This is a genomic window from Paracoccus sp. R12_2 (genome assembly GCF_017744015.1).
Lineage (GTDB): Bacteria > Pseudomonadota > Alphaproteobacteria > Rhodobacterales > Rhodobacteraceae > Paracoccus.
On sequence record NZ_JAGHRA010000009.1, the window covers coordinates 54,026 to 110,432 of the forward strand.

The window sequence follows — 56,407 nt, forward strand, 5'->3', positions numbered from 1 at the left end:
CCAGGCGATGCGGCGCGGTCTGCCAATCCATACGCTGCCCCAGCAGGGTCAGCGACTTGCGGATGGACTCGATCGTGGACTGCGTCTCGGCGCGCATGGGTCTTTTCCTCGCGAAATTCAGGGCTGACTGATAACTTGCACGGGTCGCACGAACAAGAGAGGTCGGCACGACACCGCCGCGGCCGCCCGTGACGCGCCCGGATGCGGCAGGGGCGCGAAACCCGCGCCTGCATGGCGGCGTTGGGTTCGTGACCCTGAATCCGGACCGGCCACATGCCCAGCATAGAACCCATTTTCTCGGACATCTTCGCGCCGCTGCAATCCATGACCATGCTGTCGGCAATGGCCCGTCTGGGACTGGCTCTGCTTCTAGGCGCGCTGATCGGCTGGGAACGCGAGGTGAAATCGCGGGCCGCAGGACTGCGCACCCACATGCTTATCACGCTGGCGGCGGCGATGTTCACGATCGTCGCGATGGAGCTGACGCATTTCCCGGCCGAACGTGCAGACACGCTGCGCATAGATCCGTTGCGCCTGATCGAGGCGGTCACGGCAGGCGTGGCGTTTCTGGCGGCAGGCTCGATCATCACCAGTGGCGGCAATGTGCGGGGCGTGACGACCGGCGCATCGATGTGGCTGTGCGGCGCCATCGGACTGGCCTGCGGCACCGGCAGCGGATTGCTGGCAACAATGGGAACAGGCCTGGCACTGGTGATCCTGTGGGTGATCCGACAGACCCTGAAGCCGATGGCGCATCACGACCGGGACTAAGACTTTGGGCATTTCTCAGCCGGTTCTTCGACATGCACGCGCAACGAAACGCGATTCGCGCTAGGCTGGGGATGTCCAACCAGACACAGGAGGCCATCATGAAACTTGCCATCCCGACCCTTACCGCCGCCTGCCTTGCCGTGGCGGCCTGCGCGCCCCTCGACCAACCGACGATGCCGGGTGGCGGTGCGGCGAGTGGCTGGCCGACCGCACCGACGCTTGGCCCCGATCAATATGCCGTGCGCGATCTGTCGGCGCTGGACCTGACGGGCGCCGAGATGCTGCCCGAGGCCGCAGCAGCAATCCAGCAGCAACTGGGCAGCAGCGAGCCAGTCGAGGGAAATTATGCCGAGACCCTGAACGCCTATGATCGCGGCGACGGGCACGGCGCCGTCGTGCTGACCATGTCGGGGTTGCCCGACGATTCAGTGAAGGCCGAACAGCATGTGATCGAGTTCACGCTGCGGCCCGATCCGCAGGTCGAGGGCCGGGTGCTGGCCGTGGCCGACGGCTATGGCACGCGCCAGCAATGCTATCGCGCCGCCGACCCCGAGGCATGGACCAACCAGCCCTGCCCCTGATCGGCACGGATCACCTCATGGACATGCCCCGCACCGGCGGGGCATGTCGCTGAAGGCATGTTCGCCGCAAGCGAGACGCGCAAGCGACCTGATCGCGCGCTTCCGCTGGCGGTCAGTACAGCCCACCCGACGACATCGTGCCGAAATCCGTCCGCTTCGGAATGACCTTGCGCTGCCCGGTCGATGTGGTGATCGAAGTTGCCGCGCCGGACGCCGCCCCCGCCTCCCACGGCAGCACGACCTCGGCATCGCCGAAGCCCGACACGACATAGGGCGACAGCCAGTCCGGGTCGGTGCCGTCGCGGAAATATTCGGCGATCACGTTCGCACCGGTCGCGTCGTCGTCAAGCCGCTGACCGGTGATCCGGTCGATCTTGACCCAGTGCCCGCCGGGCGGAACCTTGAATTCGGTCCCGCCATATTCGGCCACGGCCTTGCGCATGAATTCGTTGAAGACAGGCACGCACAGCGTGCCGCCATAGGCATTCGATCCCAGCGTGCGCGGCTGGTCATAGCCCAGATAGCACCCGGCCACGATGTTCGACGAAAACCCGATGAACCAGACATCCTTGGCGTCGTTGGTCGTGCCGGTCTTGCCCGCGATCGGCACCGGCAGGTTCACCCCCTTGCCCGAGCCGCGCTTGACCACGCCCTCCATCATCGAGGTCAGCTGATAGGCGGTCACCGCATCCATGACGCGTTCGCGGTTGCTGTCGATCACCGGCGCCTGACCTGCGGGCAGTGCCTGCATCCCGCATGTCTCGCACACCCGCTTGTCGTGGCGGTAGATGGTCCGCCCGCGCCGGTCCTGCACCCTGTCGACCAGCGTCGGTTCGACCCGCTCGCCACCATTGGCGAACATCGCGTAGGCGGCTACCATCTTGAACAAGGTCGTCTCCTGCGCCCCCAGCGCGTTGGCCAGAAACGGCTTCAGCGCGTCGTAGGCGCCGAATTTCTCGGCATACTGGGCGACGGTCTCCATGCCGATGTCCTGCGCGATGCGGATCGTCATCAGGTTCCGCGACTGTTCGATCCCGGTGCGCAGCGGCGTGGGGCCATAGTGGCGCCCGCCGGCATTCTTGGGTTCCCACAATCCATAGGGCGTGTTCAGCCGGATCGGTTCGTCCACGACGATGGTCGCGGGGGTATAATTGTTGTCCAGCGCCGCGGCATAGACAAATGGCTTGAAGCTGGAACCGGGTTGCCGCAGCGCCTGCGTGGCCCGGTTGAAGACCGAGGACTGATAGGAAAACCCGCCCTGCATCGCCATCACGCGGCCCGTGTTGACGTCCATCGCCATGAAACCGCCCTGCACCTGCGGAACCTGCCGCAGCGTCCAGCGGATGAAGCTGCCATCGGCGTCGCTGGTCATGGCGCGGACCAGCACGACATCGCCTACCGATACCAGATCGCCCGCGACCCGCGCCCGCGCGGCCAGCCGACCGGTCTCGCGATCCAGCTTGCGCGCCCACTGCACGTCGCTGGCCGGGATCCAGTGGCCGTCGCCGTCCTCTTCGATACCTTCGATGCCGATCCGCGCATCCTGATCGCCGACCTCAAGCACCACCGCCGGATACCAGCCCGGAATGTCGCGCGGCACGCGGGTTTCATACAACGCGCCGCGCCAGCCTGCCTCGCTGCCCAGGCTTTCGGCCGGGATCGTCTCGCCGGTGCCGCGCCAGACACCGGTGCCGCGATCGTAATTTTCCAACGCTTCGCGCAGGGCATTGGCGGCCGCATCCTGCAGGTCAGGCTCGACAGTGGCGCGGATCGTCAGGCCGCCACCGAAGAATTCGTCGCGGCCGAACTCTCGGCTCAGCTGGCGGCGGATCTCGTCGGTGAAATAGTCGCGCGGCGGCATCTGGCTGGACGGCGACGGATAGTCGCCGTTCTGAACCGATTTCAACGGCAGTTTCGCCTCGGCCTCGTAGGTCGCCTGATCGATATATCCGTTCTGCCACATTTCCCGCAGCACATAGTTGCGCCGTTCGGTCACGCGATCCTTGGCCCGCACCGGGTGATAGCGCCCCGGCGCCTGCGGCATGGCGGCCAGCATCGCGGCCTCGTGGGGGGCAAGCTCGGCCAGGGACTTGTTGAAATAGGTCTGCGCCGCAGCGGCGACGCCGAAGCTGTTCTGACCCAGGAAAATCTCGTTCAGATACAATTCCAGGATCTGGTCCTTGGTCAGCGACCGTTCCAGTCGCGAGGCCAGGATCAGTTCCTTGACCTTCCGCTCGACACTGCGGTCCGAGGACAGCAGAAAGTTCTTCATCACCTGCTGCGTGATGGTCGAGGCGCCGCGCACCGTGCTGCCGCCCGAGGCCGCCGCCTCGTAGGCCGCGCCCAGGATACCGCGCAGGTCGTAGCCGGGATGGATATAGAAATTCTTGTCCTCGGCGCTGATGAAGGCCTGCTTGACCAGATCGGGCACCTCTTCGATCGGCACGAACAGCCGGCGTTCCTCGGCGAATTCGTCGATCAGGCGGCCCTCGCCCGAATAGATCCGGCTGATCGTCTTGGGCGTGTACTGCGCCAGTGCCTCGTGGCTGGGCAGGTCGCGCGAATAGACCCAGAAGATGCCGCCGACGGTCAGCGCGGCAAAGAAGGCGGCGGTCACCGCCCATGAAAAGATCGCACCGAAGAATGACAGGATGCCGCGCAGCACGTGAGAACGCCTTTCGATCAACTCTCCCGTCTATAGCCTTGGGCCATGAACGGGTCAAAACAACACTGGGCGATCACGCGACCGTGCGCCCGTCTTTCAGTGCCTCAGCATCGAGGCGCGCGCCGCATCGTCGCGCGCCCATCCCGTGATCGCATCCGCGACCACCTCGACCATGCGCGCCCGCCACAACGGATTGGTCAGATTGGCCCGGTCCGCATCGTCCGAGATGAACCCCAGTTCCAGCAGCGCCGAGGGCATGTCAGGCGATTTCAGCACCGCGAAGGCCGCGCCCTGCACCGGCCTGCCATGCATGCCGATCCCCATCAGCGCCATGCGCGAGGTCAGCCAGCGGGCAAAATTCTCGGATCGCGGCTGCGTGTCAGTGCGGGCGAAGTCCATCAGCGCACCGGCCAGCGCATCGTCCTGACCGGCCAGATCGACCCCGGCCAGCAGATCGTCGCGCCCATGCCGCATCGCAAGCTGCCGCGCCGCGCGATTGTCCGAGGCCGGGTTCCACAGATAGACCGTCGCACCCGCCGCCTGCCCCTTTGGCAGCGCGTCCGCATGCAACGACAGGAACAGGCGGGCGCCCGCCTCTCGGGCCAGCGTCATCCGGTCCTCCAGCGCCACGAAGCTGTCATCCTCGCGTGTCATCGCGACGTTCACCCCGCGCGCTTCAAGCGCCTTGTGCAGATCAAGCGCGAATTCCAGCACCAGGTCCGCCTCGGTCTCGCCACCCGCCTGCGCCCCGGGATCGAAACCGCCATGTCCCGGATCCAGCGCCACGACCAGCCCTTCGGTGATCGGGGCCTCGGGCAGATCGGCAGGCGCGGGCAGATCCCGCAACGCGGTGGCGGCGCTGGGGCGCGGTGCGAACTCGGCCTCGCTGACCGGTTCAAGCGCCACGGTGATCTGGGGCTGGGGCGCGCCGGTGCGCAGTCCGGCACTGGTGACGCGATAGGGGCCGGGCAGTTCCACCACCATCCGCGACCAGCCGCGCCGATAATGCCCCCAACGGATCGCCGGCACCAGATCGGCACCGAACAGATCCTGGGCCTTGGCATTCGCGAAATCCACGTCTTTCAGATCGACGATCAGCCGGATCGGATCGCCGACCAGAAAGACCCGATAGGGCACGGCCCGCGTCAGGGTCAGGCGCAACTGCATGTCCGGCGGGCCGCGCAACCAGCCGCCACCCGAAGATGTCAGCGCGGACGCCCCCGGCACCAGCCGCGCCGGTTCCTGCGCGACGGCAGGCGGCGGCGCCAGCATCAGCGCCAGCAATGCAATGATCAGTGCCAGCCCCCTCATCTTCGCGACATGAACTCCTGCAGGCGCGCCAGCCCCTCGACGATGTCCTCGGTCGCGCGGGCATAGCTGAAGCGCAGGGTTCGGGCGCCCCGATCAGGGTCGAAATCCAGCCCCGGCGTGACCGCGACGCCAGCCCTTGCAAGGATTTCCTCACAGAACTCCAAAGAATTGTCTGTCAGATCAGAGACATCGGCATAGATGTAGAAGGCCCCTTCGGGCGGTGCGATCCTGGCAAACCCGGCCTTCGGCAGCCCTTCCAGCATCAGTTCGCGGTTCCGGGCATAGACGGACAGATTGGCCTCGGCCTCGTCGATGCACTCCAGCGCGGCCAGCGCCGCGACCTGGCTGGCATGGGGCGGGCAGATGAACATGTTCTGCGCCAGCCGTTCGACGGTGCGGATCTGCGTCTCGGGGACAACCATCCAGCCGACGCGCCACCCGGTCATGGAAAAGTATTTGCTGAAAGAGTTTATGACGAAAACCTCATCCGTCACCTCAAGCGCGGAATGGCAGTGCTGACCGTAGGACAGGCCGTGATAGATCTCGTCCGAGATCACCGCCACGCCCTTGTCCGCGGCCGCCCGTGTCAGCGCAGCCAGTTCCTGCTTGCGCAGCAGCGTCCCCGAGGGATTTCCCGGCGACGCGAGGATCAGACCCTGCGCGTCGGGCAGATCCTGGGGCCGCGGCTGGTATCGATCCTCGGCCCGCGTCGGGATGCCGACCGGCTGCAACGACATGGCGCGCAGGATCTGGCGATAGCTGGGATAACCCGGATAGCCCATCGCGACGCGGTCGCCGGCATCGAACAGCGCCGAGAACGCCAGGATAAATGCACCGCTGCTGCCCGGCGTCACGACGATCCGCGCAGGGTCCAGATCGATCCCGTACCAGCGACGATAAAGCCCCGCGATGCCCTGCCGCAGCCTGGGCAGCCCCAGCGCGACGGTGTAACCCAAGGGCTGCGCCAGCGCGCGGGCCAGCGCATCCCGCGCACCCTGCGGTGCGGGCGTGCCCGGCTGGCCGACCTCCATGTGGATGATGTGACGCCCCTCGGCCTCGGCGCGCGCCGCCGCATCCATGACATCCATGACGATGAACGGATCGACCTGTCCGCGAACGGATTCCCGCATTGCCCTTGCCCCGATCTTGTTTTGCCCCGTCTTATCCTGCACGCGGCACGGACTCTAGCCTTTTGCGGCTTTCACGCAGCCGTGTTGCCGGGTTTCTTGCCAAGCCGGCGACGTCAGGCCAAGCTGCGCGCAACCTGTTCAAGAGGATTTAGATGAAACGCCTGATCGCCGCGCTGCTTCTGACCGCCACGCCGACCTTCGCCTTCGACATTTCGGCCATGTCGGATCAGGAAAAATCCGCCTTCGGGGACGCGGTGCGCGAATATCTGATGGCCAATCCCGAGGTGCTGATCGAATCGATCAACGAGTTGGAAACAAGGCGCGCGGCGGATGCCGCGGAAAACGACAAGGAACTGGTCGCCGCCAATCAGCAGGATCTGTTCGAGGACGGCCACAGCTGGATCGGTGGCAATCCGGATGGCGACCTGACCATCGTCGAGTTCATTGATTATCGCTGCGGCGTCTGCCGCCGCTTCAATCAGGAAGTCCACGACATCGTCGAGGATGATGGAAATATCCGCCTGATCCTGAAGGAATTTCCGATTCTTGGACAGGACAGCGAGGCGTCGTCCCGCTTTGCGGTCGCGGTCAAGCAGATCGCCGGGGACGAGGCTTACCGCAAGGCCCATGACGCACTGATCGAACTGCGCAGCCCGGCCACGATCGAGGCGCTGAAGAAGGTCGCCGAGGACATCGGCGTCGATCCCGACGAGGTCGTCAACACCATGAACACCGAGCCGGTCACCGCCGTCCTGCGCGAAAACCACCAGCTGGCCGAGCGCATGGCGATCCAGGGCACACCGACCTTCGTCATCGGATCGGAACTGCTGCGCGGCGTGCCCGCCGCGGGGCTGACCGAGACCGTTTCCCAGATTCGCGACGCGGGCGGGTCCAGCGAAGGCTGACCCCGCCGCATGGATCGGATCTAGCTGGCAGTTTCAGTCAGGTCCGGATCGGCCCGCATCATCTGACGCCCCAGGATATGATCGGCGGCCTTTTCGCCGGTCATGATCGAGGGGCCGTTCAGATTGCCGTTTGTGATGCGCGGAAAGATCGAACTGTCGGCCACGCGCAGCCCCTGCACGCCGATCACCCGCAACTGCGGATCGACCACCGCCATGTCATCCCCTGCGGCACCGACACGGGCGGTGCCGCACGGGTGATAGGCGGATTCGGCATGTTCGCGGATGAACGCGTCGATCTGGTCATCGCTTTGCACCGTCGCGCCGGGCTGGATTTCCTCGCCGCGATATTCGGAAAAGGCGGGCTGATCGAAGATCTGTCGGGTCATCCTGACGCAGGCGCGAAATTCTTTCCAATCATCATCATGCGACATGTAATTGAAGTGAATTCTGGGCGCGCCCGCAGGATCCGCGCTGTCCAGCCTGACGCTGCCGCGCGACTTTGACCGCATCGGCCCCACATGCGCCTGAAACCCATGCCCCTTGGCCGCCGCCTTGCCATCATAGCGGACGGCCAGCGGCAGGAAATGATACTGGATGTCGGGATAGTCGATGTTGTCGCCCGACCGGATGAAGCCGCAGCTTTCGAACTGGTTCGACGCCCCCAGCCCGGTCTTTTGCAGGATCCATTCGACACCGACCCGGCTTTTTCCCAGAAGATTGTAATAGGTGTACAGGCTGACCGGCTTCAGCGACTTGTACTGCATGTAGATTTCCAGGTGATCCTGAAGATTGGCGCCGACGCCCGGACGGTCGGCGCGGACCCGGATACCGTGTTCGCGCAGATGGTCGGCGGGGCCGATACCGGACAGCATCAGCAGTTTCGGCGTGTTGATCGAACTGGCCGACAGGATCACCTCTTGCCCGGCCATGACCTGTTCGATCCGGCCCTTCCGGTCGATTTCCACACCCACCGCGCGGTTGTCCTGAAACAGGACGCGGCGGGCCAGACCGCGAATCACGGTCAGCTTGCCGGTTTTCCTGGCAGGCCGCAGATAGGCGTTGGCGGCGGACCAGCGCCGTCCCTTCCAGATCGTCGCCTCCATCGGGCCAAATCCTTCCTGGTGCTGGCCGTTATAGTCGTCGTTTCTGGGCCAGCCCGCCTGATGACCGGCCTCGATGAAGGCGTTGAACAGGGGGTTCTTGCGCTTGCCGCGTGTGATATGCAGCGGACCGTCGGTGCCGCGCCATGCCGACTGACCGCCATGCCAGCTTTCCATCCGCTTGAAATAGGGCAGCACGTCGGCATAGCCCCAGCCCGTGGCACCCGATTCTTCCCAGAAGTCGAAATCCTTGCGGTTGCCGCGCACGAAGACCATGCCGTTGATCGAGGACGACCCGCCCAGCACCTTGCCACGCGGGGTCGCCAGTTTCCGCCCCCCCAGATGTTCTTCCGGCACGGTCGAGAACCCCCAGTCATAGCGCGGCATGTTCATCGGATAGGACAGCGCGCCGGGCATCTGGATGAAGATGCCGATATCGCTGCCGCCAAACTCGATCAGGGTCACGGTCTTTCCCGCCTCGGTCAGGCGATAGGCCAGCGCGCAGCCGGCGGAACCTGCGCCGACGATAACGTAATCCGATGGGGCCATGATGCCGCAATCTCCGGTATTGAGTGGTTTCTCAGTAGGGCGCCTCGACGCCGCCCATGCCGACATAGACAGATTTCACCTGCGAATAATGTTCGATCGCGGCGGCCGAATTCTCGCGCCCGATCCCCGACATCTTGACGCCGCCAAAGGGCATCTCGACCGGCGTCAGGTTATAGGCATTGATCCAGCAGGTGCCGGCCTCAAGCCCCGCGGCGACGCGGTGCGCGCGCGTCAGATCCTGTGTGAACACGCCCGCTGCAAGACCGAAGCCGGTCGCATTTGCACGGCGCACGACCTCTTCCTCGTCATAGAAGGCCAGCGTGGTCATCACCGGGCCGAATATTTCGTCGCGGGTGATGGTCATGTCGTCGGTGGCGTCGACGAAGACCGTGGGCGGGATGAACGCGCCCTCGCCCGGTCCACCGCACAGGATCTGTGCCCCTGCCGCCTGACCGTCCGCGATCATTCCGCGGATCTTGCCGGCCTGCGCGGCACTGACGATCGGGCCGTGCTGGGTGTCGGGGTCCAGCGGGTCGCCGATCTTCACATGCCGCAGCCGTTCGGCCAGCCGATCCAGGAATGGCTCTCGGATACCTTCCTGCAGGAACACGCGGGTGCCGTTGGAACAGATCTGCCCCGAGGAATAGAAATTCGCCAGAACCGCCGCGCTGACCGCATGTTCAAGATTGGCGTCGTCGAAGACGATCAGCGGCGACTTGCCGCCCAGTTCCATCGTGACATGCCGCATGCCTTCGGCGGCGGCGGCATAGACACGGCGGCCGGTCGGCACCGATCCGGTCAGCGACACCTTGGCGATGTTGGGATCCGTGGTCAGGGCGGCGCCGACCTGACCACGCCCCTGGATCACGTTGAAGACGCCCGCGGGCAAACCGGCCTCAAGCAGGATCTCGGCCAGCTTCAATGCGCCAAGCGGGGTTTCCTCGGACGGCTTGAAGACCATCGCATTTCCCATCACCAGCGCGGGCGCCGCCTTCCAGCAGGCGATCTGGCTGGGATAGTTCCATGCCCCGATCCCCGCGCAAACACCCAGTGGCTCGCGCCGCGTATAGGCCCAGTCCTGTCCCAGCGGGATCATCTGGCCGGTCAGCGTGGCGGCCAGCCCGCCGAAATATTCCAGCGCCTGCGCGCCCGATTCCCAGTCGGCGACCAGCGTTTCCTGAATCGGCTTGCCGGTATCCAGCGTTTCAAGCCGCGACAGTTCCGCATTGCGTTCGCGAATGATGGCAGCGGCGCGCAGCAGGACGCGACCGCGTTCCACCGGGGCCAGCGCACCCCATGCCGGCTGCGCTTCGGCCGCGATCCGGCAGGCGGTCGACACCTGATCGGCGCTGGCCTCGCGCAGCGACGCGATCTCCTCGCCCGAATAGGGATACAGAACCGGCAGTGCCGCCCCCTCACCCTCGATGAAGCGACCGCCGACGAACAGGCTGGCGGCAGGTTGTGCGTTCAGGCTCATGCTAGGGCCTCCTCGATATAATCCATCATGGTTTTCATGGCCGCTTCGGCGTCGGTCGGTCCGGGCCGCAGAACGGCGCGCAGATAGACGCCGTCGATCAACGCCCCGATCGTGCGCGCGGTGCGCCGGGGGTGATCCGTCAACGGACGCAGCGCCACGATCAGATTCGATTCGAGGCGTCGGTGATAGACGCGCAGCAGCCGGGCCGCCTCGGGTTCGGTCAGCGCCAGGACATAGAAATTCAACCATGCGCTGACGGTTTCGCGGCGAAAATTCTGCGGCGCGAAGCTGGCTTCGACAATCGCCTCGAGCCGCCGGTTGCGGCCCCGGCTTTGCAGCGCCGTCAGCACCGAATTGCCATAAACACGCAGGATATAGCGCATCGCCTGAAGGAACATCTGATCCTTGGATCCGAAATAGTGATGGGCCAGGGCGGGCGACATGCCGGCGCGACGCGCGATCTGCGCCACGGTCACGTCCAGCGACCCGGCCTGCCCCACCTCGTGGATGACCGCGTTGATCAGCGCGGCTTTTCGGATAGGCTCGGCCCCAAGTTTCGGCATCATGCACCTGCAGTCGGAGTTTTCGGTTGCTTTTTGACTGTAACCGATCTTTAATTGACTGGTCAATCAACAATAGGGAGCCAATCATGACCTTTCCCCGCATCGCCGCCGCGCTGGTCCTGGGCACCGCGCTGACCGGCCCTGCCCTGGCCGCCGAACCCGAGCAATGCCAGGACGTCACCTTCTCGGATGTCGGCTGGTCCGACATCACCGCCACCACCGCGCTGGCCTCGACCGTTCTGCAGGCGCTGGGATACGAGACCGAGACCAAGATCCTGTCGGTGCCGGTCACCTATACCGCCCTGTCGACCGACGATGTGGACGTGTTCCTTGGCAACTGGATGCCGACCATGCAGGCCGATATCGCACCCTACACCGAGGCGGGCACGGTTGATACGGTTCGCACCAACCTGACCGGTGCGAAATACACATTGGCCACCAACAAGGCCGGGGCCGATCTGGGCATCGACGATTTCGGCAAGATCGCCGAGCACAAGGATGCGCTGGACGGCCAGATCTACGGCATCGAGCCGGGCAATGACGGCAATCGCCTGTTGCTGGAAATGGTGGCCGAGGACAAGTTCGGGCTGGGCACCTTCGAGATCGTCGAATCCAGCGAACAGGGGATGCTGGCCCAGGTCAGCCGCGCATCGAATTCGGACAGCCCGATCGTCTTCCTGGGCTGGGAACCGCACCCGATGAACGCGCAGTTCGAAATGACCTATCTGACCGGCGGCGATGACATCTTCGGGCCGGATCTGGGCGGCGCCGAAGTGCGCACCAACACTCGCGCCGGCTATGTCGGGGAATGCCCGAACGTGGGCAAGTTCCTGCAGAACCTGGAGTTCTCCCTGGCGATGGAAAACGAGGTGATGGGCAAGATCCTGAATGACGGGCAGGATCCGATGGCCGCCGCGAAGGAATGGCTGGCCGCCAATCCTGACGCCGCGACCGGCTGGCTTGACGGCGTGACGACCTTCGACGGCAACGACGCGCAAGCCGCGCTGTCCGAGGCGCTGAACGGCTGACCTCGCGCCCCGCCGATCCGGCGGGGCGATTTTCTCCGCAACTGCCACGTCGCGCCGCCGCGCAGCGGAACCGGACGCGACTTCGCGACAAGGGAATGCGCATGGAGCAGCTGACTTCGCTGGTAACCGACAACAAGATTCCGGTGGGCAGAACCGCCAAGGCCATCTTCGACTGGCTGAACGCGAATGCCGCGTGGCTTTTCAATGCCATCTCGACCGCGATGGACTGGCTGATCGGCCGGATCCTGGCCGGGCTGGAATTTCCCCACCCCTTCCTGTTCATCGCAATCGCTGTGGCCCTGACATGGGCCTTGCAGCGCAACTGGCGGCCCTGTCTGCTGGTGGCGCTGGGTTTGCTGTTCATTCTCAACCAGGGCTACTGGGATGAAACCCTACAATCGCTGACCCTGGTGCTGGCAGCCTGTATCGTCTGCATGGCGATCGGCGTTCCCATCGGGATCGCGGCGGCGCACCGGCCACGGCTTTACGCGTGGATGCGGCCGGTTCTGGACCTGATGCAGACCCTGCCGACTTTCGTCTATCTGATCCCGGCCATCGTCTTCTTCGGCATCGGAATGGTACCCGGACTTCTGGCGACGGTGATCTTCGTGCTGCCCGCGCCGATCCGTCTGACCCAGCTTGGCATCAGTTCGACACCGGATTCGCTGGTCGAGGCCGCACGCGCCTTCGGCGCCACCAATCGCCAGCTTCTGTGGAAGGTCGAACTGCCAAGCGCCCTGCCCCAGATCATGGCAGGGCTGAACCAGACGATCATGCTGTCGCTGTCGATGGTCGTCATCGCCGCGCTGGTCGGCGCATCGGGGCTGGGCGTGCCGGTGGTGCGCGCGCTGAACAGCGTCAACACCTCGCTGGGGTTCGAATCGGGCTTCGTGATCGTCATCGTCGCGATCATGCTGGACAGGATGCTGCGCATGGAGGGCCGGAAATGAGCGACATCTCACCCAACGCCGTGGAATTCGACAAGGTCTGCATCGTCTTCGGCGACGAGCCCGACAAGGCGCTGCCCCTGATGGACCAGGGGCTGGAACGCGGACCGATCAAGCAGGAAACCGGCCAGGTGCTTGGCGTCCACGATTGCAGCGTGAATGTCCGGCAGGGCGAGATTCTGGTCCTGATGGGATTGTCGGGTTCGGGCAAGTCCACCCTTCTGCGGGCGGTGAACGCGCTGAACGACGTCTGCCGCGGCGAAGTACGCGTCTGGGATGGCCAGAAGATGATCTCTGTCACCGGCGCGGGCCGCAAGGCGCTGCGCGACCTGCGGCTGAGCAAGGTTGCGATGGTGTTCCAGCAGTTCGGCCTTCTGCCGTGGCGGACCGTGCGCGAGAATGTCGGGCTGGGGCTGGAACTGGCCGGAATGTCGGTCAAGGACCGGCACGACAAGGTGGATCGTCAGCTTGCGACCGTGGGCCTTTCCGAATGGGCCGAACGGAAGGTGGGCGAACTGTCGGGGGGTATGCAGCAGCGTGTCGGGCTTGCCCGCGCCTTCGCGACCGAGGCGCCGATCCTGCTGATGGACGAACCCTTCAGCGCGCTGGACCCGCTGATCCGGGCACGGCTGCAGGACGAGTTGCTGGAGCTGCAGGAAAAGACCCAGCGGACGATCATCTTCGTCAGCCACGATCTGGACGAGGCATTCAAGCTGGGTAACCGGATCGCGCTGATGGAGGGCGGCCGGATCGTGCAGATCGGCACAGCGCGCGAAATCATCGCCAACCCGGTCAACGACTATGTCGCCGATTTCGTCGCCCACATGAATCCGCTTGGGGTGCTGACCGCCGAAGACGTGGCCGAGCCCGGCGACGCCGAAGGCGCACCGGTGCCGCGCGACATGGCCGTGCGCGATGTGATGGGGCTTCTGGCGCAATCCGCAGCGCTTCCGGTCGAAGGCGGGGGACGGATCACCCGCGACGGAGTCCTTGCACGGCTGATCGATCCGCGGGGCGAACAGGAAGCAGGCTGAGGCGCTCGCGCCTCAACTGTTCAGCAGGTCACGGTGATAGCGCTGAAGCAGCGCCAGCGCGACGACGAACAGGCCCAACCCCACCGCAAAGACATAGATCGCGGACACATAATCGCCGACATATGATGGAAAGAAGGATCTTCGCATCTGTCCGACGACATGGATCAGCGGGTTGAACCACAGATAGCTGCGATAAGGTTCGGGCACGTCATCGAACACGAAGAAGATGCACGAGGCAAGAAACAGCGGACGTGACAGAATCGACCATACCGCCTGCCAGCTTGGGAAGGCGGTGAACAGAAAGCAGTTCATCGTGCCCACACCGATCGCCAGGACCAGCATCATGACAAAGCTCAGCGCGATGCCCAGGATCTGCGGATCGGTCCGTGTCTCCTGGGTCAGCACGATTCCCGTGAAAACCAGATAGGCCACAAGGATCTGGGTGACACCGTTGACGGCGACCCGCCCGATCAGCGCATCGACGAAGGTCACCGCCGGATAGGCAAGCAGCTGTTTCGAATAGCGGATCGAGGCGGCGAGCTTGTTCGAGATGGAGTTATAGGCCAGGAACGGAACGACACCGGTGGCATAGAAGATCGCGAAGTTCGTTCCGATCGGGGGCGACCGGAAGCCAAGCGAGAAGATCGCCGTCAACAGGATGATCCCGCCCACCGGCTCGGCCACGGCCCAGAAATACCCGGCGGCCGAACGGCCATAGGTCGTTGACATCTCGCGCAGGATCAATGCGCCGATGGAACGCAGACTGGCAAAGCTGCGCTGCTTGTGAATTTCGCGCAGGCGCGGGGTGTCGGGACGATCGTCCCTGCGCCGCGTCGAGGTCGGAAAAGATATCTGCGACATTCGCGCCCGCTTCTGGTCCCTTGTCCGTCACGAACCCGTCAGGGATCGGTGCTGGAACTGTGCCGGGCGTTTATGTATGACACGCGACGACAGATCAACACACAGGCGGGAGATCCGCGCATGTCCGCCCAGACGCCTACTCGCAAGTCCGAAGACCAACATGACGCGGACCGCTCCGATCCCCAGGCCGACCAGCGGCCCGGCTTTCTGGACCGGAAGAATGTTGTCTCCCCGCTTGGCAAAGCCTCCCCCGAACCCGAAAAGTCAAAGACGGTCGGCAACGCCCCTGCCGCCAGTCCAAGGGCCCGCAAGATGCGCGGCGGCAAACGGGCGGCCAAACAAGGTTCGGAGGCGGCGCCGCCTGATGACGGCACGGCGGCGGCCTTGCCGCGCGCGCCGGTCAAGCTGAAGAAGGCGGCTGCGGCGTCAAAGCCGCCAAAGCGCAAGGCCGCGCGCGAGGAACCGGTGCGGCCTCCGGCCCGCAAGGCCCGCCTTGCGCGTCGCCATATCGGCATCGTGCTGACCTTCCTGCTGATGGTGATCGCGCCTGTGGCGGTCAGCGGCTGGTATCTGTACACCCGCGCCGCCGACCAATACGCGTCGTTTCTGGGCTTTTCTGTGCGCAGCGAATCCGGCCCGACCTCGTCCGACCTTCTTGGCGGGCTGACCTCGCTGGTCGGCATGACCAGCAGTTCCAGCAGCGACACCGACATCCTGTACAAGTTCATCCAGAGCCGTGATCTGGTCGAACGGGTGAACGCGCGGCTGGATCTGTCTCGGATCTGGTCCAAGGCGCCGAATGATCCGATCTTCGCGTTCTCGGGCAAGTCGTCGCTGGAAGACCTGCTTGGCGAATGGGAACGGAAAGTCAGCGTCTATTACGATGACGGCATGATCGATCTGCGGGTCAAGGCATTCGCGCCCGAAGATGCCCGTGACATCGCGCAGGCGATCTTCGACGAAAGCACCTTGCTGATCAACCAGCTGAACGACATCGCCCGCGAGGACGCGCTGCGCTATTCGCGCACCGAACTGGCTGAATCGCTGGAGCGCCTGAAAGAGGCGCGGCAAGCCGTAACCGAGTTCCGAAACCGCCACCAGCTTGTCGATCCGACCGCCGATGTTCAGGGTCAGGTCGGCGTCGTCACCTCGCTGCAACAACAGCTTGCCGAACAGCTTGTTTCGCTGGGGATGCTTCAGGCGAATGCCCAGCCAAACGATCCGCGCATCGAACAGACCCAGCTGCGCATCAACGTGATCCGCGACCAGATCCTTGCCGAGCGCCAGAAATTCGGGTCCGAGACCGCAACCGGCGAGGTGCTGTCCGAAGTGGTCGGCCGCTACGAATCCCTGTCGGTCGATCGCGAATTCGCGGAACGGACCTATACCGCTGCGCTGGCCGCCTATGACACGGCACGGGGCGAGGCCGCGCGTCAGTCACGCTATCTGGCGGCCTATATCAAGCCGACCCTCGCCCAGGAGGCGGAATACCCCGAACGCGCCAAGCTGATGCTGATCATCGGTGGCTTCCTGATGGTGACCTGGGTGATCGGCGTGCTGATCTTCTACAGCCTCCGCGACCGGCGATGATCCATCTTGAAAACCTGACCAAGATCTACAAGCTGAATGGCCGCCGGAAGCCGGTGGCCAACAATATCACCGCGACGTTTCCCACCGGCGTTTCGGTCGCCCTGCTGGGTCGTAACGGGGCGGGAAAATCGTCGCTGCTGAGGATGATCTCGGGGTCGATGCTGCCCACGTCGGGACGGATCCTGTCCACCGGCACGATCAGCTGGCCGGTCGGCTTCTCGGGGTCGTTCAATGGCGAACTGACGGGTGAGCAGAACACCCGTTTCGTCGCCCGTGCCTATGGCGTCGACACCGAGGAAATGCGCGACTTCGTCGAGGATTTCGCGGAACTGGGCGATCATTTCTATCTGCCGTTCCGGACCTATTCGTCGGGGATGCGCGCAAGGCTGGCCTTCGGCGTGTCGATGGCGGTGCCGTTCGACACCTATCTGGTCGACGAGGTTTCGGCGGTCGGCGACGCGGCGTTCAAGGCCAAGTCGAACCGCCTGTTCAACGCACGCATGGCCAATGCCGGCGCCCTTGTGGTGTCGCACTCGATGCGGATGCTGCGGCAGACCTGCGATGCAGGCGCCGTGCTGGAAGACGGCAAACTCAGCTATTTCCACGACATCGAGGACGCGATCGAGGTGCACTTGGCGAACATGGCGCGCACGGCGACCGGCTGATCGGCAAGGATTGCGACAGCTTCGTGTCAGTGATGTTGCACGGCTGGCGTCCGAAACGCGGGCGTTCTAAGAAGCGGGCGAAACGACAGGCTACGAAGGCATCCTCATGAAGATCATCGTTCTGGGCGGAGACGGTTTCTGCGGTTGGCCCACCGCCCTGCATCTGTCCGCCAGAGGCCACGATGTGATCGTCGTGGACAATCTGTCCCGACGCAAGATCGACGTCGAACTGGAGGTCAGCAGCCTGACCCCGATCCGCCCCCTGGGCGAGCGTGTGCGCGCGTGGAACGACCTGACCAATCACGCCATCCGGGTCGAGAATTTTACCGTGGGCGAACATTACCATCGCCTGCTGACCCTGCTGCGCGAGGAACGGCCCGACGCAGTGATCCATTTCGCCGAACAGCGCGCCGCGCCCTATTCGATGAAGTCCAGTTGGCACAAGCGCTATACCGTCAGCAACAACCTCAACGCCACCAACGACGTGCTGGCGGCGATCGTCGAAAGTGGCCAGGACATTCACCTGGTCCACCTTGGCACGATGGGCGTCTATGGCTACGGCACCGCGGGCATGAAGATCCCCGAAGGCTATCTGGATGTCCTGGTCGAGACCGAGAACGGCCCCCATCGGCAAGAGATCCTGTATCCCGCCAATCCGGGCAGCATCTACCACATGACCAAGACCCAGGATCAGCTGTTCTTCTTCTACTACAACAAGAATGACGGGGTGCGGATCACCGACCTGCATCAGGGCATCGTCTGGGGCACGCAGACCGAGGAAACCCGGATGGACCCGCGGCTGATCAATCGCTTCGACTACGACGGCGATTACGGAACGGTCCTGAACCGTTTCCTGATGCAGGCGGCGATCGGCTATCCGCTGACCGTGCACGGCACCGGCGGGCAGACCCGCGCCTTCATCCACATCCAGGATACCTGTCGCTGCATCGAGCTTGCGCTGACCAACCCGCCCGCGCGGGGCGACCGGGTGAATATCCTGAACCAGATGACCGAGACGCACCGGGTCCGCGATCTTGCGAAAATGATCGCCGACCAGACCGGGGTCGAGGTCGCGTTCCTGAAGAATCCGCGCAACGAGGCTGACGAGAACGATCTGCACGTCGCCAACGACCGCTTCCTGGGGCTGGGGCTTGACCCCATCAAGCTGCAGGACGGCCTGCTTGCCGAGGTGCAGGAGATCGCGCGCAAATACGCCGACCGCTGCGACCGCGACAAGATCCCCTGCATCTCGCAATGGCGGGCCGGCTGACGCGCGGTCCAAACAGGAAACGGCGGAATTCGGACCGTCCGATGGAACAGGCTCGGTACTCGGAATGCTGTCAGGCGATGGGTGCCTGATCACAGCCGGACATCCATGGCCTGAAGCAGGGGAATGGCGAGACAGCCCCGGCCGGGGCACGCATCATCACGCGTGACCGAACGGCTTGCTTGACCTTCAATCCGAAAGCGGCTGCGGGTCCAGCACCATCACCGTGGGTTGTCGGGGCAGGCTGGACAGCGACATCGTCAATTCGCTGCCGCCCACCCGCTGGATCAGGAACTGATCCGACATTCCGGTCAGAAACGCCTCGAGCCGCGAGGGGCCGAACCAGTGCATCGGGATGACGACCGAACTGCGCAGCCGTGCGACGACGCGCATCATCGCGTTCAGATCCATCGTATAGCTGCCATCGACCGGCACCATCAGCACATCGACCCGCCCCAGCGCCGCATATTGCGCGTCGCTGAGTTCCTGATGCAGATGGCCCAGATGCGCGATGCACAGATTCGCCGTCTCGAACACGAAGATCGAGTTCGCGTTTTCCTCGACCGTGCCCCAACTGCGGATATCAGAGGTCACATTGCGGATCAGCACCTCGCCCAGTTCCAGATGATGATCGGCGGCGACGCCGAAGCTGTCCTCGGACCAGCCGCGCAACACATGCGGGATATCCTCGACCAGGTCGGTCCAGTGCGAGGAATGGGCACGGTTCATCGTCACCACATCCGGGCGAAACCCGGTCATCCCCAGATTGCCGTTATAGTCGGTGACAATCGACACGCCGTCCTCGGTGCGGATCAGGAACATCGAATGCCCGACATAATGGATGCGGACCGCGCCTTCCGGCGCGGGATCGGTCCATGCCGCCCGGTGCAGATATTCGATCCCCGGCGCGGCATCGGCGATCGCGATGCAGTGGCTGAACCGGCGCGACTGCTGCGCGTCGGCCGGCCCTGCGGCAACCAGCGCCAGTCCCATCAGAACCACGGCGGAAAAGACGGTCCTGAATGTCATCGCGAAATGCTGGCCCATAGAGAACAGCATAGCTTCGACAGCAGTTTTCACCCAAAGCCTGCCGCGTCACTTTCGCGTGACGGGCAGGATGCCTGCCTAATTGTCGCGCAGTGCAGCGCGTGCCGCCGCCTCGCTGTCATAGATGGTCGAATGTCGGCACGCCTGCAACGTCTCGCCCAGGCGACGGCGCAGGAACGCGCTTGAGGAATAGCGCGTCACCCGGCCATACAGGCGTGTTTCCAGATCGCCGACCATCTCGGACCAGTCATGGGACACGCGGTCGTCGATGCGGGTCAGGTCATAGTTGACGACGGCATCGACGCGGCGGCCCAGCCCGCCGATCTCGGCCTCGACGGCGCGGCGCACGGATGCCACGTCGTCGGCGTCCCTGATCGTCATGCGCGACAGGTTGATGAACAGCATGTCCCGGCCGGCGTCGAAATGGACCCGCCGGCCAAGCGGGATATCCAGCATCTGATCGCGCAACCCCATCGGCTGATCGCGGAAGATGCGCGGGTCCATCTGGGCGGGCCGGTCCATCAGCGGTGCAAAACCCATCAGCGGCAGGACATCGCGATCCGGGTCGATCCCGGGCGCGATCTCGGTCAGGCAAAGCCCGTCGGGATGCAACTCGAACACGCAGCGTTCGGTGACGAACATCACCGGCCGTTGCAGCTTGCGCGCCCGGCTGCCCGAAAAGGTGATCTGCTGGACCGTCTCGATGAATTTCCGCGCCCGTCCCTCGGTTCGGATCGTCAGACGCCCGTCACCGATCGCGATGTCCAGCCCGCCTGCGGTAAAGGTGCCCGCGAAGACCAGCCGTCGCGCGTTCTGGCTGATATTGATGAAGCCGCCAGCCCCGGCCAGCCGGGCTCCGAACCGGCTGACATTGACGTTGCCGTGACGGTCGGCCTCGGCCATGCCCAGGCAGGCCATGTCCAGCCCGCCGCCGTCATAGAAGTCGAATTGCTGGTTCTGGGCGATGATCGCCTCGGTGTTGATCGCCGCGCCGAAGTCCAACCCCGACGCGGGTTGGCCGCCGATCACACCGGGTTCGGCGGTCAGCGTCACGTGGTCCAGCAAGCCTTCCTCGGCGGCGACCGAGGCGACGCCTTCTGGCATGCCGATGCCCAGATTGACGACCCCGCCGATGGGCAGTTCGAACGCACAGCGCCGCGCGATCACCTTGCGGATGTCCAGCGGCAAGGGCGTGGTCCCGTCCTGCGGCGCGCGAAACCTGCCGGTGAAGTAACGGTTATACTGCGTGGCATAGGTCTGCGGGTGCAGTTCGGGCGGCGCCACGACCACGGCATCGACCAGCGCGCCGGGAATGACGACATCGCGCGCGCACAGACTGCCGCCCGCGACGATCTGGTCAACCTGCACGATGACCACGCCGCCCGAATTCCGCGCCGCCATCGCCTGCGCCAGATTGTCCAGGATCAGGGCCTCGCGTTCCATCGTGACATTGCCGCGTTCGTCCGCGGTCGAGCCGCGCAGCAGCGCGACATGAATCGGCATCGCGCGATAGAACAGACGTTCGGTCCCATCGATCGTCATCAACTGGACCAGTTCGTCGGTCGCGGCGTCGCTGATCCTGCCCCCGCCAAGCCGCGGGTCCACGAACGTTTCCAGCCCGACATGGGTCAGCGTTCCCGGCTTGCCCGCGGCGATATCGCGATACAGATGGCTGATGACGCCTTGCGGAAAATTCCAGCCGGCGATCTCGCCCCGCACCGCGCGCGCGCCAAGGGCGGGGATCAGACCCCAGTGACCGCCGATGACGCGGGCGACCAGGCCGGGCGCGCAAAGCCGGTCCAGCCCGCGCCCCTTGCCATCGCCCTGCCCCGCCGCGAAGATCAGTGTCAGATCGCGTGGCTCGCCTGCGGCCTCGAATCGATCAGCCACCGCCTTCAGCAACCCGTCCGGCACCCCGGCACCGACAAAGCCCGACGTCGTCACCGTATCGCCCGAATGGATCAGGGCGGCGGCATCGCGGGGCGAAACGACCTTGTTCGGCATGGCGTCCTCGGATCAGCGGATCGGACCAGCTTAGCCCGGACCGATCCACGTTCAAGCCACGCCATCACGCGCCGATCACATCCGACGCATTTCCGGCGGCCGATCTACTGGATGCGAACCCAGGTCTGGCTTTTGCAAAATAGCCCGCCCGCGACGCAGCCCGACAGGCTCATCCGGTCGCCGGCAACGCTGGCCTTGCCCTGATAGACCTTGTTGTTGGCGGGTCGCCAGACCTTGCCTTCATAGTTCCCGCCACCCTGCGCGGCCATGTCGATCACGATCTGACGGCCGATATTGGGGGATTTGTATTCGCTCTTGTCCTTGAAGGTCCGGCTTATCATGCCGCAGAACGCGGATCCGCAGGGCGCAATGGTGACATGGGCGAACGCCCCCTCATCCGGCTGGGTCTGCCAGACGCCCTCGATGGGATCGGCGCCCGCAGCGGTGGCGGCAAGCAGAAAGGCGGTGGCGGCAGCAAGCAACTTCATGATCAGTCCTCCTCGGGATACCTCGCCCGAATCCTGACTGCAGCGCCGCGTTCCGGCAAGCCTGACGTGAGGTCGCGCCCTTCCCCTTGGCTGTGGGACATGCCAAAGAAGGCGCGTTCTGACGACCGAAAGCGAAAACATGATCCTCTATCCCGCCATCGACCTGAAAGACGGCAACTGCGTGCGCCTGCTGCGCGGCGACATGGAAGCGGCGACCGTCTTCGGCAGCGATCCGGCCGCCCAGGCCCGCGCCTTCCAGGATGCAGGCGCAGAATGGCTGCACCTGGTCGATCTGAACGGCGCGTTCGAGGGAAAGCCGGTCAATGCCGCTGCGGTCGAGGCGATTCTGGATGCCATCGACATCCCCGCGCAGCTTGGCGGCGGGATTCGCGACATCGCAACCATCGAGGCCTGGCTGTCGCGCGGACTGCGCCGGGTCATTCTGGGCACCGTCGCGGTCGAAGACCCCGATCTGGTGCGCGAGGCGGCGGATGCGTTTCCCGGTCGGATCGCGGTCGGGATCGACGCCCGCAATGGCAAGGTGGCGACGCGCGGATGGGCGACCGAGACGACGATCACCGCAACCGATCTGGCCCGCCGGTTCGAAGACGCGGGCGTCGCCGCGATCATCTACACCGATATCGACCGTGACGGTGCCATGCAGGGGCCGAACATCCCGGCGACCGAGGCGCTGGCGCGCGCGGTCAGCATTCCGGTGATCGCCTCGGGCGGGGTGTCGTCAATGGATGATCTTCAGGCGCTGGCGCGGACCCGGGTAATCGCGGGGGCGATTTCGGGCCGGGCACTGTATGATGGCGCGCTGGATCTGTCGCAGGCGCTGACCGCGCTGCGACACGACGGTGCCGGATCGGCCTAGCCCGGCACACCCAGCCCGACCGGGGCATTCAGCCAGCCGCGGGCATTCGGCCCGCGCGACCGACGCGGCGCGGACTTGGGGTCGGACTTTATTGCGGCGAAGCTGTCAAGGCCGCTGGCCAGCGCATCCGCGCCTGCGCTGATGGCATCAGCCCGGTTTGCGCGCGCGGGCGCGGCGGTCAATGCACCCAGACCGTCGGCAAGATATTCGATCCCTGCGGCGGTGGCGTTATTCGATGCGTCGCGCATATTCATCATCCTTTACATCAGGACCCGGCTGGTCTGTCTCTTATGTGCCCTATATGGCCGGGCGCGACGGGCGGACCAGCCCCGGATCGTGCAAGGTCGCTATGCCCGGCACGCATCGCTGCGCCGCCCGGCGCCTCATCACGGCTCTGGTCGGCGAGGAATTTTCGAACTAGAACCGGCGCGACCGCAGCAAGGGCAACCAGACGCATGCTGAAAACCCGGATCATCCCGTGCCTGGACGTGGCGGACGGCCGCGTCGTGAAAGGCGTGAATTTCGTCGATCTGATCGACGCCGGCGACCCCGTCGAGGCGGCAAGGGCCTATGACGCCGCCGGCGCGGACGAAATCTGCTTTCTGGACATTCACGCCACCCATGAGAACCGTGGCACGATGTTCGATCTGGTCACCCGCACCGCCGAACAGTGTTTCGTGCCGCTGACGGTGGGCGGCGGCGTACGCACCCACCACGATGTCCGCGCCCTGCTGCTGGCCGGCGCCGACAAGGTCAGCTTCAATTCGGCCGCCGTCGCCGATCCGGATGTCGTGGCCGCCGCCGCCGACCGCTTCGGCAGCCAGTGCATCGTCTGCGCGATCGACGCCAAGACCGTCGCCGACGGCCGGTGGGAGATCTTCACCCATGGCGGACGCAAGCCGACCGGCATCGACGCCGTCGAATTCGCCCGAACGGTGGCGGCGAAGGGCGCGGGCGAAATCCTGCTGACCAGCATGGACCGCGACGGCACACGCGCGGGGTTCAACCTGCCGCTGACGCGCGCCATCGCGGATGCCGTGAACGTGCCGGTCATCGCCTCGGGCGGGGTCGGCACGCTGGATCACCTGGTCGAGGGCGTGACCGAAGGCCATGCCAGCGCCGTGCTGGCCGCCTCGATCTTCCATTTCGGCACCTTCACCATCGCCGAGGCCAAGGCCCACATGGCCGCCGCCGGCATCCCGATGAGGCTGACATGACCGCCCTGCAACGCCTGTCAGACACGATTGCGGCCCGCAGGACCGCCGATCCCGACGGCAGCTGGACCGCGAAGCTGCTGGCAACCGGCCCCGAAAAATGCGCCGAGAAGTTCGGCGAGGAATCGATCGAGGCAATCATCGAAGCCGTCAGGGGCGATCGTCAGCGCCTGACCTCGGAAGCCGCCGACGTGCTGTATCACCTGCTGGTCATGCTGGCCGCCCGCGACCTGACGCTTGCCGATGTCGAGGCAGAGCTTGCGCGGCGGGAAGGCGTTTCGGGGATCACCGAGAAGGCGGCAAGAAAGTAGCCGGGGCGAATCCTCTCTGACGCGAATCCCTTCCCCTTGACCACTTTCCGGGGCTATAAGCGACCGAACCGCCGCGAATGCGACAAATGGCGGCACCAGAACACGGCAGAGGACGGCATGAGCAACGATTCCGACAACGGCACGCATCACGAAGGCGACGTGGCCTTCATCCAGTCGCTGGCCGAATTGCTGAACGCCAGCGAGTTGAGCGAGATCTCGGTCAAGCGCGAATACGGCGAACACGACCGGCTGACCGTCAGCCTGTCGAAGCACGGCAAGCAGGTCACCTATGCAAGCGCACCCGCCGCGGCACCCGCACCCGCCGCAGCACCGCACCCCGCTTCCGCAGCCTCATCCACCCCGGCCCCCGCCGGCGTCAGCGAAGATCCGGCCAGCCTGCCCGGCGCGGTCACATCGCCGATGGTCGGCACGGCCTATCTGTCGCCCGAACCCGGCGCGGCAGCCTTCGTCCAGATCGGTCAGAGCGTGGCCGAGGGCGAGACGTTGATGATCGTCGAGGCGATGAAGACCATGAACCACATCCCCTCGCCGCGCGCGGGCACCGTCAAGCGGATCCTGGTCGATGACGGCAGCCCGGTCGAGTTCGGCGCCCCCCTGATGGTCGTCGAGTGAGGGCCTGATGTTCGACAAGATCCTGATCGCCAACCGGGGCGAGATCGCCCTGCGCGTGATCCGCGCCTGCCGCGAAATGGGCATCGCCTCGGTCGCGGTCCATTCCACGGCAGACGCGGACGCGATGCATGTGCGCATGGCCGACGAATCCGTGTGCATCGGCCCCGCCCCATCTTCGGCCAGCTATCTCTCGATGCCCGCGATCATCTCGGCCTGCGAGATCACCGGCGCGCAGGCCATCCATCCCGGCTATGGTTTCCTGTCCGAGAACGCCGCCTTTGTGCAGATGGTCGAGGATCACGACCTGACCTTCATCGGTCCGCGTGCCGAACATATCCGCATCATGGGCGACAAGATCACCGCCAAGGACACCATGAAAGCGCTTGGCGTGCCCTGCGTACCGGGCAGCGATGGCGGCGTCGATGACATGGACACCGCCAAGACGGTCGCGGCGCAGATCGGCTATCCGGTGATCATCAAGGCCACCGCCGGCGGCGGCGGGCGCGGCATGAAGGTGGCGCAGGACGAAAAGGGCCTCGAGTCCGCGTTCCGCACCGCCCGCGCCGAGGCCAAGGCCGCATTCGGTAACCCCGATGTCTATATCGAGAAATATCTTCAAAGGCCGCGCCATATCGAAATCCAGGTGTTCGGCGACGGCAAGGGCCGCGCGGTGCATCTGGGCGAACGGGACTGTTCGCTGCAGCGCCGCCACCAAAAGGTTCTGGAAGAGGCCCCCGGCCCCGCGATCACCGACGAACAACGCGCGCGGATCGGCAAGGTCTGCGCCGACGCGGTCGCCAAGATCGGCTATGCCGGCGCCGGCACGATCGAATTCCTGTTCGAGGACGGAGAGTTCTATTTCATCGAGATGAACACCCGCCTGCAGGTCGAACATCCGGTCACCGAAGCCATTTTCGGTGTCGATCTGGTCCGCCAGCAGATCCGTGTCGCGGCGGGCGAGGAAATGGAGTTCGAACAGGACAGCCTGTCGATCCGCGGCCACGCCATCGAAGTCCGCATCAATGCCGAGAAACTGCCCGCCTTCAGCCCCTGTCCGGGCAAGATCACGCAGTATCATGCACCGGGCGGGCTGGGCGTGCGCGTGGATTCCGCCCTCTATCAGGGCTATTCCATCCCGCCCTATTACGACAGCCTGATCGGCAAGCTGATCGTTCATGGCCGGGACCGGACCGAGGCCCTTGCCCGTCTTGACCGTGCCCTGGGCGAAATGATTGTGGACGGCGTCGACACGACGATGCCGCTGTTCCGCGCCCTGCTGCAGGAACCCGACATCCAGTCCGGCGCCTATTCGATCCACTGGCTGGAACGCTGGCTGGAAAAGCAATTCGGCTGACGCGGGCCGGATGCTGACCGCCGCGCAACTGCTGTCGGGCTATGCGCGCGGGGTCTTTCCGATGGCCGAAAGCGCGGATGATCCACGTCTTTACTGGTTCGATCCGCCGATGCGGGGCGTATTGCCGGTGGGCGGCGTTCATGCCTCGCGTTCGCTGCGACGCGAATTGCGTCGTGGCGGCTGGTCCGCGCATCCGGATGGCGATTTCGACGCGATGGTGGCCGCCTGCGCGGCACGCGACGTGACCTGGATCAATGCGCCGCTGGTCCGGCTGTATCGCGACATCCACAGGGGCGGCCACGCCCATGCGCTGGAAGTCCGCTATGACGGTCAATTCGCGGGCGGCATCTTCGGCGTCACACTGGGCGGCGCGTTTTTCGGGGAATCGATGGTTTCGGCACGGACCAACGGATCGAAGATGGCCCTGCTGTGGATGTCATCGCACCTGTCGCGTTGCGGGTTCAGCCTGTTCGACACCCAGTTCCTGACGCCGCATCTGGCACGCATGGGCGGGATCGAAATACCCCGTGCCGTCTATCATCGAAGGCTGTCAGAGGCGCTGAGACATCGTGCGGATTTCAATGCCGCCCCGATCCTGAGCGACCGTCAGCTTTGGCAGGAAATCACCCAGACGTCATAGCGCGCATCGTCCAGCGCGGACAACGCGGGCGAGCTGGCGATCATCCAGCCGCTGAACAGGGTGACGTTCTGGGACAGATCGGCGATGGTCAGCTGCGCAAAAGCGTCCGAGCTTGGATCGCTTGCCGGATAGCGGCATTCGCCCAGCCTGACCTCAAGCCGGCCGTGACGCACCGCATCGCCGACCTGCAGTTCAAGATCGGCGGTTCGGCCCGAGACCTTGTCCAGAACCCGCAGCAACGCGCCGCCGGCGCGCGCCACGTCCTGTGCGCCCGCGGGTGTCCCGATCAGCAACGCGATCATCAGCGCCCGGATCATCAAGGCGCGGCCCCTTCGTCCTGGGATTGGCTGTCGACGAACTTCATCATCAGCTGGATCAGGCTGACCGCCCCCTGCACATCCTCGATCTCGTCACCGGGTGCGAGATTGTCCAGACTGCCGCCCGGCTGGATCTGGATATAGGCACCGCCAAGCAGCCCGTCGGACTGGATGATCGCGGCGCTGTCAGCGGGCAGCACGATCTCATTAGGGATACGCAGCGTGGCGTCGGCCATGTAGGTCTGCGGGTTCAGCGACACGGACGCGACGCGGCCGATCTTGACCCCGGCCAGCCGCACTTCGGTTCCCGCCGCGACACCATCGACATCGGGAAACGAGGCGGTCACATCATAGCCGGCCCTTCCCGGCAACAGATCGCCGCCAAGTGCCCAGGCGATGAACCCTGCCGCAACGACAAGAACGGCGAACCCGGCAAGCAGTTCTGCCCGCTGTTCGGCGCGATGCTCGGCCGCAGTCGTCATCTATTCGGGTTGCCACGCATCATAGTCTTTGCGCGCAACCGGATCGGCACGGTAAAGCGACCCTTCGGGATGATAGGCTGCGGGCGTGCCGGTCATGTTCGGCACATGCGGCTGTTCCCACGGCTTGCGGGCCAGCGGCGCGCTGGTCGGCGGCTGATCCCAGGTGTGGTGCAGCCAGCCGTGCCAGTCCGGGCTGACCCGGCTTGCCTCGGATTCGCCCTTGAAGATCACCCAGCGGCGCGAACCGTCCTTGTTCTGGTAGAAGATGTTGCCCTGATCATCCTCGCCGACCTTGGTGCCGTTCCGCCAGGTCCAGACCTGCGTGTTTATGGTCTGGCTGTTCCACCAGGTCAGGGCGCGAAGCAGAAACGACATGGCTGTGAACCTCTTCCTTCAAGCACTGTCCGAGATATGGCGCAACTTCCATGGAAGGTCCAGCCTTGGCGGCATCGCGAACCAACCATCCTTGGGAATGCGGCAACCGTTTCAGGTCACGCGCATCGCGCGTCGCCCGGATGCGCCGCGCGACCGGTTCGTCAACCGGCCGACGCGCTTTCCTTTTTCTGATCCGCGTGAATCAGCAGCGGCTTGACCGAGGCGTTGTCGACCGCATCCTCGTTCACCACGACTTCCTCGACGCTGTCCATGCCCGGCAGATCGAACATCGTGTCCAGAAGGATGTCCTCCATGATCGAGCGCAGACCGCGCGCACCAGTCTTGCGCGAGATGGCCCGCTTGGCGATCGCGTTCAGTGCGTCGTCGGTGAAGGTCAGCTGCACGCCTTCCAGATCGAACAGGCGCTGATACTGCTTGACCAAGGCGTTCTTCGGCTTGGTCAGGATGATGATCAGCGCTTCCTCGTCCAGATCGGTCAGCGTCGCGATCACCGGCAGACGGCCGACGAATTCCGGGATCAGGCCGAATTTCAGCAGATCCTCGGGCTCCAGTTCCTTGAACACCTCGCCGACGCCGCGTTCGTCATTGTCCTTGACGGTCGCGCCAAAGCCGATCGCCGTGCCCTTGTTGCGCTGCGAGATGATCCGGTCCAGCCCCGCGAAGGCACCGCCACAGATGAACAGGATGTTGGTCGTGTCCACCTGCAGGAATTCCTGCTGCGGGTGCTTGCGACCGCCCTGCGGCGGAACGCTGGCGACGGTTCCTTCCATGATCTTAAGCAGGGCCTGCTGCACCCCCTCGCCCGACACGTCGCGGGTGATCGACGGGTTGTCGGACTTGCGGGTGATCTTGTCGACCTCGTCGATATAGACGATGCCGCGCTGCGCGCGTTCGACGTTGTATTCGCTGGCCTGCAGCAGCTTCAGGATGATGTTCTCGACATCCTCGCCGACATACCCGGCCTCGGTCAGCGTCGTTGCGTCGGCCATCGTGAAGGGCACATCCAGGATGCGCGCCAGGGTCTGCGCCAGCAGCGTCTTGCCGCAGCCGGTCGGGCCGATCAGCAGGATGTTCGACTTGGCCAGTTCGATATCGGCCTTCGATGCGTGGTTCAGACGCTTGTAGTGGTTATGAACGGCGACCGACAGGACGCGCTTGGCGTGTTCCTGCCCGATCACATAGTCGTCAAGAACCTGACAGATCTCGCGCGGTGTCGGCACGCCTTCACCGGATTTCAGACCCGTGGACTTGGTTTCCTCGCGGATGATGTCCATGCACAGCTCGACGCATTCATCGCAGATGAACACGGTCGGGCCCGCAATCAGCTTGCGTACCTCGTGCTGGCTCTTGCCGCAGAAACTGCAGTAAAGCGTGTTCTTGCTGTCGCCGCCGGACTGGTTCGCCATCGTCCACTTCCTTGCTTGCCGCCGGTCTGCCGACCCGCGGGCGATGCCGGTTTCCCTTCCGCGCACCGCTTCGGTGATCTTCCGGGCGTCCGTCGGGATCGCCACGGTGAATTCGCGCCATGTTAGGGGTGACGTCGCCGCGTCACAATCCCCATAAAGGCTATTTCTTCTCGGGTTCGGCCTTGCCGCGCGGCTCCAGAACCTCGTCGATCAGGCCCCATTCCTTCGCCTCGTCGGGCGACATGAAGCGATCCCGCTCCAACGCCTCTTCGACCTCTTCCAGCGATTTGCCGGTATGTTTCACATAGATCTCGTTCAGGCGGCGCTTCAGCTTCTCGGTCTCGCGGGCGTGGATCAGGATATCGGTCGCCTGGCCCTGATAACCACCCGAGGGCTGGTGGACCATGACCCGGCTGTTGGGCAGCGAATGGCGCAGCCCCGGTTCTCCCGCGGCCAGCAGCAGCGATCCCATCGAGGCCGCCTGCCCCACCACCAGCGTCGAGACGCGCGGGCGAATATACTGCATCGTGTCATAGATCGACAGGCCCGAGGTCACCACACCGCCGGGGCTGTTGATATACATGCTGATGTCCTTCGAGGGGTTTTCCGCCTCAAGGAACAGAAGCTGCGCACAGATCAGCGTGGACATGCCGTCATGGACCGGCCCCGAAACGAAGATGATCCGTTCCTTCAGCAGTCGTGAGAAGATGTCATAGGCACGCTCGCCCCGCGAGGTCTGTTCCACCACCATGGGCACGAGGGTGTTCATGTAGAATTCTGCCGGATCGCTCATGTTCTGTCCTTGCCTGTTGTCCCTTGGTGCCGCGATTCGACCGGGCTTGATCCCATCTCTTAGCCGCGAAAGGTTGACAGAGTCTTAGTAACCGGCAAGGTCCGCCGCAAGGGATGGAACGAAATTCGACGAAAGCCATATGTCTGGCATGACGGCAGGAGACGGGCATGAAACTGATCGTGGGCCTGGGCAATCCGGGCGCGAAATACGCCGCGAACCGGCACAATATCGGCTTCATGGCGCTGGATCGCGTGGCCGAGGACCACGGGCTGGGACCATGGAAGTCCCGGTTCCAGGGCCTTGCCGCCGAGGGTCGTCTGGGCGAGACGCGCGTCACCTTGCTGAAGCCGCAGACCTTCATGAACCTGTCCGGACAAGCCGTCGGCGAGGCGATGCGCTATCTGAAGCTGACGCCCGGCGACGTGATCGTTCTGCATGACGAACTGGACCTGATACCCGGCAAGTGCCGCGTGAAGCAGGGCGGCGGACATGCCGGACACAACGGGCTGCGGTCGATCCATCAGCACATCGGCGCCGACTATGCGCGGGTTCGACTGGGGATCGGACATCCCGGACACAAGGACCGGGTCGCGGGTTATGTGCTGTCGGATTTTGCCAAGGCCGATCAGGACTGGCTGGACGACCTGCTGCGCGGCATTTCCGACGGCGCGGCCGCATTGGCCGCAGGCGATGCCGGCCGCTTTCAGAACGCGGTCGCCCAACGCACCGCGCCGCCCCGCAGCGGCACCGGACATGCCGCCGGTAACGACGACAGGACTGGCCCCGGCCCGGACGCGCCACGCAAGGCCCCGTCCCCCAAGCCAGCGGCGGCACCTGCCGCCCCTTCTGCCGAACCGCCAGCCAGCTTCGCCGACCGGCTGCGCGCCCTGACCGAGCGTTTCAAGTGAGTGATCAGCCGGTTCGCGACGCGTTTCGCGATCAGGCGCGATCCTGTGCCGCGCTGGGATCCCCGTTCACCGCCGCGCTGTGTGCGTCGCTGGCACGGATCCTGGACGCCGATCACGGCCGGGTCGCGGCCCGCGTTCTGGGCTGGGCCGGCGATCCGACCAGCCGGGCGGATTCGGTTCCGCTGCGGCTGTGCGGCGCGCTGCATGCGCTGGTTCTGACCGGCGCCGACCCGGCGCTGGCCGCGACCTATCGCGCACGCGTCGTTGATCAGACGGCAGTTCTTGCCGCGCTTCTGACTCATGAAGACACCGTTCTGGACTGGCTGGACAGCCCGCCACAGACGAACGAGGTCGCACGGTCAGCAGCGATCATCGCGGCGGCCCGGTTTCTGAAGACCTTTTGCAGACTGCCGATCCGGGCGCTGGAATTGGGGGCCTCGGCCGGGTTGAACCTCAATTTCGGGCTTTACCATCTGTCACCGGTTCCCGCCGACCTGTCCAAAAGGGCGCCGTCATCACCTGACGGCGACCCCATCGGCGTATCCGGACACGACGATCGCCCCGATCAGGTGTTCCTGCGCCCTGACTGGCACGGCGACGCGCCAACCGGCGATGTCGATGTGATCGACGCCGAGGGCGTCGATCTTCGGCCGATCGACCCGATCACCGACGCGCTGCGACTGATGGCCTATTGCTGGGCCGATCAGGATGCGCGCCTGGCCCGGCTGCGGGCGGCATTGGCCCTTGCGCGCGCCCACCCCCCGCGTGTCGCGGCAGGCGACGCGGCAGGCTGGTTGCAGGATCGTCTGTCCCGCCCGGCGCCGGGACGGCTGACGCTGGTCTATCACACGGTCGCCGCGCAGTATTTCCCGCAATCGACGCAGGCCGCCTGCGAAGCCGCGTTGCAAGGGGCTGCAGCCGCGGCCGATGCCACCGCGCCCGTCGCGCATTTCGCGATGGAGGCCGATGGCGGCGAGGGTGCGGCTTTGACGCTGCGGATTTGGGACGGGCACGCGCGCGGCTGGCATCTGGGCCGCGGCGATTTCCACGGACGATGGGTCCGCTGGAACCCCGTCGCGACCGAGGGGCTTGGCGAGGGGCGCGCGGACCGCTAGCCTTGTGATCAACACGAGGAGGCACCGATGGAGCCATCGCTGAACGTCATGGGCGGGGTGCTGCAACCCTGTTCGAAGGACCCTGTGACAGGGTTCTATCGCAACGGTTGCTGCGATACCGGCCCCGAAGACGCCGGAAGCCACACGGTCTGCGTCATCGTCACCGCAGAGTTTCTGGCGATGTCTGCGTATCTGGGCAACGACCTCAGCACGCCGCGGCCGGAATTCCGCTTTCCCGGCCTGAAACCCGGAGACCGCTGGCGCCTGTGCGCCGCACGCTTCATGCAGGCCGCGCAGGAACTGGCGGCACCGAAAGTCGTGCTTGAGGCGACCCATGTGGCGGCGCTTGACATCCTGCCGCTTGAACTGCTGCGCGCCCACGCGGTGGCCGACCCACAGGGGTGAAAGGCGGCCCGCGATCCGCAGGCCGCCAGAGGCGCATCTCAGGTCTGGATATCGACGCCCAGATGCTTGGCGACGGTGAAGATGTCCTTGTCGCCGCGTCCGCACATATTCATCACGATGATGTGGTCGGCAGGCAGGTCCGGCGCGATCTTCATCACATGGGCCAGCGCGTGGCTGGGCTCCAGCGCCGGAATGATGCCTTCGGTCTCGCAGCACAGCTGGAACGCCTTCAGCGCCTCGTCATCGGTGATGCTGACATATTCCGCCCGGCCCATATCCTTCAGCCATGCATGCTCGGGTCCGATGCCCGGATAGTCCAGACCGGCGCTGATCGAATGCCCTTCCAGGATCTGGCCGTCCTTGTCCTGCAGCAGATAGGTGCGGTTGCCGTGCAGGACCCCGGCGCGTCCGCCCGACAGGCTGGCGCAGTGTTCCATGCGGTCATCGACGCCCTTGCCACCGGCCTCGACGCCGATGATGCGGACATCCTTGTCGTCAAGGAACGGGTAGAACAATCCCATCGCGTTCGATCCGCCACCAATCGCCGCGACGATCGTGTCGGGCAGCCGACCCTCGCGCGGCATGATCTGTTCCTTGACCTCCTTGCCGATGATCGACTGGAAATCGCGGACCATCGCCGGATAGGGATGCGGGCCCGCGACCGTGCCGATGCAGTAGAACGTGTCGCGCACATTGGTGACCCAGTCACGCAGCGCATCGTTCATCGCATCCTTCAGCGTGCCGCGACCGCTGGTGACGGGCACCACATCGGCCCCCAGCAGGCGCATGCGGAACACGTTCGGGGCCTGACGTTCAACGTCATGCGCGCCCATATAGACCACGCATTTCAGCCCGAAGCGGGCGCAGACCGTGGCCGTCGCGACGCCGTGCTGCCCCGCGCCGGTTTCCGCGATGATCCGGGTCTTGCCCATGCGGCGGGCCAGCAGGATCTGGCCCAGGACGTTGTTGATCTTGTGGGCGCCGGTATGGTTCAGCTCGTCCCGCTTCATGTAGATCCTGGCGCCACCCAGGCGTTCGGACAGGCGCTCGGCATGATAGAGCGGGCTGGGACGACCGACATAATGGGTCCACAGATCGTCCATCTCGGCCCAGAAATCCGCATCGGTCTTGGCGCGTTCGTACTCGGCTTCAAGTTCCAGGATCAGCGGCATCAGCGTTTCGCTGACAAAGCGGCCGCCATAGATGCCGAAACGGCCCTGTTCGTCGGGGCCATGCTTGAAGCTGTTCACCAGATCATCGGCCATGGGTCTGCCTTCGCGGTTGGAATGGGTATTTCAGGCAAAGAAGAAGCCTAAAGAGGTTTCTTATAGCCGATATGGCTTGGGGTGAAGCCCATGCGGTCATAGAAGCGATGCGCGTCTTCCCGCGACCGGTTGGTGGTGAATTGCATCAGGGCGCAACCCGCCGCACGGGCGCGGGCTTCGGCGTCGCGGATCAGCGCCTCGCCCAGGCCATGTCCACGATGGTCCGATGCAACGCGGACGCCTTCGATCTGGGCGCGGCGCGCGGCCGACAACGACAATCCCGAGATGAAGGTGATCTGGTAGCAGGCGACGATCCGGCCCTGCGCCTCGGCGACGATCAGATGGTTCTGCCCTTCGGCCTGCATGGCATCGAACGCCGCAAGATAATGCACGGGTGCCGCGCCCTCGCGGGTGCGGCCCAGCACATCATCCGACAGCAGGTCGCAGACCGCTGGCACGTCGGCGCGCGTCGCGCCCCGGAAAACAGGCAATTCTGCCGTCAACGTTCCGACCGGGGCGCAGATGCGGCGGCGATGAAATCGCGGATCAGCCCGTCATCCTTGATGCCGGGCGCCGTCTCGACGCCGGAACTGACATCGACGACCGGCGCCCCGGTCAGCCGGATCGCCTCGGCGACATTGTCGGGGGTCAGACCACCCGCCAGCATCCATGGCCTCAGCCAGCGGCGACCGACAAGAAGCCGCCAGTCGAAGGAAAGCCCGTTGCCCCCCGGCAGCGCCGCATCGGCGGGCGGTTTGGCATCGACCAGCAGCATGTCCGCCGCAAGACCGTATTCGGTCAGCGCAGGAAGGTCGTCAGGCCCGGAAACGCCCACCGCCTTCATCACCGGCAGGCCGGTCAGACGCTTCACCGCGTCAACGCGATCGGGCGTCTCGTGCCCGTGCAGCTGGATCAGGTCCAGCGGCGCGAGAGCCAGCGTGGTGTCCAGCAGCGCGTCATCAGGGTTCACGAACAGTCCCACCCTGGCGACCCCGGGCGGCAGATCCGCGCCAAGTGTCCTTGCCGTATCGGGCGTCACGGCGCGCGGCGAGCGCGGGAAGAACACGAAACCGATATAGCGCGCGCCCCCCTTCACCGCCGTCGCCACATGCGCGGGGTCGCGAAGTCCGCAGATCTTGACCTGCGCCATCCCCGCCCTCAGCGTGGGCTGGGCAGGGTCGTGCCGGGTGCGGGTTCGGCCGAGGCGACCGGACGCGCAGCGGGCGCGGATTTCGGCCTGTCGACGATCGCCAGGATTTCGTCGCGCGGCGCGGCATGATTGCGGCGCAGGTGACCAACCTCGGATTCGAGCCGCGCGATCTCGGCGCTGCGCTGGCGGGCTTGGCGCCGGATATGTGCCTCGCGCAGATACTCCCAGACCAGACCAGCCAGCATGCCGACCGCAAAGGCCAGGAAAATCACCATGAACAGCGGCAGATCGACGGACCAGCGCCCGCCCAGATACTGCCCGAAATTGGCCGGAAAGGCAGAAAGCGTCACGATATCGCGATTTGCCAACGCCACCGCGACAAGCACGACAGCCAGAAGAGCGAGAAACAGAAGACGGATGAAACGCATCGGAATTCCTTGAACTGGCGGGCCCGCTCGGGCCGGAACCTGCGGGCGACTGCTTCCTTCTACGCCGGTCAGGCGTCGCCGTTCAACCGATCACGCAGCAATTTGCCGGTCTTGAAGAAGGGAACGTGCTTTTCCTCGACATCGACGGCGTGGCCGGTGCGCGGGTTGCGCCCGGTGCGTGCATCGCGGCGTTTGACCGAAAATGCCCCGAAACCGCGCAACTCGACCCGATTGCCGCGGGCCATCGCATCGATAATCTCGTCGAATACGGTGTTCACGATGCGTTCGACGTCGCGTCGGAACAGATGCGGATTGTCGTCGGCGATTTTCTGGATCAGTTCGGAACGGATCATTCTGGTCCTCCCCTGGACACGGCGATTGGATTCGTGACGCCCGAGCCCGACTGAGGTTGCGGGCCTCTGAACCAGCAACGCATCAAACAATTCTTCAGTTTCATAGCGATGCCAGCTTTATGCGGATCGCGCAAGACACTTGCAGGGCGCATACCCCGCCTTTCACACGAAAAAAGGCCCGCCCCCGATCTTGCCGGGGGCGGGCCGAATCGCTGCGACGGGGTCGCGATCAGTTGTTGCGGTTCAGCGCAGCACCAAGGATATCACCCAGCGACGCACCCGAATCCGAGCTGCCATACTGGTCGATCGCCTCTTTCTCTTCGGCGATCTCGCGCGCCTTGATCGACAGGCCCAGACGGCGGGTCTTGGTGTCGATATTGGTCACGCGCGCATCGACCTTGTCACCGACCTGGAAACGCTCGGGGCGCTGGTCCTGACGGTCGCGGGCAAGATCCGAACGGCGGATGAACGACTTGACGCCGTTATATTCCACCTCGATCCCGCCATCCTCGATCGCGGAAACCTCGACGGTCACGATCGAGCCACGCTTCACGCCGTCAACGGCTTCGGCCATGTGCTCGTTTTCCAGCGCCTTGATCGACAGCGAGATACGCTCTTTATCGACATCCACGTCCTGGACGACGGCCTTGACCATGTCGCCCTTGCGGAAATCCTGGATCGCATCCTCGCCACGCGTGTCCCACGAAATGTCGGACAGGTGAACCATGCCGTCGATATCGCCTTCCAGGCCGACGAACAGACCGAATTCGGTGATGTTCTTGACTTCGCCCTCGATGACGGTGCCCGACGGGTGGGTTTCGGCAAAGACTTCCCACGGGTTGCGCATGGTCTGTTTCAGACCCAGCGACACGCGGCGCTTGGCTTCGTCGATTTCCAGAACCATCACATCGACTTCCTGCGAGGTCGACACGATCTTGCCCGGATGGACGTTCTTCTTGGTCCAGCTCATCTCCGAGACGTGGACCAGACCCTCGACACCGGCTTCCAGTTCGACGAACGCGCCGTAATCGGTGATGTTGGTCACGCGGCCGTTATGGACGCTGCCAAGCGGGAATTTCTGCGTGACGGTATCCCACGGATCGTCCTGCAGCTGCTTCATGCCAAGGCTGATGCGGTGGCTGTCCTTGTTGATCTTGATGACCTGCACCTTGACGGTCTCGCCGATCGACAGGATCTCGGACGGGTGGTTCACGCGGCGCCACGCCATATCGGTGACGTGCAGCAGGCCGTCAACACCGCCCAGATCCACGAAGGCACCGTATTCGGTGATGTTCTTGACGACACCATCGACGGTCTGGCCTTCGGTCAGGTTGGCGATGACCTCGGCGCGCTGTTCGGCGCGGCTCTCTTCCAGGATGGCGCGGCGCGACACGACGATATTGCCGCGGCGACGATCCATTTTCAGGATCTGGAACGGCTGCTTCAGACCCATCAGCGGGCCGGCGTCGCGCACGGGGCGCACATCGACCTGCGAACCGGGCAGGAAGGCCACGGCACCGCCCAGATCGACGGTGAAGCCGCCCTTGACGCGACCGAAGATGGCGCCTTCGACGCGCTCTTCATCGGCATAGGCTTTTTCAAGACGATCCCAGGCTTCCTCGCGGCGGGCCTTTTCGCGGCTGATCGATGCTTCGCCACGGGCATTCTCGACGCGGTCCAGATAAACCTCGACCTCGTCGCCGACGACCAGCTTGGAGTCTTCGCCGGGATTCGCGAATTCCTTCAGATCGACGCGGCCTTCCATCTTGTAGCCGACATCGATGATGGCCTGACCCGCCTCGATGGCGATCACGCGGCCCTTGACGACACTGCCCTCGTTGGGCGTGTCGATGTCGAGGCTTTCATTCAGGAGGGCCTCGAACTCCTCCATGGTCGCTTTAGCGCACATATAAATCCAGTTTCCTTTACGTCTGTTTGACTGGCCTGACGGTTGGCTCCGCCGGTCTGTATGATGCCCCTCGCGGCAACGACAAAGGGTCGCGGCGCAGCGCCCGACCCATGTTCCTGTGGCCTGTTATGACCATGTCGCCCGATTGACTTCGTGGCGATATAAGCGCGTCAGACGCCATGTTCAACAAAAACCTGCGCCCGCACCGGCCGCCGGACCACATGCCGAACCGGGTCAGCGGCGCATCAATGCCGGATCAGACCTGCACGAAATCCTCGGCGATCTCGAAGATGTCCAGACCGCGACCGGCGAACAGGATGCTGTCGCCCTGCCCCAGATCCAGCAGCACGCCCCGAGAGGTATCGCGGGCATTCTCTGACAGAAAAGACGCCTCATCACCGTTCGGCAGAAGATCGTCGAAGCAGACCTGATCCACGCCCGGCTGATAGTCGCGGATCTCGTCGCGTCCAAATCCTTGTGCAAAAACGAAATGGTCCGCGCCCGCGCCGCCCAACAGCACGTCCCGGCCGTTGCCGCCTTCCAGAGTGTCGGCACCGTTTGCACCGATCAGCGTGTCGTCATTCGCGCCACCCAGAAGATAATCGTCGCCGCCATTGCCGGCCAGTCGGTCGCTGCCGATCCCGCCTGCCAGGCTGTCATGGCCGGTCCCGCCCGAGATCCGGTCATTGCCCGCCTGTCCCGAGACCAGATCGTTGCCGGACCCCGCATCGACCCGGTCGTTGCCGAATTCGCCGCTGATGCTGTCATGACCCCCGCCGCCGTAGATCGTGTCATGCCCGCCCTGCCCGAAGATCCGGTCGCTGCCCCAGCCGCCCTCGACCCGGTCGCCGCCATTGCCGCCCACCAGCCAGTCGTCACCGCCACCGCCCGCAATCCGGTCCGGGCCGCCACCCGCCCTGATCTGGTCGTTCGCCCCGGTTCCCGTCAGCCGGTCCGCGCCGCCCCCGCCGTTCAGACTGCGCCCGTCGAAATCCGCGCGCCATGCACCGAGGCTTGTCCAGTCGGCATCGAACTGGGGGCGGCTGGCAGCGGCGAACCCGTCGCTTTGCAACCGTGTCTCGCCGCCCGTGTCCGCGAAATTCTGTGTCGCCATCAGCACCCGATAATCCCGCCCGCCCGAGGTGAAGGTGCCGACCTGCAGGCCGATCCCGATCATCGACGCGTCGGAATTGACGATATTGGCATAGTGACCGGGGCTGTTCAGCAGCATGTCATGCAGTTGCCGGATCTCGTCACCAAGGCCCGCCCGGTTGTCCAGGCTGACATAGGCCACGTTCTCGGCGGTCATCCAGCCGCCCGACAGATCGAAACCCGCGTCGCGCATGCGGTCGGTGGGCGATGAACCGCCCCGCCCGTCATGTCCGAACCTGTCGGTTGCAAGCATCCACCGGCTGTGACCGTCAGCCGCGCCGTTCAGCGAAAGTTCGACCTGCAGCGGGTCAAGGCCAAGATCGGCGCGGGTGCGGTTGACCAGACGCGCAAAGTAAAGCTCATCAGGGGTTGCAAAGGACATGTGCGGACGACTTTCGGTTGCAGGGACCGTCCCAGATTACCCGCCATCCGTGTGCCGGGCCACGCCAATACCGCTAAAATGCCACCAAGTCGTCCGGATCGGCGGGCCTCCACCCATCCGCGCAAAGCCGAAGGCGTGATCGCGCCGGTGGCCGGAAATCCTGCGTGTCCATGGGGGCGATGTAACGTTCGATGGTCAGGTTTTCACCGTCGATGTCCAGAACGGCGAACTCGTTCTGCAGATCGCCAAGCCGGGCGCACAATGCGGTGCCGGCCTGGATCTGCAGCAGATGCGGATGACCCCGGTTCAGCAGCGCGGCGGCGGCCCAGACATGCAGATGACCGCTGAGAACGATGCTGACGCCGCGCTGCTCCAGGCACCGCAAGGTTTCGGGCGCGCGACGCGCAAGCTGCTTGTCCACGCCGGGCAGTTGTTGAAGCGGATGGTGCAGCGCGACGATGTTCGTGGCCAGCGGATCAAGTCCGCCAAGCAGGCGCGCCAACTGGTCGGGCCGCACCACGCCGCGCTGCCACGAGAACTGATCGACGCTGTTCAGTCCCAGCACACGCGCCGAGCCGGTGGCCGCGACCGGTGCCAGTTCGGGGTCGATGGCCTGCCGGTACCCGCCCCACGGCAACAGGAAGCGGACCGGCATGTTGTACAAGGGCACATCGTGATTTCCCGGCACCGCCAGCACGGGCGGTCGGATCCGGTCCAGAAATTCGGCCGCCTGCTGGAACTGGCCGGGCCGCCCGCGATGCGTCAGATCGCCGGTCACCACAACCAGCCCGGCATCGGCGCGATTGACGCGGTCCAGCAGCGGGGCGACCAGCTCCTCGCGGTGAAAGCCGAAATGCAGATCCGAAAGATGGACGATCCTGGTCACGTCCGGCTGTCTTTCGTCTTGTTTCGTCCGTCGGCAGGCAGCAATACTCGCAGCGCATCGTGCCAGACCTTCAGGTTCAGCGGCGCCGCCATCACCGTCTTTTCGCCGTCATGGGCAATCAGCTGCCGCTGCTTCGGTGTCTCGATCGTCAGTTCATCGGTGATGAGAAGGTCGAAATCGCTGTTCTTCGCGGACATGCCAAAGGCCAGCCGCAAGGCCGACCGCATCAGCGGCAACGGCTGCCTGGCCCGCGCCACCAGCACCGCGAACTTGCCCGCGCGTATCGCGTCCGCACCCTCAAGCCCGAAGGCGTCAAGCTGATAGGCGCTGCGCGCCACGAAGACCAGCGCCGTGGTGAACTGCCGCGATCCGCCGTTCACGCGCGCGGTCAGTTTCATCGGACGGCGCAGCCGGCGCAGCGCCACCAGCACAGACCAGTAGGCCGCGATCCGGGACCGCCCCCAGCGGCGGTAAATGGTTTCGCGGGTCTTCAGGATATGCGGATAGGCCCCAAGGCTGACATTGTTCAGAAATACCAGGTTTTCGACGCGGCCCAGATCTATCCTCGCGATCCGGGCGTTCAGGATCGTGTCCAGCGCGTCGTCGATTTCTTCGCCGACACCAAGATCGCGGGCGAAGTAATTGAACGTGCCACCCGGCAGGACGCCCATCGCGACATCCGTCCCGGCAAGCGCCCCGGCAACGGCGGACTGGGTGCCGTCGCCACCGGCCGCCACGACGATGTCGAACCCGTCCTCGGCCGCCTTGCGGGCCATCTGGACCAGATCGCCGCCGCGCGCGGTCTTTCGGATCTCGAATGCCGCGAAGCGCGGTTTCAGCCTGGCCACGATCGCGGCTTCGATCTGGGCCCCGTCCTTGCGGCCCGAGCCGAGATTCATGATGACGCAAAGTCTGTCTTGCGACGGCGCTGGATCACTGTCCGGCATGGGTTTCCCGTGGGCTTAGGTTCGACCACTCAACCCCCGCCGGGCCCAACTGGTTTCACAGACGTCGCGCGGCCTCTTCGACCGAAGGCTTCAGACCGCCGCCGCCCGCCTGAATATACTGCAGCAACTGCGTCCGCATGCGCGGTTCCCAGAAGTCGCGCAGGTGGTCGGCAACCTTGTCGGCCGCGTCGCCGGGCTGGCTGTCGAAGAAACTGGCGATCTGGTTGGCCATCATGACCATTTTCTCAGGCGACATCGGAAACCTCGGCCTTCAGCCTTTCGGGATGACAGAAAAGATCGAACCCCTCGCCGCGCGCGAAGGCGGCAACGGTGATGCCCCCGCCGTCGGCCAGACGCAGCGCATGGGCGGTCGGCGCCGAAACGGCGATCAGGATGGCGCCCCCGGCCATGGCGCATTTCTGCACCATCTCGACAGAGACACGGCTGGTCAGGACGAACGCCCCCTGTCCCGCATCCAGCCCCTGCCGCGCCATCGCGCCGATCAGCTTGTCCAGCGCGTTGTGACGGCCGACATCCTCGCGCGCCAGAACGACTCCGCGACCCGGCAGCAGGAAACCGGCGGCATGGACCGCGTGGCTCTGGTCGTGCAGCGGCTGCCAGTCGCGCAGGCTTTCGGTCGCCCCGGCAATCTCGTCGATGCCAAGGACGGGGCCATGCCCGTGCAGATCCGGCAGGCTGCGTGCGGCCTCGGCCAGGCTGTCGATGCCGCACAGCCCACACCCGACCGGCCCGGCCAGCGTGCGCCGCCGTGCCGACAGCGCCTCGGCACGATCCTCGGTCAGCCACATTCGCGCCTCGATGCCCTGATCGTGGCTGACGATGTCACAAGAGGCGATCTGGCCCCGACCTGTCACGACACCTTCGGTCAGCGAAAACCCCACGGCAAAATCGTCGATATCGGCGGGCGTCGCCATCATCACCGCCAGCGTCGTTCCGTCATAGACCATCGCCACCGGGGTTTCCTCGGGCAAGGTTCTGCGAACCGACTGCCGGCTGCCCGGACGAACATGGGTGGCCCTGGCCACCGCCAGAGGATCCGGCAGTGTCATGCTATTCCGCCGCAGGCAGGATACGGCGCGACCTTTCGGCCTGCTCGTTATAGCTTTCCTGCCAGTCTGATGGCCCGTTCGACGGGCTGACCTGCACGGCGGTCACCTTGTATTCCGGACAGTTAGTCGCCCAATCCGAAAAGTCGGTGGTCACCACGTTGGCCTGCGTGGCCGGGTGGTGGAAGGTCGTATAGACCACCCCCGGCGCGACCCGGTCGGTCAGCGTCGCCTTCAACGTCGTCTCGCCCGAACGCGAGGCAAGCCGCACCCAGTCGCCTTCGTTGACACCGCGCAGCTCGGCATCATGCGGGTGGATCTCAAGCACATCCTCGGGATGCCAGACGACATTCGCGGTGCGGCGGGTCTGCGCGCCGACGTTGTAATGCGACAGGATCCGCCCCGTGGTCAGCAGCAGCGGGAAGCGCGGTCCCGACTTTTCATCGGTCGCCAGATATTCGGTGACGATGAAATGCCCCTTGCCCGACACGAAATGATCGACATGCATGGTCGGCGTGCCTTCGGGCGCATCCTCGTTGCAGGGCCACTGCACGCTGCCCTTCTCGTCCAGAAGATCAAAGCTGACATTGGCAAAGCTGGGGGTCGTCGCCGCGATTTCGTCCATGATCTGGCTGGCATGGGTATAGTGCCAGTTCGCGCCCATCGCATTGGCCAGAAGCTGCGTCACCTCCCAGTCCTCGTAACCGTTCAGCGGCGCCATGACCTTGCGAACGCGGTTGATTCGGCGTTCGGCATTGGTGAAGGTGCCTTCCTTTTCCAGGAAACTGCTGCCCGGCAGGAAAACATGGGCGTAGTTCGCGGTTTCGTTCAGGAACAGGTCGTGCACGATCACGCATTCCATCGCCTTCAGCCCGGCAGCGACGTGATGGGTGTCGGGGTCGGATTGCAGGATGTCCTCGCCCTGGCAGTAAAGTCCCTTAAAAGTCCCCTCGACGGCCGCATCCAGCATGTTGGGAATGCGCAGGCCGGGCTCGGGATCGATCTCGACGCCCCAAGCCTTTTCGAAGATCTCGCGCACATCGGGCAGTTTCACATGGCGATAGCCCGGCAGTTCGTGCGGGAACGATCCCATGTCGCAACTGCCCTGCACGTTGTTCTGGCCACGCAGCGGGTTCACGCCCACGCCCTCGCGACCGACATTGCCGGTCAGCATCGCAAGATTGGCGATGCCCATGACGGTAGTCGAACCCTGGCTGTGTTCGGTCACACCCAGCCCGTAATAGATCGCGCCATTGCCACCGGTCGCATACAGCCGCGCCGCGCCGCGCAGATCGGCGGCAGGCACGCCGGTCAGGGCTTCCATGTTTTCGGGGCTGTGGCGGTCCTGGCTGACGAAATCGACATAATACTGAAACTCGTCCCAGTCGCAGCGTTCGCGAATGAAGGCTTCGTTCACCAGACCCTCGGTCACGATCACATGCGCCATCGCGGTCACGACCGCGACATTGGTGCCGGGACGCAGCGGCAGGTGATAGGACGCCTCGACATGGGCGCTGCGCACGATGTCGGTGCGGCGCGGGTCAAGGACGATCAGCTTGGCGCCCTGACGCAGGCGTTTCTTCAGCCGGCTGGCAAAGACCGGGTGGCCGTCGGTGGGGTTGGCGCCGATGATCACGACCACGTCGGATTTCTCGACACTGTCGAAATCCTGCGTTCCGGCCGAGGTGCCGAAGGTCTTGCCCAACCCGTAGCCGGTCGGCGAATGGCAGACCCGCGCGCAGGTGTCGGTGTTGTTGTTGCCGAACACCGCGCGTGCCAGTTTCTGAACCAGATAGGTTTCCTCGTTGGTGCAGCGGCTGGAGGTGATGACCCCCGTCGACCGGCGGCCATATTTCTGCTGCAGGCCCTTCATGCGGCCCGCGGCAAAGGCCAGCGCCTCGTCCCATTCGACCTCGCGCCAGGGTTCATCGATCGTGTCGCGGATCATCGGCTTCAGGATCCGGTCCTTGTGCTGGGCATAGCCATAGGCGAAACGGCCCTTGACGCAGCTGTGCCCGCGATTGGCCTTGCCGTGCTTGTAGGGCACCATGCGGACCAGCTGATCGCCGTTCAGTTCCGCCTTGAAGGAACAGCCGACGCCGCAATAGGCGCAGGTGGTGATCACCGACCGTTCGGGCGTGCCCATCTCGATCACGGATTTTTCCTGCAGGGTCGCGGTCGGACAGGCTTGCACGCAGGCCCCGCAGCTGACGCATTCCGAACTGAGGAAATCGTCCAGCGGCGTGCCGGCGCTGACCTTGCTGTCAAAGCCGCGCCCCTCGATGGTCAGTGCGAATGTGCCCTGCACTTCCTCGCAGGCGCGCACGCAACGCGAACAGACGATGCATTTCGACGGATCGAAGGTGAAATACGGGTTGCTTTCGTCCTTGGGCGTATAGCGCGGATTGGCCTGATCGACAGGCATCCGCAGCCGCGCCTCGGACTGGCTGCGCGCGCCGGTGCCCGACGGGTCGAAATGGTTGTTACCGGGCGTATAGCGCACATCGCGCAGCCCCACCTGCCCCGCCGCGTCCTGCAATTCGCAGTCGCCATTGGCCGCGCAGGTCAGGCAGTCCAGCGGGTGATCGCTGATATACAGCTCCATCACGCCCCTGCGGATCCGTTTGACCTTGCTGGACTGGGTATGGACGACCATGCCCTCGGCGACCGGGGTGGTGCAGCTTGCAGGCGTGCCGCGCCGTCCCTCGATCTCGACCACGCAAAGACGGCAGGACCCGAACGCCTCGAGGTTGTCGCTGGCGCACAGCTTGGGGACCATGATCCCGGCCAGTGCGGCCGCGCGCATCACCGACGTTCCCTCGGGAACCGTCACATCAAACCCGTCCACGCGCAGCGAAACGGGGGCGCCGGACCGCGCCGGGGTTCCCAGGTCGCGGTCGTCACCGGGCGGAAATTGCGGAATGATGAAGTCTTTCATTCTGCGGCCTCCTTCTGGGTCGCGAAATCGTCTGGAAAGTTCCGCAGCGCGGACATGACCGGATAGGGCGTGAAGCCGCCAAGCGCGCACAACGACCCATCCTTCATCGTCTCGCACAGATCGGTCAGCAGGTCAGCGGCGGCAGCATCGCCTGCCGCGATGCGGTCGATGGTCTCGACACCGCGCACGGCGCCGATCCGGCAGGGCGTGCATTTGCCGCAGCTTTCGACGGCGCAGAACTCCATCGCGAACCGTGCCATCCGCAGCATGTCGGCGCTGTCATCAAAGACGACCAGCCCGGCATGGCCGATCAGCCCGCCTTCGGCGTCGAATTCCTCGTATCCCATCTTCGTGTCGAACTTCTCGACCGGCATGTAGGCGCCAAGCGGACCGCCGACCTGCACCGCCTTGACCGGCCGGCCGCTGGCGGTGCCTCCGGCGATATCGTTCACGACCTCGCCAAGCGTGATGCCGAAGCCGGCCTCGAACAGCCCGCCATGCCTGACATTCCCGGCGATCTGCAGGGTCGCCGTGCCGCGCGACTTGTTGTGGCCAAGCCCGGCATAATGCTCTGCGCCGCGTTCGAAGATTACGGGCACGGTGGCCAGGCTGATGACATTGTTGACCACGGTCGGCTTGCCCAGAAACCCTTCCAGCGCCGGCAGCGGCGGCTTGGCGCGCACGACGCCGCGCTTGCCTTCCAGGCTGTTCAGCAGACTGGTTTCCTCGCCGCAGACATAGGCGCCTGCCCCGACGCGGATCTGCATGTCGAATTCATGATCCGAGCCCAGGACCGACTGCCCCAGCATGCCGCGATCCCGCGCGATCCGGACGGCGGCGTTCATGACCTTGATCGCGTCCGGGTATTCACTGCGCAGATAGACATAGCCGCGCGTCGCGCCGACGCCGATCCCGGCGATCGCCATGCCCTCGATCAGGGTAAAGGGATCGCCTTCCATGATCATACGGTCGGCGAATGTGCCGCTGTCGCCTTCATCGGCGTTGCAGACGATGTATTTCTGTGCGGCCTCGGCCTGCATCACCGTCTTCCACTTGATCCCGGTCGGAAATCCTGCACCACCGCGACCGCGCAGACCGCTGTCGGTGACCTGTTGCACGATATCCTGGCGCGTCATGGCGATGGCGCGGCGCAGCCCGGCCAGACCGCCATGAGCCTGATAATCGTCCAGATCCAGCGGATCGATGATGCCGCAGCGTGCAAAGGTCAACCGGGTCTGACGGGCAAAGAACGGGATATTCTCTACCGGGCCAAGACTGTCCATGGCCCCGTCCAGCAGCGCGGGAACATCATCGACGCCAATCGGGCCGTACGCCAGCCGCCCGTCGCCGCGGTCAATCTCGACCAGCGGCTCCAGCCAGATCATCCCGCGCGTGCCGTTGCGAATGATCTGCGCGTCAATTCCGCGTGATGCGGCCTCGCGGGTGATGGCCTCGGCAACTTCGTCCGCACCAAGGGCCTTGGCGGCGCTGTCCATGGGAACCCAGATCTTCATGCCCCGGCCTCGTCCAGCAGCTTGTCCATCCGCGCCCGGTCCAGCCGGGCGATCACGCGATCATCCAGCATCGCGGCGGGCGCACAGGCGCACATGCCCAGACAATAGACCGGCTCGATCGTGACGGCGCCGTTCTGCGTGGTGTCGTGCCAGCCGATTCCCAGCCGGGCAAGCGTCGATTCCGCCAACGCCTCGCCACCCATCGACTGACATGCCTCGGCCCGGCAGATCCTCAGAATATGATTGCCAGCCGGTGACTTGCGGAAATCGTGATAGAAGCTGATGACGCCATGCACCTCGGCGCGGCTGAGGTTCAAGACATCCGCCAGAACCGGCACCGCGATGTCGGGGATGAACCCATATTCATCCTGCAACGCGTGCAGCATTGGCAGAAGCGGCCCTTCCAGTGAGGTCATCGGCGCGACGATCGCCCGAATCTCCTCATCGGTCGGGGCTGGCGATGAAAACGTCATGGCTGGCCTTTCGACAAATTCGGACCTCAAGCAAACAGGGTCCATGATCGGAAATCAATAATGCAGTTCCGTCAGTCGATAGAATTTATCTATCATACACCATCCGCCGTGCCTCGGCCAGAAGCGCCTCGAGAACGGGGGTATGCGGCTCGCGCCAGGGCGCGACCAGACCGACGGCGTGGATGGTCTCGGGTCGCTCCAGCGGCACCAGGCGCAGCGGCTTTCCCATGCTCAGGAACGTCGCGATATCCTCGGGCAGGACGGTGACCCAGCCGCCCTCCATCACATGCGAAACCAGCACCACCGTGGAACTGGACTCGACCGTGGCCTGCGGGGTCACGCCCGCCGCGGCAAGGTTGCGGTTGATGATCCGCCGGTTCTGCATGTCCGAGGTCAGAAGACACAGGCGTTCCCCGTCCAGATCCGCCCAGGCGACCCGCGACCGGGCAGCCAGCGGCGACCCCGCCTCGCAGACCAGCATGTAGCGTTCGTCGTAAAGCGGAACGGTGCTGACCTTTCCCAGGGGTTCGTTGTCCAGGTAGGAAATGCCCGCGTCGATCTCGAGGTCGTCGATCATCTGCAGGATCTCGGACGAGGTCCGCGACAGGATCGTGAAACCGACATTGGGATGCGCGGCCCCGAAACGCGCGCTGATCTTGGCGACCCAGGTCAGCGCGGTGGGAATGACGGCGATGCGCAGACGTCCCGACAGGCCGTGCCGTGTCGCGCGCATCTCTTCGCGCAGCTGCCGAGTGTCGCCGACGATCTTGCGCGCCCAGATCAGCGCCGCCTGACCTTCGGGTGTCAGCCCGCCAAAGCGCGACCCGCGAAAGATCAGCAGCACGCCAAGCTGTTCCTCAAGGTGCTTGATGCCTGCCGACAGGGTCGGCTGCGTCACCCCAAGCGTCTGCGCGGCCCGACCGAAATGCCCTTCCTTGGCCACCGCCAGAAACATCTCGAGCTTGTCGATCACCGCAATCCTCCGCGCCTGCACCGGCATCAAGCCCGGTCGGGCGGGTCAGGTCAACCAGATGACAGTTGCGCGGGCGGGGATAAACGGAGAAGTTCATTTCGGGCGACCCTTTCGGAGATGATTGCCGAAGCGCGGTGAAGCCCGGGTCCAGATCATATCGGGAATCTGCAACATGAAGACGAACATTGTCAGCAGCATCACCACGACCTTCGCGATCGCGGCATTTCTGGCGGCGACGCCATTGCCCTTCGCACCTGCCGCGATGGCACAAGAGCGATCGGAAATCCGTTTCGCGGCCGGAAACGACAACGGCGCGGCCTCCGGGTCGATCACCGGCCAAGGCTATCACGATCACATTGTGGGGGCGCGGCAGGGGCAAAGCATGGCCGTCGCCCTGTCCGCCGACAGCAGCACGGGCAACGGCACGGTCTATTTCAACATCCTTCCGCCCGGCAGCGACGGCGTGGCCATCTTCAACAGCTCGACCAGCGACAACAATTACGGCGAGGTGACGCTGCCGGATTCCGGCGACTATACGATCCGCGTTTATCACATGGGCAATGACGAGGATGCGGGCGCGACGACCAGCTACACCTTGTCCGTGACAATCATGTAGATCGAAGGCCGGTGCCCTTGGGCGCCGGCCTTTCCCTCAGGTCGGCGCGGATTGCTGCGCCGGTTCGTCCTCATACTTGTCCTTGCGCCCCAGAAGCCTTCGCATCAGCACATAGAACAGCGGCGCGAACAGGATGCCGAACGCGGTTGCGGCCAGCGTGCCGCCCAGCACGGTCGCCCCGATGGCGTTGCGCCCGTTTGCCCCCGCACCGCTGGACAGCACCAGCGGCAACACCCCCAGCGAAAACGCGATCGAGGTCATGATGATCGGGCGGAAACGCTGCCGCGCGGCCTCGACCACCGCGCGATACAGCGGCACGCCGGATTCCGATTGCTCGCGCGCGAACTCGACGATCAGGATTGCGTTCTTGCCGGTCAGGCCGATGACCGTCAGCAGCCCGACCTGGAAGAACACGCCATTGTCGAACCCGCCAAGGAACGCGCCAAGCAGCGCGCCCAGAATACCGATCGGCATGACCAGGATCACCGCCAGCGGGATCGACCAGCTTTCGTACAGCGCCGCAAGACACAGGAACACCGCCGCCAGCGACAGGGCGTAAAGCAGGGTCGTCTGATCCCCCGATTCCTGTTCTTCCAACGACAGGCCGGTCCACGCGACGTCGAAACCGCCGGGCAGTTGCGCAACCAGACGCTCGATCTCGGCCATTGCCTCGCCCGAACTGACGCCCGGCGCCGGGCTGCCCTGGATCTGCATCGAGGGAATGCCGTTATAGCGCGTCAGCCCCTGCGCCCCGAAGGTCCATTCACCCTGCGAGAAATTCGAGAACGGGACCAACCCGCCCGACACATTGCGCACGCGCCATTTCTCGAAATCGGACGGTCCGGCACGCGAATCCGGCTCGCCCTGAACATAGACGCGCTTGATCCGGCCGCGATCGACGAAATCGTTCACATAGGTTCCCGTCCATGCGACCTGCAGCAGGTTCGCGACATCGGTCGCGGTGACGCCCATCGCACCGGCCTTGCGCCAATCGACATTCAGCCGGAACTGCGACGCGTCCTCCAGACCCGATGGGCGGGCCTGCGCGATCAGCGGGCTTTGCGCGGCCATCCCCAGGAACTGGTTGCGGGCTTCGGTCAGTTGTTCATGCGACTGGCCACCGCGCGCCTGAAGGTAGAAATCGAACCCCGAGACGTTGCCCAGTTCGATCACCGACGGCGGAACGATCGGGAAGACCATGGCGTCGCGGATCTGGCTCAGCGCGCCGAAGGCCCTGCCCGCCACCGCCTGCACCGATTGCGCCGGGCTGGGACGTTCTTTCCAGTCTTTCAGTCTGACGAAGGCGATACCGACATTCTGTCCCTGGCCCGCGAAGCTGAACCCGGCGACAGCGAACATGGAATCGACGGACTCGGACTCCTCGTTCAGGAAATAATTCTCGACCTGATCCAGCACCGCGACGGTGCGTTCGGTCGTGGCACCCGTCGGGGCGTTGACCAGCACGAACATGATGCCCTGATCCTCGTCGGGCAGGAAACCTTCGGGCGTGCGCAGGAACAGCATCACCATGACCGCGCCAAGCGCGGAATATATCAGCAGCATCCGCAGCGGCCGTCGCACCAGCCAACCGACGGCGCCGGTATAGCCGCGCGTCGTGCCGTCGAAGCCGCGGTTGAACACGCCGAACAACCCGCCGCGCTTGCCATGTGTCGGTTTCAGCAGTGACGCGCACAGCGCGGGCGTCAGGGTCAGCGCGACCACGACCGACAGTCCCATCGCCGATACGATGGTGATCGCGAATTGCTGGTAGATCACCCCGGTCGAGCCGCCGAAGAACGCCATCGGCACGAACACCGCCGACAGGACCAGCGCAATACCGATCAGCGCGCCGGTGATCTGGCCCATGGATTTTCGCGTTGCCTCGCGCGGGGATAATCCCTCTTCCTCCATGATCCGTTCGACGTTCTCGACCACCACGATCGCGTCATCGACCAGCAGGCCGATGGCCAGCACCATGGCCAGCATGGTCAGCGTGTTGATCGTGAATCCGAACGCGGCCATGATGCCGAATGTCCCCAAAAGGACGATCGGCACCGCCAGCGTCGGGATCAGCGTCGCCCGCCAGCTTTGCAGGAACACGTACATCACGACGGTCACCAGAATGACCGCCTCGACCAGTGTCTTCACAACCTCTTCGATCGAGATCTCGACAAAGGGCGAGGTGTCGAACGGAATCACGTAGTCGACGCCCTCGGGGAAGAACTCGGCGAATTCTGCCATCCGTTCCTTCACGCGGTCGGCCGTGTCCAGCGCGTTCGCCCCCGGCGCAAGGTTGATCGCCATGCCCGAGGATGGACGGCCGTTATAGGTCGCCTCGGTCGTATAGCTTTCGGCCCCGACCTCGACACGCGCCACATCCTGCAGCAGGACCAGCCCGCCGTTTTCCTCGGCCCGCAGCACGATCTGGCGGAAATCCTCGGGCGTGGACAGCAGCGACTGGGCAGTCACGGTCGCGTTCAGCTGCTGCCCGTCGGGCGCGGGCTGGGCGCCGAACGCGCCGGCAGAGATCTGCGTGTTCTGGGCGGACACCGCCTGCACGACGTCGGACGGCGCGATCTCGTAGGCGGCCAGCTTGGACGGGTCCAGCCAGATCCGCATCGCGTATTTCGCGCCGAAGACCTGAACGCCGCCGACGCCCTCGATCCGGCTGAGATCATCGACAAGATTGGTGACCAGATAGTCGGAAAGGTCGGTCTGATCGTAATTTTCGTCCCCGATCAGGCCGATGACCATCAAAAAGCCCGCCGCGGATTTCTCGACCTCCAGCCCCTGGCGCTGCACCGGCTCGGGTAGCAGCGGCGTGGCTTGGGACAGCTTGTTCTGCACCTGGACCTGCGCGATGTCGACATCGGTGCCGGTCTCGAAGGTCAGGGTCGTGCTGGACGAACCCGCCGAGCTTGAGGAGGACGATATGTAGCGCAACCCGTCCAGCCCGGTCATCTGCTGTTCGATCACCTGCGTGACCGTGTTCGCGACGGTTTCGGCCGAGGCGCCGGGATAGTTCGCGCGGACCGTCACCGAGGGTGGCGCGATCTGCGGATACTGGGCCACCGGCAGTGACAGGATCGACAGGACGCCGATCCCCATGATGATGATCGAGATCACCCACGCGAATACCGGACGGTCGATGAAGAAACGGGCCATGGCTGCTGATCTTTCGCTGGTCTGCGTCGCGACGGTCGGTGTTGTCTCAGTTGCTGGCGGCTTCGGCGCCGCCGCCTGCGGGGTCTTCGGCGCCGGCTTCGGCCGGATCCGCGCCATCCTCATCAGGCGTCGCGGGTTCGGCCGAGCCTGCGTCTGCGCCCGCATCTGCCGGTGCGGACCGGTCTGCGGCTGCCGCAGTGTCGGCCTCTGCCTCGGTCCGTTCCTCGGGGGTCACGGTCATGCCCGCGCCGATCTTCTGCAGTCCGGCGACCACGATCCGGTCCCCGGCCGCAAGCCCCTCGCGCACCACCCAGTCGGTGCCGCGATCCTGCACGATGTCGAGTTGGCGTTCCTCGACGACGTTCTGATCGTTCACCACCATCGCCACCGGGCGGCCGCGACGATCGCGCGTCACCCCCTCTTGCGGCGCCAGCACCACATCCTTCAGCTGCGCCTGCGGCAGGTCGGCCAGAACATACATTCCGGGCAACAGGAAACCGTCGGGATTGGGCACTTCCATCCGCAGCGTGATGACCCCGGTGGTTTCATCGACATGCGGTTCGGCGGCGGTCAGCGAGCCGGTATGTTCATAGGTCGAACCATCGGCCAGCCTCAGCGTCACGGTGCGGTCGGTGCCTTCCGGCAGCGCCGCCGCCGCGCCCTGACGCTGCCAGCGCACGATATCGGCGGCGGACTGGGTGACATCGACATGCACCGGGTCGATGCGTCGGATGACGACCAGCGGCGCGGCCTGACTGGCCGTCACCAGGGCACCCTGGCTGGCCTGCGCAAGACCGATCACCCCATCGATGGGCGAGGTGATCGTGGTGCGGTCCAGATCGATGCGCGCTGACTGAAGCTGTGCCTCGGCAGCCTTCACCGCCGCCTCGGCGGCGTCGCGGGCTGCGATGGCGCTGTCCTGGGTCTGTTCGCTGGCCACGCGCCGGTCGCGCAGCGCCGCCACGCGGTCAGCCTCGCGCCGCGCGGATTCGGCCTGCGCCTCGGCCTGCGCCAAAGCCGCGTCGGCCTGCGCAACGCCCGCCTCGTAGCTGCGCGGATCGATGCGATACAGCGGATCCCCCTCGGCCACGACACTGCCTTCGTTGAACAGCCGTTCGGTGATCAGCCCGCTGACCTGCGGGCGCAGTTCTGCCTCGGCCGAGGCCGCGACACGTCCGGGCAAGCTGGAGGTCAACGTCACATCGGCACTTTCCAGCGTGACGACGGTCACCGCCGGCGGCGGCGCCTCGCCCCCCTGCTGTTGCGCCTGGGCCGGACCGCCAGCCATCGGGGCCGACAGCAATGCGGCAATCACAAGGGTTCGTGTCAGCGTGTTCATGCTGTCGGTTCCGCTTCGTGGAAATGGATCGGGTTCGCGCAAGGCGGCGCACGGCAGAGTTCCGCGTCACGCCGCGCTGACGCTAGCGTGATCGCAGGGAAGTCGCAACCGCCCTCGGCGTCCGTATCCCGATGTCACGACGCAGGTGATTGAACCCGATCCGGTCGCGGCCCATATAAGGGGCAAGAACCAGATGAAGGGCCCGCAAGATGACCACCCAGAACAAGTTTTTCGACGATATTTCGCAATTGATGACCAACGCCATGGGTGTCGCCCAAGGCGCCAGATCCGAGGCCGAGACCGCGATGAAGGGCTGGGTCGACCGCTTTCTGGCGGACCGGGACTTCGTGACCCGTGAGGAATTCGAGGCGGTTCGCGACATGGCCATCAAGGCCCGGACCGAGAATGCCGAACTGAAGGCACGACTGGACGCGCTGGAAGCCGCGCAGCGGCAGGATTGATCATCGGCGTCCGGTTCAGGGTGACGCGGTCCCTGGCGGCGGCAGTGCGATCCGGTCGCGCAGCGCGCCGCCGCGATCATAGATCAGCACGTCGCCGGATCCCGTGACGACGACGATATAGCTGCGCGCGAAGGTGACCGCCTCGGCCCGCGCGCCGTCCGGAAGGGCAATTTCGGGCGGCAGGTCGGGCAGCGGCGCATCCTGCAACCGAATCCACAGCAGCGCCACCAGCGCGATCATCCCCAACCCCATGACCAGCGCCAGCCCGGTGACCAGCGACTTCAGAAAGCGCAGTTCGGGAACCGCTTTCGCAGCCTTGTTCCAGTCGTTATCATCATCATCCATGTCGAACCTTGTCGTCACCATCCCGGCCGATCCGCCTGACCGGCTTGATAAGGCGCTTGCGCTGGCGGTGCCAGAGGAAGCGGCGCTGTCGCGGTCGCGCCTGTCGCGGCTGATCGCGGATGGCGCGGTCAGCGGACCGGACGGCATCGCCCGCGACGGCAAGGCACGCGTCATGCCGGGGCAGGAATACCGGATCGCCCTGCCCGACCCCGAACCCGTCGCCACCCTGCCCGAGCGGATCCCCCTGAATATCGCCTACGAGGACGACGACCTTGTCGTCATCGACAAGCCGGCGGGCATGGTCGTTCACCCGGCGCCCGGCAGCCCGTCGGGCACACTGGTCAACGCCCTTCTGGCCCATTGCGGCGACAGCCTGTCGGGGATCGGCGGCGAAAAGCGGCCCGGTATCGTGCATCGGATCGACAAGGACACGTCGGGGCTGCTTGTGGCCGCGAAATCCGATCGCGCCCATCACGGTCTGGCCGCCCAGTTCGAGGCACACAGCGCTCAGCGGCGCTATCTTGCACTGGCGCATGGCGTGATCGACGGCGCGGACGCGCGTCTTCGCGGAACGCCAGGTATCAGTTTCGAAGATGGCGGCGTGCTGAAGATCACTTCTCGGCTGGCACGCCATGGTACCGACCGTCAAAAACAGGCGGTCTATTTCGACAAGGGGCGCCACGCAGTGACCCGTGCGCGCATGCTGGAACGGTTTGGCCATCCGCCTTGCGCGATGCTGGTCGAATGCAGGCTGGAAACGGGACGGACCCACCAGATCCGCGTTCACATGGCCCATGCCGGGCTGGGCCTGATCGGCGATCCCGTCTACGGCGGTGCGCGCCGTGCCTCGGCACGGGCGCTGGGGACGGTGGCAAAGGAGGTCGCAGCCTTTCCACGCCAGGCGCTGCATGCGGCCCATCTGGGGTTTCGCCATCCTGTCACCGGCGCCGACCTGGCCTTCGACAGCGCGCTGCCGGCGGACATGGCCGCGCTTCTGGAAAGTCTGCGGGGGCGCGATGCCTTGACAGGATCGTGATGCGTTCCCAGATTGTCTGGTCCCGATACCCCGCCAGAATATGGTTCAAGCCGTCCCACTTGTCGGGCGACCGCTAAGGCCGCATCGGCGGAACCCCGTCTGCGCTGCGCGCGTTTCCCCTCACACTGAACAAGGCCCCGCGTCATGGCAAATTATGGAAATCTTCCTGCCCCCAGTCCCGAACAGGGTCTGAACCGCTATCTTCAGGAGATCCGCAAGTTCCCCCTGCTGGAACCGGAAGAGGAATACATGCTTGCCAAGGCATGGGCCGACCATGAGGACAGCGAGGCAGCCCACCGCCTGGTGACCAGCCATCTGCGGCTGGCTGCCAAGATTGCGATGGGCTATCGCGGTTACGGTCTTCCCCAGGCCGAGGTAATCAGCGAGGCGAATGTCGGCCTGATGCAGGCCGTCAAGCGTTTCGATCCCGAACGCGGCTTCCGTCTGGCGACCTATGCGATGTGGTGGATCCGCGCCTCGATCCAGGAATACATCCTTCGATCCTGGTCGCTGGTGAAGATGGGCACGACCAGCGCGCAGAAGAAGCTGTTCTTCAATCTGCGCAAGGCCAAGTCCAAGATCGGTGCGCTGGAGGATGGCGATCTGCGGCCCGAGAACGTCGCCCAGATCGCGACCGACCTGAACGTGACCGAACAGGAAGTGATCGACATGAACCGCCGGATGTCGGGCGGCGATGCGTCGTTGAACGCCACGGTCGGCTCGGCGGACGGGGATTCGACCGCACAATGGCAGGATTGGCTGGAAGACGAAGACGCCAATCAGGCCGACAGCTATGCGGAAACCGAGGAACTGGACACAAGACGTCAGATGCTGATGGCCGCGATGGACGTTCTGAACGATCGCGAGAAGGACATCCTGATGGAACGGCGGCTGCGCGACGATCCGATGACGCTTGAGGATCTGTCCAGCCGCTATGATGTCAGCCGCGAACGGATCCGCCAGATCGAGGTGCGCGCCTTCGAGAAGTTGCAGGATCGGATGCGCGTTCTGGCCCGTGAAAAAGGCATGCGGGTGCCCGGAACGACCGAGTGACGGCGCCCCGAGACCGCGACCGGTCTTCCGGCGATCAGATTGACCTGATGCGCGCCTGCGCTATGGTCGCCTGAACGACAGGCAGACCGGATAGACATGACCGCGCTGAGCGAATTTCAAC

Annotated in this window: 58 protein-coding genes (2 of these 58 cut by a window edge); 23 read left to right on the top strand and 35 right to left on the bottom strand. The window is 64.8% G+C overall.

The features are described 5' to 3' along the window. Nucleotides 1-97, bottom strand: partial view of a peptide chain release factor 2 gene (gene prfB, locus J7359_RS12040; RefSeq protein ID WP_209056919.1) — the beginning only. Its footprint begins 1,031 nt before the window's first position; the window shows 97 of its 1,128 coding nt (coding positions 1-97); the start codon lies at nt 95-97; the stop codon falls past the left edge of the window. A 176-nt stretch (nt 98-273) separates the two neighbouring features. On the opposite strand from prfB, the gene J7359_RS12045 reads away from it, so the two are divergent. After that, nucleotides 274-771 carry an MgtC/SapB family protein gene (locus tag J7359_RS12045; RefSeq protein WP_247740360.1) on the top strand — a complete coding sequence of 166 codons (498 nt, stop codon included), beginning with the start codon at nt 274-276 and terminating at the stop codon, nt 769-771. 98 nt (nt 772-869) lie between these two features. Beyond that, nucleotides 870-1,352: a hypothetical protein gene (locus tag J7359_RS12050; RefSeq protein ID WP_209056920.1), complete on the top strand. Its 483-nt coding sequence runs from the start codon at nt 870-872 to the stop codon at nt 1,350-1,352. A 112-nt stretch (nt 1,353-1,464) separates the two neighbouring features. On the opposite strand, the gene J7359_RS12055 is transcribed toward J7359_RS12050, so the two are convergent. The 3 genes from J7359_RS12055 to J7359_RS12065 form a co-directional block, all read right to left on the bottom strand. Next, nucleotides 1,465-4,017, bottom strand: a complete 2,553-nt coding sequence (locus tag J7359_RS12055; RefSeq protein ID WP_209056922.1) for a PBP1A family penicillin-binding protein — start codon at nt 4,015-4,017, stop codon at nt 1,465-1,467. Nucleotides 4,018-4,113: 96 nt separating this feature from the next. Continuing rightward, nucleotides 4,114-5,328, bottom strand: coding sequence for an N-acetylmuramoyl-L-alanine amidase (locus tag J7359_RS12060; RefSeq protein WP_209056924.1), 1,215 nt, complete (start codon nt 5,326-5,328; stop codon nt 4,114-4,116). Beyond that, nucleotides 5,325-6,458 (bottom strand): aminotransferase class I/II-fold pyridoxal phosphate-dependent enzyme, encoded by a 1,134-nt coding sequence (locus tag J7359_RS12065; protein WP_209056926.1) that lies wholly within the window; start codon nt 6,456-6,458, stop codon nt 5,325-5,327. Before J7359_RS12065 ends, J7359_RS12060 begins: the two co-directional genes overlap by 4 nt. Before the next feature lie 152 nt (nt 6,459-6,610). Between J7359_RS12065 and J7359_RS12070 the strand changes: the two genes are divergently transcribed. Continuing rightward, nucleotides 6,611-7,363, top strand: coding sequence for a DsbA family protein (locus tag J7359_RS12070; protein WP_209056928.1), 753 nt, complete (start codon nt 6,611-6,613; stop codon nt 7,361-7,363). A gap of 20 nt (nt 7,364-7,383) precedes the next feature. Here the strand turns inward: J7359_RS12070 and betA are convergent, their stop codons facing one another. The 3 genes from betA to betI are packed head-to-tail and all read right to left on the bottom strand — an operon-like array spanning nt 7,384 to nt 11,052. Continuing rightward, nucleotides 7,384-9,012: a choline dehydrogenase gene (betA, locus tag J7359_RS12075; protein ID WP_209056929.1), complete on the bottom strand. Its 1,629-nt coding sequence runs from the start codon at nt 9,010-9,012 to the stop codon at nt 7,384-7,386. 31 nt (nt 9,013-9,043) lie between these two features. Then, the gene (gene betB / locus J7359_RS12080) at nt 9,044-10,483 is read right to left on the bottom strand and encodes a betaine-aldehyde dehydrogenase (RefSeq protein WP_209057050.1); all 1,440 of its coding nucleotides are present in this window, start codon (nt 10,481-10,483) and stop codon (nt 9,044-9,046) included. Between the two features lie 2 nt (nt 10,484-10,485). Beyond that, nucleotides 10,486-11,052 (bottom strand): transcriptional regulator BetI, encoded by a 567-nt coding sequence (gene betI, locus J7359_RS12085; protein ID WP_209057051.1) that lies wholly within the window; start codon nt 11,050-11,052, stop codon nt 10,486-10,488. Nucleotides 11,053-11,138: 86 nt separating this feature from the next. Between betI and J7359_RS12090 the strand changes: the two genes are divergently transcribed. From J7359_RS12090 to choV, 3 genes are all read left to right on the top strand, one after another. After that, nucleotides 11,139-12,080, top strand: a complete 942-nt coding sequence (locus J7359_RS12090) for a choline ABC transporter substrate-binding protein (RefSeq protein ID WP_209056932.1) — start codon at nt 11,139-11,141, stop codon at nt 12,078-12,080. Between the two features lie 101 nt (nt 12,081-12,181). Further along, complete coding sequence (choW, locus tag J7359_RS12095) at nt 12,182-13,030, top strand: choline ABC transporter permease subunit (protein WP_209056934.1); 849 nt, start codon at nt 12,182-12,184, stop codon at nt 13,028-13,030. After that, nucleotides 13,027-14,061: a choline ABC transporter ATP-binding protein gene (gene choV / locus J7359_RS12100; protein WP_209056936.1), complete on the top strand. Its 1,035-nt coding sequence runs from the start codon at nt 13,027-13,029 to the stop codon at nt 14,059-14,061. The genes choW and choV overlap by 4 nt, the downstream gene beginning before the upstream one ends. A 12-nt stretch (nt 14,062-14,073) precedes the next feature. Here the strand turns inward: choV and J7359_RS12105 are convergent, their stop codons facing one another. Further along, nucleotides 14,074-14,922, bottom strand: coding sequence for an ABC transporter permease (locus J7359_RS12105; RefSeq protein ID WP_209056938.1), 849 nt, complete (start codon nt 14,920-14,922; stop codon nt 14,074-14,076). Nucleotides 14,923-15,042: 120 nt separating this feature from the next. On the opposite strand from J7359_RS12105, the gene J7359_RS12110 reads away from it, so the two are divergent. From J7359_RS12110 to J7359_RS12120, 3 genes are all read left to right on the top strand, one after another. Continuing rightward, on the top strand, nt 15,043-16,512 hold the full coding sequence (locus J7359_RS12110) for a hypothetical protein (protein ID WP_247740361.1): 1,470 nt from the start codon (nt 15,043-15,045) through the stop codon (nt 16,510-16,512). After that, a complete protein-coding gene (locus J7359_RS12115; RefSeq protein WP_209056940.1) occupies nt 16,509-17,177 on the top strand; it encodes an ABC transporter ATP-binding protein in 669 nt (222 codons plus the stop codon). Before J7359_RS12110 ends, J7359_RS12115 begins: the two co-directional genes overlap by 4 nt. 106 nt (nt 17,178-17,283) lie before the next feature. Then, nucleotides 17,284-18,447, top strand: a complete 1,164-nt coding sequence (locus J7359_RS12120; protein WP_209056942.1) for an NAD-dependent epimerase/dehydratase family protein — start codon at nt 17,284-17,286, stop codon at nt 18,445-18,447. A gap of 186 nt (nt 18,448-18,633) precedes the next feature. Here the strand turns inward: J7359_RS12120 and J7359_RS12125 are convergent, their stop codons facing one another. From J7359_RS12125 to J7359_RS12135, 3 genes are all read right to left on the bottom strand, one after another. Next, entirely contained in the window at nt 18,634-19,473 is an 840-nt protein-coding gene (locus tag J7359_RS12125) for an MBL fold metallo-hydrolase (protein WP_209056943.1), read from the bottom strand. Between the two features lie 96 nt (nt 19,474-19,569). Continuing rightward, on the bottom strand, nt 19,570-21,495 hold the full coding sequence (locus J7359_RS12130) for a CoA-transferase (RefSeq protein ID WP_209056945.1): 1,926 nt from the start codon (nt 21,493-21,495) through the stop codon (nt 19,570-19,572). A 104-nt stretch (nt 21,496-21,599) separates the two neighbouring features. Beyond that, complete coding sequence (locus J7359_RS12135; RefSeq protein WP_209056947.1) at nt 21,600-21,983, bottom strand: DUF2147 domain-containing protein; 384 nt, start codon at nt 21,981-21,983, stop codon at nt 21,600-21,602. 139 nt (nt 21,984-22,122) lie between these two features. Here J7359_RS12135 and hisA point away from each other — a divergent pair, with 139 nt between their 5' ends. Further along, nucleotides 22,123-22,860 carry a 1-(5-phosphoribosyl)-5-[(5-phosphoribosylamino)methylideneamino]imidazole-4-carboxamide isomerase gene (gene hisA, locus J7359_RS12140; RefSeq protein ID WP_209056948.1) on the top strand — a complete coding sequence of 246 codons (738 nt, stop codon included), beginning with the start codon at nt 22,123-22,125 and terminating at the stop codon, nt 22,858-22,860. On the opposite strand, the gene J7359_RS12145 is transcribed toward hisA, so the two are convergent. Beyond that, a complete protein-coding gene (locus J7359_RS12145) occupies nt 22,857-23,108 on the bottom strand; it encodes a hypothetical protein (RefSeq protein WP_209056949.1) in 252 nt (83 codons plus the stop codon). The genes hisA and J7359_RS12145 overlap by 4 nt on opposite strands. A 207-nt stretch (nt 23,109-23,315) precedes the next feature. Here J7359_RS12145 and hisF point away from each other — a divergent pair, with 207 nt between their 5' ends. The 5 genes from hisF (at nt 23,316) to aat (ending at nt 27,012) form a co-directional block, all read left to right on the top strand. Continuing rightward, the gene (gene hisF / locus J7359_RS12150) at nt 23,316-24,077 is read left to right on the top strand and encodes an imidazole glycerol phosphate synthase subunit HisF (protein WP_209056950.1); all 762 of its coding nucleotides are present in this window, start codon (nt 23,316-23,318) and stop codon (nt 24,075-24,077) included. Next, a complete protein-coding gene (locus J7359_RS12155; RefSeq protein WP_209056951.1) occupies nt 24,074-24,385 on the top strand; it encodes a phosphoribosyl-ATP diphosphatase in 312 nt (103 codons plus the stop codon). Before hisF ends, J7359_RS12155 begins: the two co-directional genes overlap by 4 nt. Nucleotides 24,386-24,502: 117 nt before the next feature. Further along, nucleotides 24,503-25,018 (top strand): acetyl-CoA carboxylase biotin carboxyl carrier protein, encoded by a 516-nt coding sequence (gene accB, locus J7359_RS12160; RefSeq protein ID WP_209056952.1) that lies wholly within the window; start codon nt 24,503-24,505, stop codon nt 25,016-25,018. Between the two features lie 7 nt (nt 25,019-25,025). Continuing rightward, entirely contained in the window at nt 25,026-26,372 is a 1,347-nt protein-coding gene (gene accC / locus J7359_RS12165) for an acetyl-CoA carboxylase biotin carboxylase subunit (RefSeq protein WP_209056954.1), read from the top strand. A gap of 10 nt (nt 26,373-26,382) precedes the next feature. Further along, complete coding sequence (gene aat, locus J7359_RS12170) at nt 26,383-27,012, top strand: leucyl/phenylalanyl-tRNA--protein transferase (RefSeq protein ID WP_209056956.1); 630 nt, start codon at nt 26,383-26,385, stop codon at nt 27,010-27,012. On the opposite strand, the gene J7359_RS12175 is transcribed toward aat, so the two are convergent. From J7359_RS12175 to J7359_RS12195, 5 genes are all read right to left on the bottom strand, one after another. Then, entirely contained in the window at nt 26,979-27,329 is a 351-nt protein-coding gene (locus J7359_RS12175) for a DUF2155 domain-containing protein (protein ID WP_209056958.1), read from the bottom strand. The genes aat and J7359_RS12175 overlap by 34 nt on opposite strands. Continuing rightward, the gene (gene mlaD, locus J7359_RS12180) at nt 27,329-27,811 is read right to left on the bottom strand and encodes an outer membrane lipid asymmetry maintenance protein MlaD (RefSeq protein WP_209056959.1); all 483 of its coding nucleotides are present in this window, start codon (nt 27,809-27,811) and stop codon (nt 27,329-27,331) included. The genes J7359_RS12175 and mlaD overlap by 1 nt, the downstream gene beginning before the upstream one ends. Then, nucleotides 27,812-28,186 carry an NADH:ubiquinone oxidoreductase subunit NDUFA12 gene (locus tag J7359_RS12185; RefSeq protein WP_209056960.1) on the bottom strand — a complete coding sequence of 125 codons (375 nt, stop codon included), beginning with the start codon at nt 28,184-28,186 and terminating at the stop codon, nt 27,812-27,814. A gap of 161 nt (nt 28,187-28,347) precedes the next feature. Beyond that, nucleotides 28,348-29,613 carry an ATP-dependent Clp protease ATP-binding subunit ClpX gene (gene clpX, locus J7359_RS12190; RefSeq protein ID WP_209056961.1) on the bottom strand — a complete coding sequence of 422 codons (1,266 nt, stop codon included), beginning with the start codon at nt 29,611-29,613 and terminating at the stop codon, nt 28,348-28,350. A gap of 160 nt (nt 29,614-29,773) precedes the next feature. Continuing rightward, nucleotides 29,774-30,406, bottom strand: coding sequence for an ATP-dependent Clp protease proteolytic subunit (locus tag J7359_RS12195; RefSeq protein ID WP_209056962.1), 633 nt, complete (start codon nt 30,404-30,406; stop codon nt 29,774-29,776). 167 nt (nt 30,407-30,573) lie between these two features. On the opposite strand from J7359_RS12195, the gene pth reads away from it, so the two are divergent. From pth to J7359_RS12210, 3 genes are read left to right on the top strand one after another with little or no spacing between them, the layout of a single operon-like run. Beyond that, nucleotides 30,574-31,314, top strand: a complete 741-nt coding sequence (pth, locus tag J7359_RS12200) for an aminoacyl-tRNA hydrolase (RefSeq protein WP_209056963.1) — start codon at nt 30,574-30,576, stop codon at nt 31,312-31,314. Further along, on the top strand, nt 31,311-32,429 hold the full coding sequence (locus J7359_RS12205) for a DUF2332 family protein (RefSeq protein WP_209056964.1): 1,119 nt from the start codon (nt 31,311-31,313) through the stop codon (nt 32,427-32,429). Before pth ends, J7359_RS12205 begins: the two co-directional genes overlap by 4 nt. A gap of 27 nt (nt 32,430-32,456) precedes the next feature. Further along, a complete protein-coding gene (locus J7359_RS12210) occupies nt 32,457-32,834 on the top strand; it encodes a DUF2237 domain-containing protein (protein ID WP_209056965.1) in 378 nt (125 codons plus the stop codon). A 38-nt stretch (nt 32,835-32,872) separates the two neighbouring features. On the opposite strand, the gene trpB is transcribed toward J7359_RS12210, so the two are convergent. The 15 genes from trpB to J7359_RS12285 form a co-directional block, all read right to left on the bottom strand. After that, nucleotides 32,873-34,099 (bottom strand): tryptophan synthase subunit beta, encoded by a 1,227-nt coding sequence (trpB, locus tag J7359_RS12215; protein ID WP_209056967.1) that lies wholly within the window; start codon nt 34,097-34,099, stop codon nt 32,873-32,875. A 47-nt stretch (nt 34,100-34,146) separates the two neighbouring features. Further along, complete coding sequence (locus J7359_RS12220; protein ID WP_209057053.1) at nt 34,147-34,590, bottom strand: GNAT family N-acetyltransferase; 444 nt, start codon at nt 34,588-34,590, stop codon at nt 34,147-34,149. Between the two features lie 8 nt (nt 34,591-34,598). Continuing rightward, nucleotides 34,599-35,249 carry a phosphoribosylanthranilate isomerase gene (locus tag J7359_RS12225; protein WP_209056969.1) on the bottom strand — a complete coding sequence of 217 codons (651 nt, stop codon included), beginning with the start codon at nt 35,247-35,249 and terminating at the stop codon, nt 34,599-34,601. A gap of 8 nt (nt 35,250-35,257) precedes the next feature. Continuing rightward, nucleotides 35,258-35,677 carry a LapA family protein gene (locus tag J7359_RS12230; protein WP_209056971.1) on the bottom strand — a complete coding sequence of 140 codons (420 nt, stop codon included), beginning with the start codon at nt 35,675-35,677 and terminating at the stop codon, nt 35,258-35,260. Nucleotides 35,678-35,745: 68 nt separating this feature from the next. Further along, on the bottom strand, nt 35,746-36,120 hold the full coding sequence (gene ihfB, locus J7359_RS12235) for an integration host factor subunit beta (protein WP_348524379.1): 375 nt from the start codon (nt 36,118-36,120) through the stop codon (nt 35,746-35,748). Between the two features lie 139 nt (nt 36,121-36,259). Next, the gene (rpsA, locus tag J7359_RS12240; RefSeq protein WP_209056975.1) at nt 36,260-37,939 is read right to left on the bottom strand and encodes a 30S ribosomal protein S1; all 1,680 of its coding nucleotides are present in this window, start codon (nt 37,937-37,939) and stop codon (nt 36,260-36,262) included. A 256-nt stretch (nt 37,940-38,195) separates the two neighbouring features. After that, a complete protein-coding gene (locus tag J7359_RS12245; RefSeq protein WP_209056976.1) occupies nt 38,196-39,473 on the bottom strand; it encodes a CAP domain-containing protein in 1,278 nt (425 codons plus the stop codon). Between the two features lie 73 nt (nt 39,474-39,546). Further along, the gene (locus tag J7359_RS12250) at nt 39,547-40,359 is read right to left on the bottom strand and encodes a metallophosphoesterase (RefSeq protein ID WP_209056977.1); all 813 of its coding nucleotides are present in this window, start codon (nt 40,357-40,359) and stop codon (nt 39,547-39,549) included. Then, nucleotides 40,356-41,306 (bottom strand): diacylglycerol kinase family protein, encoded by a 951-nt coding sequence (locus tag J7359_RS12255; protein ID WP_280637506.1) that lies wholly within the window; start codon nt 41,304-41,306, stop codon nt 40,356-40,358. The genes J7359_RS12250 and J7359_RS12255 overlap by 4 nt, the downstream gene beginning before the upstream one ends. 55 nt (nt 41,307-41,361) lie before the next feature. Next, nucleotides 41,362-41,562: a formate dehydrogenase subunit delta gene (locus J7359_RS12260; protein WP_209056979.1), complete on the bottom strand. Its 201-nt coding sequence runs from the start codon at nt 41,560-41,562 to the stop codon at nt 41,362-41,364. Continuing rightward, entirely contained in the window at nt 41,552-42,376 is an 825-nt protein-coding gene (gene fdhD, locus J7359_RS12265; protein WP_209056980.1) for a formate dehydrogenase accessory sulfurtransferase FdhD, read from the bottom strand. Before fdhD ends, J7359_RS12260 begins: the two co-directional genes overlap by 11 nt. A 1-nt stretch (nt 42,377) precedes the next feature. Next, entirely contained in the window at nt 42,378-45,311 is a 2,934-nt protein-coding gene (gene fdhF / locus J7359_RS12270) for a formate dehydrogenase subunit alpha (RefSeq protein ID WP_209056981.1), read from the bottom strand. Beyond that, entirely contained in the window at nt 45,308-46,825 is a 1,518-nt protein-coding gene (locus tag J7359_RS12275; RefSeq protein ID WP_209056982.1) for an NADH-quinone oxidoreductase subunit NuoF, read from the bottom strand. Before J7359_RS12275 ends, fdhF begins: the two co-directional genes overlap by 4 nt. After that, complete coding sequence (locus tag J7359_RS12280; RefSeq protein ID WP_209056984.1) at nt 46,822-47,298, bottom strand: formate dehydrogenase subunit gamma; 477 nt, start codon at nt 47,296-47,298, stop codon at nt 46,822-46,824. The genes J7359_RS12275 and J7359_RS12280 overlap by 4 nt, the downstream gene beginning before the upstream one ends. Nucleotides 47,299-47,383: 85 nt before the next feature. Next, nucleotides 47,384-48,271: a LysR family transcriptional regulator gene (locus J7359_RS12285; protein ID WP_209056985.1), complete on the bottom strand. Its 888-nt coding sequence runs from the start codon at nt 48,269-48,271 to the stop codon at nt 47,384-47,386. 172 nt (nt 48,272-48,443) lie between these two features. Between J7359_RS12285 and J7359_RS12290 the strand changes: the two genes are divergently transcribed. Then, nucleotides 48,444-48,887, top strand: a complete 444-nt coding sequence (locus tag J7359_RS12290) for a hypothetical protein (protein WP_247740362.1) — start codon at nt 48,444-48,446, stop codon at nt 48,885-48,887. Nucleotides 48,888-48,923: 36 nt separating this feature from the next. Here J7359_RS12290 and J7359_RS12295 read toward each other — a convergent pair whose 3' ends face one another. Both J7359_RS12295 and J7359_RS12300 read right to left on the bottom strand, forming a co-directional pair. Beyond that, nucleotides 48,924-52,052: an efflux RND transporter permease subunit gene (locus tag J7359_RS12295; RefSeq protein WP_209056986.1), complete on the bottom strand. Its 3,129-nt coding sequence runs from the start codon at nt 52,050-52,052 to the stop codon at nt 48,924-48,926. A 46-nt stretch (nt 52,053-52,098) separates the two neighbouring features. Beyond that, nucleotides 52,099-53,391 carry an efflux RND transporter periplasmic adaptor subunit gene (locus J7359_RS12300; protein WP_209056987.1) on the bottom strand — a complete coding sequence of 431 codons (1,293 nt, stop codon included), beginning with the start codon at nt 53,389-53,391 and terminating at the stop codon, nt 52,099-52,101. 209 nt (nt 53,392-53,600) lie between these two features. Between J7359_RS12300 and J7359_RS12305 the strand changes: the two genes are divergently transcribed. Beyond that, nucleotides 53,601-53,852 carry an accessory factor UbiK family protein gene (locus J7359_RS12305; protein ID WP_209056988.1) on the top strand — a complete coding sequence of 84 codons (252 nt, stop codon included), beginning with the start codon at nt 53,601-53,603 and terminating at the stop codon, nt 53,850-53,852. Between the two features lie 15 nt (nt 53,853-53,867). Here the strand turns inward: J7359_RS12305 and J7359_RS12310 are convergent, their stop codons facing one another. Next, nucleotides 53,868-54,197, bottom strand: coding sequence for a DUF6476 family protein (locus J7359_RS12310; RefSeq protein WP_209056989.1), 330 nt, complete (start codon nt 54,195-54,197; stop codon nt 53,868-53,870). Between J7359_RS12310 and J7359_RS12315 the strand changes: the two genes are divergently transcribed. The 3 genes from J7359_RS12315 to J7359_RS12325 all read left to right on the top strand — a co-directional run. Further along, entirely contained in the window at nt 54,196-55,233 is a 1,038-nt protein-coding gene (locus J7359_RS12315; protein ID WP_209056991.1) for an RluA family pseudouridine synthase, read from the top strand. The two genes, J7359_RS12310 and J7359_RS12315, sit on opposite strands and share 2 nt — an antisense overlap. A 144-nt stretch (nt 55,234-55,377) precedes the next feature. Beyond that, on the top strand, nt 55,378-56,286 hold the full coding sequence (gene rpoH / locus J7359_RS12320) for an RNA polymerase sigma factor RpoH (protein ID WP_209056992.1): 909 nt from the start codon (nt 55,378-55,380) through the stop codon (nt 56,284-56,286). 96 nt (nt 56,287-56,382) lie between these two features. Next, nucleotides 56,383-56,407, top strand: partial view of a hypothetical protein gene (locus J7359_RS12325; protein WP_209056993.1) — the 5' end (the start) only. 998 nt of this gene lie beyond the right edge of the window; the window shows 25 of its 1,023 coding nt (coding positions 1-25); the start codon lies at nt 56,383-56,385; its stop codon lies off the right edge, out of view.

Coding starts and splice junctions, on each gene's coding strand:
- J7359_RS12045 (WP_247740360.1), top strand. CDS start 274: ATGCCCAGCATAGAACCCATTTTCTCGGACATCTTCGCGCCGCTGCAA.
- J7359_RS12050 (WP_209056920.1), top strand. CDS start 870: ATGAAACTTGCCATCCCGACCCTTACCGCCGCCTGCCTTGCCGTGGCG.
- J7359_RS12060 (WP_209056924.1), bottom strand. CDS start 5,328: ATGAGGGGGCTGGCACTGATCATTGCATTGCTGGCGCTGATGCTGGCG.
- J7359_RS12065 (WP_209056926.1), bottom strand. CDS start 6,458: ATGCGGGAATCCGTTCGCGGACAGGTCGATCCGTTCATCGTCATGGAT.
- J7359_RS12070 (WP_209056928.1), top strand. CDS start 6,611: ATGAAACGCCTGATCGCCGCGCTGCTTCTGACCGCCACGCCGACCTTC.
- betA (WP_209056929.1), bottom strand. CDS start 9,012: ATGGCCCCATCGGATTACGTTATCGTCGGCGCAGGTTCCGCCGGCTGC.
- betI (WP_209057051.1), bottom strand. CDS start 11,052: ATGCCGAAACTTGGGGCCGAGCCTATCCGAAAAGCCGCGCTGATCAAC.
- J7359_RS12090 (WP_209056932.1), top strand. CDS start 11,139: ATGACCTTTCCCCGCATCGCCGCCGCGCTGGTCCTGGGCACCGCGCTG.
- choW (WP_209056934.1), top strand. CDS start 12,182: ATGGAGCAGCTGACTTCGCTGGTAACCGACAACAAGATTCCGGTGGGC.
- choV (WP_209056936.1), top strand. CDS start 13,027: ATGAGCGACATCTCACCCAACGCCGTGGAATTCGACAAGGTCTGCATC.
- J7359_RS12105 (WP_209056938.1), bottom strand. CDS start 14,922: ATGTCGCAGATATCTTTTCCGACCTCGACGCGGCGCAGGGACGATCGT.
- J7359_RS12110 (WP_247740361.1), top strand. CDS start 15,043: ATGTCCGCCCAGACGCCTACTCGCAAGTCCGAAGACCAACATGACGCG.
- J7359_RS12115 (WP_209056940.1), top strand. CDS start 16,509: ATGATCCATCTTGAAAACCTGACCAAGATCTACAAGCTGAATGGCCGC.
- J7359_RS12120 (WP_209056942.1), top strand. CDS start 17,284: ATGAAGATCATCGTTCTGGGCGGAGACGGTTTCTGCGGTTGGCCCACC.
- J7359_RS12125 (WP_209056943.1), bottom strand. CDS start 19,473: ATGACATTCAGGACCGTCTTTTCCGCCGTGGTTCTGATGGGACTGGCG.
- J7359_RS12130 (WP_209056945.1), bottom strand. CDS start 21,495: ATGCCGAACAAGGTCGTTTCGCCCCGCGATGCCGCCGCCCTGATCCAT.
- J7359_RS12135 (WP_209056947.1), bottom strand. CDS start 21,983: ATGAAGTTGCTTGCTGCCGCCACCGCCTTTCTGCTTGCCGCCACCGCT.
- hisA (WP_209056948.1), top strand. CDS start 22,123: ATGATCCTCTATCCCGCCATCGACCTGAAAGACGGCAACTGCGTGCGC.
- J7359_RS12145 (WP_209056949.1), bottom strand. CDS start 23,108: ATGCGCGACGCATCGAATAACGCCACCGCCGCAGGGATCGAATATCTT.
- hisF (WP_209056950.1), top strand. CDS start 23,316: ATGCTGAAAACCCGGATCATCCCGTGCCTGGACGTGGCGGACGGCCGC.
- J7359_RS12155 (WP_209056951.1), top strand. CDS start 24,074: ATGACCGCCCTGCAACGCCTGTCAGACACGATTGCGGCCCGCAGGACC.
- accB (WP_209056952.1), top strand. CDS start 24,503: ATGAGCAACGATTCCGACAACGGCACGCATCACGAAGGCGACGTGGCC.
- accC (WP_209056954.1), top strand. CDS start 25,026: ATGTTCGACAAGATCCTGATCGCCAACCGGGGCGAGATCGCCCTGCGC.
- aat (WP_209056956.1), top strand. CDS start 26,383: ATGCTGACCGCCGCGCAACTGCTGTCGGGCTATGCGCGCGGGGTCTTT.
- J7359_RS12175 (WP_209056958.1), bottom strand. CDS start 27,329: ATGATCCGGGCGCTGATGATCGCGTTGCTGATCGGGACACCCGCGGGC.
- mlaD (WP_209056959.1), bottom strand. CDS start 27,811: ATGACGACTGCGGCCGAGCATCGCGCCGAACAGCGGGCAGAACTGCTT.
- J7359_RS12185 (WP_209056960.1), bottom strand. CDS start 28,186: ATGTCGTTTCTGCTTCGCGCCCTGACCTGGTGGAACAGCCAGACCATA.
- clpX (WP_209056961.1), bottom strand. CDS start 29,613: ATGGCGAACCAGTCCGGCGGCGACAGCAAGAACACGCTTTACTGCAGT.
- J7359_RS12195 (WP_209056962.1), bottom strand. CDS start 30,406: ATGAGCGATCCGGCAGAATTCTACATGAACACCCTCGTGCCCATGGTG.
- pth (WP_209056963.1), top strand. CDS start 30,574: ATGAAACTGATCGTGGGCCTGGGCAATCCGGGCGCGAAATACGCCGCG.
- J7359_RS12210 (WP_209056965.1), top strand. CDS start 32,457: ATGGAGCCATCGCTGAACGTCATGGGCGGGGTGCTGCAACCCTGTTCG.
- trpB (WP_209056967.1), bottom strand. CDS start 34,099: ATGGCCGATGATCTGGTGAACAGCTTCAAGCATGGCCCCGACGAACAG.
- J7359_RS12225 (WP_209056969.1), bottom strand. CDS start 35,249: ATGGCGCAGGTCAAGATCTGCGGACTTCGCGACCCCGCGCATGTGGCG.
- J7359_RS12230 (WP_209056971.1), bottom strand. CDS start 35,677: ATGCGTTTCATCCGTCTTCTGTTTCTCGCTCTTCTGGCTGTCGTGCTT.
- rpsA (WP_209056975.1), bottom strand. CDS start 37,939: ATGTGCGCTAAAGCGACCATGGAGGAGTTCGAGGCCCTCCTGAATGAA.
- J7359_RS12245 (WP_209056976.1), bottom strand. CDS start 39,473: ATGTCCTTTGCAACCCCTGATGAGCTTTACTTTGCGCGTCTGGTCAAC.
- J7359_RS12255 (WP_280637506.1), bottom strand. CDS start 41,306: ATGCCGGACAGTGATCCAGCGCCGTCGCAAGACAGACTTTGCGTCATC.
- J7359_RS12260 (WP_209056979.1), bottom strand. CDS start 41,562: ATGTCGCCTGAGAAAATGGTCATGATGGCCAACCAGATCGCCAGTTTC.
- fdhD (WP_209056980.1), bottom strand. CDS start 42,376: ATGACACTGCCGGATCCTCTGGCGGTGGCCAGGGCCACCCATGTTCGT.
- fdhF (WP_209056981.1), bottom strand. CDS start 45,311: ATGAAAGACTTCATCATTCCGCAATTTCCGCCCGGTGACGACCGCGAC.
- J7359_RS12275 (WP_209056982.1), bottom strand. CDS start 46,825: ATGAAGATCTGGGTTCCCATGGACAGCGCCGCCAAGGCCCTTGGTGCG.
- J7359_RS12280 (WP_209056984.1), bottom strand. CDS start 47,298: ATGACGTTTTCATCGCCAGCCCCGACCGATGAGGAGATTCGGGCGATC.
- J7359_RS12290 (WP_247740362.1), top strand. CDS start 48,444: ATGAAGACGAACATTGTCAGCAGCATCACCACGACCTTCGCGATCGCG.
- J7359_RS12295 (WP_209056986.1), bottom strand. CDS start 52,052: ATGGCCCGTTTCTTCATCGACCGTCCGGTATTCGCGTGGGTGATCTCG.
- J7359_RS12300 (WP_209056987.1), bottom strand. CDS start 53,391: ATGAACACGCTGACACGAACCCTTGTGATTGCCGCATTGCTGTCGGCC.
- J7359_RS12305 (WP_209056988.1), top strand. CDS start 53,601: ATGACCACCCAGAACAAGTTTTTCGACGATATTTCGCAATTGATGACC.
- J7359_RS12315 (WP_209056991.1), top strand. CDS start 54,196: ATGTCGAACCTTGTCGTCACCATCCCGGCCGATCCGCCTGACCGGCTT.
- J7359_RS12310 (WP_209056989.1), bottom strand. CDS start 54,197: ATGGATGATGATGATAACGACTGGAACAAGGCTGCGAAAGCGGTTCCC.
- rpoH (WP_209056992.1), top strand. CDS start 55,378: ATGGCAAATTATGGAAATCTTCCTGCCCCCAGTCCCGAACAGGGTCTG.